Origin of the sequence: Streptomyces sp. NPDC018045 (assembly GCF_044327445.1) — a bacterium.
GTDB lineage: Bacteria > Actinomycetota > Actinomycetes > Streptomycetales > Streptomycetaceae > Streptomyces.
Map to the genome: position 1 here is coordinate 114478 of NZ_JBIRFL010000012.1, position 55636 is coordinate 170113.

At 71.7% G+C, this 55636-nt stretch carries 55 protein-coding genes (2 of these 55 running past the window's edge); 33 read left to right on the plus strand and 22 right to left on the minus strand.

Annotated features, from left to right (window positions below):
- Nucleotides 1-720 carry the 3' portion of a YihY/virulence factor BrkB family protein gene (locus ACH4EB_RS24920; RefSeq protein WP_398349839.1) on the plus strand. 261 nt of this gene lie to the left of the window's left edge, so 720 of the gene's 981 nt are visible here — the last part of the coding sequence; its start codon lies off the left edge, out of view; its stop codon occupies nt 718-720.
- A 130-nt stretch (nt 721-850) separates the two neighbouring features.
- Here the strand turns inward: ACH4EB_RS24920 and ACH4EB_RS24925 are convergent, their stop codons facing one another.
- Complete coding sequence (locus ACH4EB_RS24925) at nt 851-2248, minus strand: D-alanyl-D-alanine carboxypeptidase family protein (protein ID WP_398349841.1); 1398 nt, start codon at nt 2246-2248, stop codon at nt 851-853.
- On the opposite strand from ACH4EB_RS24925, the gene ACH4EB_RS24930 reads away from it, so the two are divergent.
- Nucleotides 2247-2513, plus strand: a complete 267-nt coding sequence (locus tag ACH4EB_RS24930; RefSeq protein ID WP_398349842.1) for an SCO4848 family membrane protein — start codon at nt 2247-2249, stop codon at nt 2511-2513. The genes ACH4EB_RS24925 and ACH4EB_RS24930 overlap by 2 nt on opposite strands.
- 86 nt (nt 2514-2599) lie before the next feature.
- Here the strand turns inward: ACH4EB_RS24930 and ACH4EB_RS24935 are convergent, their stop codons facing one another.
- The 4 genes from ACH4EB_RS24935 to ACH4EB_RS24950 form a co-directional block, all read right to left on the minus strand.
- Entirely contained in the window at nt 2600-3757 is a 1158-nt protein-coding gene (locus tag ACH4EB_RS24935; RefSeq protein ID WP_398349843.1) for a hypothetical protein, read from the minus strand.
- A gap of 5 nt (nt 3758-3762) precedes the next feature.
- Nucleotides 3763-4995 (minus strand): putative T7SS-secreted protein, encoded by a 1233-nt coding sequence (locus tag ACH4EB_RS24940; protein ID WP_398349845.1) that lies wholly within the window; start codon nt 4993-4995, stop codon nt 3763-3765.
- 12 nt (nt 4996-5007) lie between these two features.
- On the minus strand, nt 5008-5301 hold the full coding sequence (locus tag ACH4EB_RS24945) for a WXG100 family type VII secretion target (RefSeq protein WP_398349846.1): 294 nt from the start codon (nt 5299-5301) through the stop codon (nt 5008-5010).
- 173 nt (nt 5302-5474) lie between these two features.
- Nucleotides 5475-6134 carry a hypothetical protein gene (locus tag ACH4EB_RS24950; RefSeq protein WP_398349848.1) on the minus strand — a complete coding sequence of 220 codons (660 nt, stop codon included), beginning with the start codon at nt 6132-6134 and terminating at the stop codon, nt 5475-5477.
- Between the two features lie 422 nt (nt 6135-6556).
- Here ACH4EB_RS24950 and ACH4EB_RS24955 point away from each other — a divergent pair, with 422 nt between their 5' ends.
- The 4 genes from ACH4EB_RS24955 (at nt 6557) to ACH4EB_RS24970 (ending at nt 10325) form a co-directional block, all read left to right on the plus strand.
- Complete coding sequence (locus tag ACH4EB_RS24955) at nt 6557-6868, plus strand: hypothetical protein (protein ID WP_398349850.1); 312 nt, start codon at nt 6557-6559, stop codon at nt 6866-6868.
- A 49-nt stretch (nt 6869-6917) separates the two neighbouring features.
- Nucleotides 6918-8399, plus strand: coding sequence for a WXG100 family type VII secretion target (locus tag ACH4EB_RS24960; protein WP_398349851.1), 1482 nt, complete (start codon nt 6918-6920; stop codon nt 8397-8399).
- A 168-nt stretch (nt 8400-8567) separates the two neighbouring features.
- Complete coding sequence (locus ACH4EB_RS24965) at nt 8568-9755, plus strand: S8 family serine peptidase (protein ID WP_398349853.1); 1188 nt, start codon at nt 8568-8570, stop codon at nt 9753-9755.
- A gap of 66 nt (nt 9756-9821) precedes the next feature.
- Nucleotides 9822-10325, plus strand: coding sequence for an FBP domain-containing protein (locus tag ACH4EB_RS24970; RefSeq protein ID WP_398349854.1), 504 nt, complete (start codon nt 9822-9824; stop codon nt 10323-10325).
- 5 nt (nt 10326-10330) lie between these two features.
- Here ACH4EB_RS24970 and ACH4EB_RS24975 read toward each other — a convergent pair whose 3' ends face one another.
- Nucleotides 10331-11221, minus strand: a complete 891-nt coding sequence (locus ACH4EB_RS24975; RefSeq protein WP_398349856.1) for a TetR family transcriptional regulator — start codon at nt 11219-11221, stop codon at nt 10331-10333.
- A gap of 383 nt (nt 11222-11604) precedes the next feature.
- On the minus strand, nt 11605-12432 hold the full coding sequence (locus ACH4EB_RS24980) for an alpha/beta fold hydrolase (RefSeq protein WP_398349858.1): 828 nt from the start codon (nt 12430-12432) through the stop codon (nt 11605-11607).
- Between the two features lie 78 nt (nt 12433-12510).
- Here ACH4EB_RS24980 and ACH4EB_RS24985 point away from each other — a divergent pair, with 78 nt between their 5' ends.
- Both ACH4EB_RS24985 and ACH4EB_RS24990 read left to right on the plus strand, forming a co-directional pair.
- The gene (locus ACH4EB_RS24985; RefSeq protein ID WP_398349859.1) at nt 12511-12957 is read left to right on the plus strand and encodes a MerR family transcriptional regulator; all 447 of its coding nucleotides are present in this window, start codon (nt 12511-12513) and stop codon (nt 12955-12957) included.
- Nucleotides 12958-13138: 181 nt separating this feature from the next.
- Entirely contained in the window at nt 13139-14023 is an 885-nt protein-coding gene (locus tag ACH4EB_RS24990) for a hypothetical protein (RefSeq protein WP_398349861.1), read from the plus strand.
- A 64-nt stretch (nt 14024-14087) separates the two neighbouring features.
- On the opposite strand, the gene ACH4EB_RS24995 is transcribed toward ACH4EB_RS24990, so the two are convergent.
- The 5 genes from ACH4EB_RS24995 to ACH4EB_RS25015 form a co-directional block, all read right to left on the minus strand.
- Complete coding sequence (locus ACH4EB_RS24995; protein WP_398349862.1) at nt 14088-14861, minus strand: succinate dehydrogenase iron-sulfur subunit; 774 nt, start codon at nt 14859-14861, stop codon at nt 14088-14090.
- Complete coding sequence (sdhA, locus tag ACH4EB_RS25000; RefSeq protein WP_398349863.1) at nt 14861-16615, minus strand: succinate dehydrogenase flavoprotein subunit; 1755 nt, start codon at nt 16613-16615, stop codon at nt 14861-14863. The genes ACH4EB_RS24995 and sdhA overlap by 1 nt, the downstream gene beginning before the upstream one ends.
- A 25-nt stretch (nt 16616-16640) precedes the next feature.
- The gene (locus ACH4EB_RS25005) at nt 16641-17123 is read right to left on the minus strand and encodes a succinate dehydrogenase hydrophobic membrane anchor subunit (RefSeq protein ID WP_398349864.1); all 483 of its coding nucleotides are present in this window, start codon (nt 17121-17123) and stop codon (nt 16641-16643) included.
- Between the two features lie 9 nt (nt 17124-17132).
- On the minus strand, nt 17133-17513 hold the full coding sequence (gene sdhC, locus ACH4EB_RS25010) for a succinate dehydrogenase, cytochrome b556 subunit (protein WP_003985924.1): 381 nt from the start codon (nt 17511-17513) through the stop codon (nt 17133-17135).
- 406 nt (nt 17514-17919) lie between these two features.
- Nucleotides 17920-18519: a 2-oxo-4-hydroxy-4-carboxy-5-ureidoimidazoline decarboxylase gene (locus tag ACH4EB_RS25015; RefSeq protein ID WP_398349865.1), complete on the minus strand. Its 600-nt coding sequence runs from the start codon at nt 18517-18519 to the stop codon at nt 17920-17922.
- Between the two features lie 242 nt (nt 18520-18761).
- On the opposite strand from ACH4EB_RS25015, the gene ACH4EB_RS25020 reads away from it, so the two are divergent.
- The 3 genes from ACH4EB_RS25020 (at nt 18762) to ACH4EB_RS25030 (ending at nt 22628) form a co-directional block, all read left to right on the plus strand.
- Entirely contained in the window at nt 18762-20387 is a 1626-nt protein-coding gene (locus ACH4EB_RS25020) for a glycoside hydrolase family 20 protein (protein ID WP_398349866.1), read from the plus strand.
- Between the two features lie 424 nt (nt 20388-20811).
- Complete coding sequence (locus ACH4EB_RS25025) at nt 20812-21552, plus strand: RNA polymerase sigma factor (RefSeq protein WP_398349867.1); 741 nt, start codon at nt 20812-20814, stop codon at nt 21550-21552.
- On the plus strand, nt 21552-22628 hold the full coding sequence (locus tag ACH4EB_RS25030) for a hypothetical protein (protein WP_398349868.1): 1077 nt from the start codon (nt 21552-21554) through the stop codon (nt 22626-22628). Before ACH4EB_RS25025 ends, ACH4EB_RS25030 begins: the two co-directional genes overlap by 1 nt.
- A gap of 237 nt (nt 22629-22865) precedes the next feature.
- On the opposite strand, the gene ACH4EB_RS25035 is transcribed toward ACH4EB_RS25030, so the two are convergent.
- Nucleotides 22866-23729, minus strand: coding sequence for a L,D-transpeptidase family protein (locus ACH4EB_RS25035; protein WP_398349869.1), 864 nt, complete (start codon nt 23727-23729; stop codon nt 22866-22868).
- Nucleotides 23730-23934: 205 nt separating this feature from the next.
- Here ACH4EB_RS25035 and ACH4EB_RS25040 point away from each other — a divergent pair, with 205 nt between their 5' ends.
- Nucleotides 23935-24144: a hypothetical protein gene (locus ACH4EB_RS25040; protein ID WP_365847392.1), complete on the plus strand. Its 210-nt coding sequence runs from the start codon at nt 23935-23937 to the stop codon at nt 24142-24144.
- A gap of 15 nt (nt 24145-24159) precedes the next feature.
- On the opposite strand, the gene ACH4EB_RS25045 is transcribed toward ACH4EB_RS25040, so the two are convergent.
- Nucleotides 24160-24645, minus strand: coding sequence for a MarR family winged helix-turn-helix transcriptional regulator (locus tag ACH4EB_RS25045; RefSeq protein WP_398349870.1), 486 nt, complete (start codon nt 24643-24645; stop codon nt 24160-24162).
- A gap of 94 nt (nt 24646-24739) precedes the next feature.
- On the opposite strand from ACH4EB_RS25045, the gene ACH4EB_RS25050 reads away from it, so the two are divergent.
- On the plus strand, nt 24740-26461 hold the full coding sequence (locus ACH4EB_RS25050) for an alpha-keto acid decarboxylase family protein (protein ID WP_398349872.1): 1722 nt from the start codon (nt 24740-24742) through the stop codon (nt 26459-26461).
- Between the two features lie 48 nt (nt 26462-26509).
- Here ACH4EB_RS25050 and ACH4EB_RS25055 read toward each other — a convergent pair whose 3' ends face one another.
- Nucleotides 26510-27217, minus strand: a complete 708-nt coding sequence (locus ACH4EB_RS25055; RefSeq protein ID WP_398349873.1) for a FadR/GntR family transcriptional regulator — start codon at nt 27215-27217, stop codon at nt 26510-26512.
- 134 nt (nt 27218-27351) lie between these two features.
- Between ACH4EB_RS25055 and ACH4EB_RS25060 the strand changes: the two genes are divergently transcribed.
- Both ACH4EB_RS25060 and ACH4EB_RS25065 read left to right on the plus strand, forming a co-directional pair.
- Nucleotides 27352-27879: a gluconokinase gene (locus ACH4EB_RS25060; RefSeq protein ID WP_398349874.1), complete on the plus strand. Its 528-nt coding sequence runs from the start codon at nt 27352-27354 to the stop codon at nt 27877-27879.
- Between the two features lie 110 nt (nt 27880-27989).
- Nucleotides 27990-29387 carry a gluconate:H+ symporter gene (locus tag ACH4EB_RS25065; protein WP_398349875.1) on the plus strand — a complete coding sequence of 466 codons (1398 nt, stop codon included), beginning with the start codon at nt 27990-27992 and terminating at the stop codon, nt 29385-29387.
- On the opposite strand, the gene ACH4EB_RS25070 is transcribed toward ACH4EB_RS25065, so the two are convergent.
- The gene (locus ACH4EB_RS25070; RefSeq protein WP_398349876.1) at nt 29323-30150 is read right to left on the minus strand and encodes an AraC family transcriptional regulator; all 828 of its coding nucleotides are present in this window, start codon (nt 30148-30150) and stop codon (nt 29323-29325) included. The genes ACH4EB_RS25065 and ACH4EB_RS25070 overlap by 65 nt on opposite strands.
- Nucleotides 30151-30204: 54 nt before the next feature.
- On the opposite strand from ACH4EB_RS25070, the gene ACH4EB_RS25075 reads away from it, so the two are divergent.
- Nucleotides 30205-31425 carry an MFS transporter gene (locus ACH4EB_RS25075; RefSeq protein ID WP_398349877.1) on the plus strand — a complete coding sequence of 407 codons (1221 nt, stop codon included), beginning with the start codon at nt 30205-30207 and terminating at the stop codon, nt 31423-31425.
- Here ACH4EB_RS25075 and ACH4EB_RS25080 read toward each other — a convergent pair.
- The gene (locus ACH4EB_RS25080; protein ID WP_398349878.1) at nt 31406-32953 is read right to left on the minus strand and encodes an FAD-dependent monooxygenase; all 1548 of its coding nucleotides are present in this window, start codon (nt 32951-32953) and stop codon (nt 31406-31408) included. The genes ACH4EB_RS25075 and ACH4EB_RS25080 overlap by 20 nt on opposite strands.
- Nucleotides 32954-32991: 38 nt before the next feature.
- Between ACH4EB_RS25080 and ACH4EB_RS25085 the strand changes: the two genes are divergently transcribed.
- Nucleotides 32992-33654: a TetR/AcrR family transcriptional regulator C-terminal domain-containing protein gene (locus ACH4EB_RS25085; RefSeq protein ID WP_398349879.1), complete on the plus strand. Its 663-nt coding sequence runs from the start codon at nt 32992-32994 to the stop codon at nt 33652-33654.
- A 44-nt stretch (nt 33655-33698) separates the two neighbouring features.
- On the opposite strand, the gene ACH4EB_RS25090 is transcribed toward ACH4EB_RS25085, so the two are convergent.
- Genes ACH4EB_RS25090 through ACH4EB_RS25100 form a run of 3 tightly spaced genes read right to left on the minus strand, consistent with a single transcriptional unit; the run spans nt 33699 to nt 37287 of the window.
- On the minus strand, nt 33699-34931 hold the full coding sequence (locus ACH4EB_RS25090) for an acyltransferase family protein (protein ID WP_398349880.1): 1233 nt from the start codon (nt 34929-34931) through the stop codon (nt 33699-33701).
- Nucleotides 34928-36310, minus strand: a complete 1383-nt coding sequence (locus ACH4EB_RS25095; protein WP_398349882.1) for a polysialyltransferase family glycosyltransferase — start codon at nt 36308-36310, stop codon at nt 34928-34930. Before ACH4EB_RS25095 ends, ACH4EB_RS25090 begins: the two co-directional genes overlap by 4 nt.
- Nucleotides 36310-37287 (minus strand): glycosyltransferase family 2 protein, encoded by a 978-nt coding sequence (locus ACH4EB_RS25100; RefSeq protein ID WP_398349883.1) that lies wholly within the window; start codon nt 37285-37287, stop codon nt 36310-36312. The genes ACH4EB_RS25095 and ACH4EB_RS25100 overlap by 1 nt, the downstream gene beginning before the upstream one ends.
- 187 nt (nt 37288-37474) lie before the next feature.
- Here ACH4EB_RS25100 and ACH4EB_RS25105 point away from each other — a divergent pair, with 187 nt between their 5' ends.
- The 15 genes from ACH4EB_RS25105 to ACH4EB_RS25175 all read left to right on the plus strand — a co-directional run bounded on the left by ACH4EB_RS25105 (nt 37475) and on the right by ACH4EB_RS25175 (nt 52736).
- On the plus strand, nt 37475-38803 hold the full coding sequence (locus ACH4EB_RS25105) for a DUF6716 putative glycosyltransferase (protein ID WP_398349885.1): 1329 nt from the start codon (nt 37475-37477) through the stop codon (nt 38801-38803).
- 53 nt (nt 38804-38856) lie between these two features.
- Complete coding sequence (locus ACH4EB_RS25110) at nt 38857-40098, plus strand: cytidylyltransferase domain-containing protein (RefSeq protein WP_398349887.1); 1242 nt, start codon at nt 38857-38859, stop codon at nt 40096-40098.
- A gap of 21 nt (nt 40099-40119) precedes the next feature.
- Nucleotides 40120-41052 (plus strand): N-acetylneuraminate synthase family protein, encoded by a 933-nt coding sequence (locus tag ACH4EB_RS25115; RefSeq protein WP_398349889.1) that lies wholly within the window; start codon nt 40120-40122, stop codon nt 41050-41052.
- Nucleotides 41053-41259: 207 nt separating this feature from the next.
- Nucleotides 41260-42366 carry a hypothetical protein gene (locus tag ACH4EB_RS25120; protein WP_398349890.1) on the plus strand — a complete coding sequence of 369 codons (1107 nt, stop codon included), beginning with the start codon at nt 41260-41262 and terminating at the stop codon, nt 42364-42366.
- Between the two features lie 173 nt (nt 42367-42539).
- A complete protein-coding gene (locus tag ACH4EB_RS25125; RefSeq protein WP_398349946.1) occupies nt 42540-43763 on the plus strand; it encodes an amidohydrolase in 1224 nt (407 codons plus the stop codon).
- Nucleotides 43764-44280: 517 nt separating this feature from the next.
- Nucleotides 44281-45312 carry a BMP family protein gene (locus tag ACH4EB_RS25130; RefSeq protein ID WP_398349948.1) on the plus strand — a complete coding sequence of 344 codons (1032 nt, stop codon included), beginning with the start codon at nt 44281-44283 and terminating at the stop codon, nt 45310-45312.
- A 155-nt stretch (nt 45313-45467) separates the two neighbouring features.
- A complete protein-coding gene (locus tag ACH4EB_RS25135) occupies nt 45468-47111 on the plus strand; it encodes an ABC transporter ATP-binding protein (protein WP_398349892.1) in 1644 nt (547 codons plus the stop codon).
- Nucleotides 47108-48238: an ABC transporter permease gene (locus ACH4EB_RS25140; protein WP_398349893.1), complete on the plus strand. Its 1131-nt coding sequence runs from the start codon at nt 47108-47110 to the stop codon at nt 48236-48238. Before ACH4EB_RS25135 ends, ACH4EB_RS25140 begins: the two co-directional genes overlap by 4 nt.
- Nucleotides 48235-49518: an ABC transporter permease gene (locus ACH4EB_RS25145; RefSeq protein ID WP_398349895.1), complete on the plus strand. Its 1284-nt coding sequence runs from the start codon at nt 48235-48237 to the stop codon at nt 49516-49518. The genes ACH4EB_RS25140 and ACH4EB_RS25145 overlap by 4 nt, the downstream gene beginning before the upstream one ends.
- Before the next feature lie 14 nt (nt 49519-49532).
- Complete coding sequence (locus ACH4EB_RS25150) at nt 49533-49940, plus strand: cytidine deaminase (protein ID WP_398349897.1); 408 nt, start codon at nt 49533-49535, stop codon at nt 49938-49940.
- A gap of 147 nt (nt 49941-50087) precedes the next feature.
- The gene (locus ACH4EB_RS25155; RefSeq protein ID WP_398349899.1) at nt 50088-51365 is read left to right on the plus strand and encodes a thymidine phosphorylase; all 1278 of its coding nucleotides are present in this window, start codon (nt 50088-50090) and stop codon (nt 51363-51365) included.
- Nucleotides 51366-51475: 110 nt separating this feature from the next.
- Entirely contained in the window at nt 51476-51700 is a 225-nt protein-coding gene (locus ACH4EB_RS25160) for a DUF2945 domain-containing protein (protein WP_398349901.1), read from the plus strand.
- Between the two features lie 4 nt (nt 51701-51704).
- Nucleotides 51705-52046, plus strand: coding sequence for a DUF3140 domain-containing protein (locus tag ACH4EB_RS25165; RefSeq protein ID WP_398349903.1), 342 nt, complete (start codon nt 51705-51707; stop codon nt 52044-52046).
- A gap of 97 nt (nt 52047-52143) precedes the next feature.
- Nucleotides 52144-52308 (plus strand): hypothetical protein, encoded by a 165-nt coding sequence (locus ACH4EB_RS25170; protein WP_398349904.1) that lies wholly within the window; start codon nt 52144-52146, stop codon nt 52306-52308.
- Nucleotides 52309-52343: 35 nt separating this feature from the next.
- Nucleotides 52344-52736, plus strand: a complete 393-nt coding sequence (locus ACH4EB_RS25175) for a Uma2 family endonuclease (protein WP_398349905.1) — start codon at nt 52344-52346, stop codon at nt 52734-52736.
- Nucleotides 52737-52808: 72 nt separating this feature from the next.
- Here the strand turns inward: ACH4EB_RS25175 and ACH4EB_RS25180 are convergent, their stop codons facing one another.
- Nucleotides 52809-54143, minus strand: coding sequence for an MFS transporter (locus ACH4EB_RS25180; protein ID WP_398349906.1), 1335 nt, complete (start codon nt 54141-54143; stop codon nt 52809-52811).
- A 62-nt stretch (nt 54144-54205) separates the two neighbouring features.
- Between ACH4EB_RS25180 and ACH4EB_RS25185 the strand changes: the two genes are divergently transcribed.
- Nucleotides 54206-55213, plus strand: a complete 1008-nt coding sequence (locus tag ACH4EB_RS25185) for a LysR family transcriptional regulator (protein ID WP_398349907.1) — start codon at nt 54206-54208, stop codon at nt 55211-55213.
- A 6-nt stretch (nt 55214-55219) separates the two neighbouring features.
- On the opposite strand, the gene ACH4EB_RS25190 is transcribed toward ACH4EB_RS25185, so the two are convergent.
- Nucleotides 55220-55636, minus strand: partial view of an alpha/beta hydrolase gene (locus ACH4EB_RS25190; protein ID WP_398349908.1) — the 3' portion only. 351 nt of this gene lie beyond the right edge of the window; only the last 417 of its 768 coding nucleotides appear in the window; the start codon falls outside the window, past its right edge; the stop codon is at nt 55220-55222.

The window sequence follows — 55636 nt, forward strand, 5'->3', positions numbered from 1 at the left end:
GACCTCGGCGCGCTCGTCGACAACGCCGCCACCGTCGGCATCATCGCCGCCGTCGCCCTGCTCTTCACCGGCGTCGGCTGGGTCGAGTCGCTGCGCGACTGCCTGCGCGCCGTCTGGGAGAAGGACGACGAGGACACCAACGTCTTCGTCGCCAAAATCAAGGACGGCGCCCTGCTCCTCGGCCTCGGCGGCACCGCCCTGGCCTCCCTGGTCTGCTCCGGCTTCGCCAGCGCGGCGGTCGGCAAGGCGGCCGAGTCCCTCGGCCTCGCGGAAGGCGGCGTCGGCAGCGTCCTGCTGTCCGCCGCCGGCTTCTGCATCGCCGTACTCGCCGACTTCCTGCTGCTCGCCTACGTCCTGACCAAACTGCCCGGCGTCCACCCGCCCCGCCGCGCCGTCGTCGTCGCCGGCTTCATCGGCGCCGTCGGTTTCGAACTCCTCAAACTCCTCCTCAGCGGCTACCTCCAGGGCGTCGCCGCCAAGAGCATGTACGGCGCCTTCGGCACCCCGATCGCCCTGCTCCTGTGGATCAACTTCACCGCCAAACTGATGGTCTTCTGCGCGGCCTGGACCGCGACCCAGCCCTGCGACCCGGAGTCGGCACGCAAGTCGCTGGACTGCGACGAGGGGGCGGGGGAGAGCGGACAGGAAGGAGAAGAGCGAAGCGGAGCAGGGGCGGCGGGGGAGCCGGAGCCACGGGGGCGGGGAGCTTCGGGGGCGTGAGCTGGGGCGGGGAAGTTGGGGGAGCCAGGGAGCGCGTGAGCTGGGGCGCGGCCGGGCGGCCCCAGCCGTGCTCTGCCCTGCTTTGCCCTGCTCTGCCTCCCCCGGCTTTCCCTCTGCCCCGTCCCGTACCCTACTTCCGGCCGGCGCGCCGCCGCATCAGTTCCGGAAGGGGCCAGCGGCGGTGCACCGCGAGGGCCAGCCCGCCGAGCACCACCAGCGCTCCGCCGGTGATCGCCAGTGCGGTCCAGATGCCGCCGGAGCCGCCGGAGGAGTCCTCCAGCCCGGCCCGCGCCTTGTCGCCGTCCAGCTTGGCGCCGCCCGTCCGCGCGTCGCCCTCCTCGCTCTTGGGACCGACCAGCCGGCCGACCGGCTCGACCTTGTCCGCCGCCGCGAAGCCCCAGTCGAAGAGCTTGGCCGTCTCCTTGTACGCCTCGTTGTGTTCCTTCTTCTCCGGGTTCATGACCGTGACGAGCAGCTTGCGCTCGCCCCGCTGGGCGACCCCGGTGAAGGTCGAGCCGGCGTTGGTGGTGGAGCCGTTCTTCACGCCCGCGATGCCCGGGTACGGCTTGACGTCGTAGTCGCCGCTGAGCAGCCGGTTGGTGTTCTGGATGCCGAACGTCCCGCGCTTGCCGTCCTTGACCTCACCCGGGAACTGCGCGCTCACCGTGGAGCAGTACTCCCGGAAGTCCGCGTTCTGCAGCCCCGCGCGGGCGAACAGGCTCAGGTCGTACGCGCTGGAGACCTGCCCCGGGGCGTCGTAGCCGTCCGGCGTGACGACGTGGGTGTCCGTCGCGTTCAGCTCCTCGGCCTGCTGCTGCATCTCCCGCACGGTCTTGGCCGTTCCGCCGTTCATCGCGGACAGCGTGTGCACCGCGTCGTTGCCGGAGCGCAGGAAGACACCGAGCCACAGGTCGTGGACCGTGTAACTCAGGTTCTCCTTTATCCCCACCAGGCTGCTGCCCGCGCCCATGCCCGCCAGATCGGCCGGCTTGACCGTGTACTTCTGGTCCTTGGGGAACTTCGGCAGCACCGTATCGGCGAACAGCATCTTCAGCGTGCTGGCCGGCGGCAGTTGCCAGTGCGCGTTGTGCGCGGCCAGCACCTGGCCGCTCTCGGCATCCGAGACGATCCAGGACCGCGCCGTGATCTCGTCCGGCAGCTTGGGCGCCCCCGGCTTGAGCTGCACCTGCGTACCGGCCTGGCCCAGCAGCCCGCCCCCGACCTTCGACATCTCGGCGGGCGGCGCCGGTGCCTTCGGCTTCCCGTCGGCGTGCGCGGGCGCGGCGAACAGCAGCGGCGGCAGCAGGACAGCGGTGCCGGCCAGCGCGGCGCCCGTACGGGTGAGCGCGTACCGCGCGGCGGAGACGGCCCCGGACGTGTTCCCGGCCGCCGTGGCGGTCGGATGAACGGCTGAAGTGGTCGGCACGTCGGTGAACGTACCCGTCGGCGCGGACGCCCCGGACACCACCCCACGGAAGAGTGCCCCGGCCGCCCGCCGGATGGAGCCGCTGCCCATACTGGGTTCCATGAAGCTCTCGCGCCCCGTCTCCTGGTTCCTGCTCGCGTTCGGGGTATGGAGCTGGTTCATCTGGATCACTTTCGCCAAAAACCTCTGGAAGGACGGGAGCGGCCTCGCCTTCGACGACGCGGGTGACCCCACCGCCTACTTCTGGGTCCACCTCGCGCTCGCGGTGACGTCCTTTCTCTTGGGGACGGCAATCGGAGTGATCGGGTTCCGAGGCCTCCGCGCCCTCGGCAAGTCGTCCACCGGTTCCACCGACACAGCCCCCTGACCTCGGCCCTCGCACACACCGGCGCCCGCCGACCGTGCGCTATCTCACACATGCTCAGCACGGGCCGCCGGTATGCGCGGCCCGGGTCAGCCGAACGTCGACCCTTCGGGCGCCGGCGCCCTACGCACGCACGACGAGACGAGCCGCACCTCCAGCCGCCGCTGCGCGACGTGCTCCGTCACGGCGACCGAATAGCCCGCGACCTCCGCGGAAGCCGCGGCACCGGCCGTCGCCCGGAGGACCCGGGCCCCCTCTCCACCCAGCGCCTCCACGGCCCAGCCCCCGTCGCCCAGATACGCCCCCAACCGCTGAAGAGCCGCCGGCAGCGCAGCGGGCTCGATGTCCTCGATACGCCAGTCATGCTGCGCCGAACACGCAGAACGCAGCCCCTTCACCGCACAGGTGCCACACGTGACGGCGAACGGCTGGGCATTCTGCGCCATGCGCCCCCGCAAGGCGAGAGCATCGAGAAGCCTGCTGGAGTGCCAGTAGAGCCTTTTCGTGAGTTCGGGAGCGGGCGGCCCAGGGGTGACCTCCTCCCGCGCCACAACAGGCCCTACGGCTACGGCGTCGTCGTGAGCCGGCTGCCCGGGCGTCAGCCCGTGGTGCGGCGCGCCGGTCACTTCGATCGTGTTCACGATATTGAAGAACAACTCGGAATACAGATTCCAGTCGTCCATGCAGGGCGTACTGAGTTCGAACAGGCAAACCTGCCGCTCCCCGGGGACCGGGAAGAAGACCGCGATCTTCCCGATCGTGAGGGTTTCCGGACGCCCGGTGTCCGTGAGGTCCGCAGGCAGATCCACTGCCTCCGGAGTGATACGCACGGCCGCCTCCCCGGCGGCCAGTGAGATCACCTCCACCTCACTCCTCGGCGACTCCTCCGAGAGCTGGGCGGCAAGCTCCTCGCAGTTCACCGCCCGGGCCTGCGGCCCACCGTCGATCAGGGAAGCGGTGACCGTGGCGGTGCTGCGCTGCCCCTCGATGTCCAGGAGACAGAAACCGGCATAGCCCACACCGGCCGCCAGCATGTCCTCGACTGCCTGGAGCTGCATGGCGACATAGGCGAACCACAGGTCGTTGCCGCCGTCCGGGTATATCTCGATCGCGAGGAGGCGCAGCTCTTCCACGAGTACGTCGACATCGTCGGTCAACGGGAGTTCGTGAAAGGCGGGCGGGACACGGAAGGTGACCGGAAACTCCGGTTCCACCGTCTCGGCCACCTCGGCCATATGGGTACTCACCGGTGTCAGGCTCCCGCCGCGCTCAGAAACGCCTTGCCCAGCGGCTTGTCCTCAGGCCAGTTGGACTCGATACGGTGCCCGAGCCCGATGCCCTTGACCCCCATCTGCGTACCGCGAGCGCCCCAGTGAGCCACGTCGAGCGGCGCGGCGTCGTTCCCCCGGAATATCTTTGCGGCCTTCTGGATTCCGGTGTGCATGACGCCGTCGGCCATACCTCGTGCGACGTTCTCCGACCGGGCCAGGTTCTGAGCGTACTTGAAGGTGTTGGCGACCTTCCCGCCTTCGGCCACGATTTTCCCTCCCTTGCTCAGCTTGCCCGCGGCCTTGAGTCCCTTGACAGCACCCAGCCCCGGCAGAACCCCCAGGCCGGCGCCGACCCAGTCCATGACGCCGACCTTGCCTCCTCGGGAGGCCTTGATGCCGTAACCGGCCAGAGCAAGGGCGCTCGTTCCGATGGCCAGACCGCCCAGGATGGCGCCGACCGGCGGGATGGCCATCGTGGCGAGAGAAAGGATCGACAACACGGCACTGATGTTGGACAACAGATCGGCGTGCTCGGCCAGCCAGTCCTTGAATCCGCGCCACGCCTTCTTCATGCCGTCGAGCGCGCGATCCCACCAGTGCAGGTCCGGCGGGTGATTCTCCGACGCCTTGAGGATCGCCCGCTCGGCCTCACCCGCACGGTCGTCCCACTGGGACCGCAGATCCTCCGCCTTCTTCATGATGTCTTCCAACGCGTGCTGGGCTTTCTCATCCGCGGACTTCGCGGTGTCCAGCTCGTTGTTGATGCGGTCGACCTCGGACTGCTCCATCTGCACGCCGGCCAGCCCGTCGTACTTGTCGATGAGGCTGTTGTAGCTGTTCCGCTTCTCCTCGGCGTGCTTGCGCGCCTCAAGCGCGTCGGCCTCAAGGCCCTTGGCGCGCTGCTGCATCAGGCCGAGCTGGGAGTGCCACGTGCGCAGGGACTTCGCGCAGTCGTGCATGGAGTCTCTTCCTTGCTGCAAGTACTTGGGCAGCTCCCCGAGTTTCGTCCGGAACTTCTCGGCGGCCTCGCCCTCCCACACACCGTCGGTCTTGCCGACGCTCTTGAGGAGTTCGTGCAGCTCCTCAAGCTCGTCGCCGACCGTCTTCACGTCCGTGGCGAGGGACTGGATGGTGTGGAGATCTCCCTTGGCCGGATTGAAGGTGAGACCCGGCCAGTCCGAGTCATCGGCGATGAACTTGCTTTTCCACTCCACAGCGTTCCCCCGCTACTTCCGGCTGAAGCCCTTTGCGTTGTCGCCGTCGGCGGCCGTATAGGCCTCAAGCGTCAACGACAGTTGTTCGTGAATCTTCTTCGCGGCGTCGGCGATGCGAGTGATTCCGTCATCCCACTGGGACTGGAACTCATCACAAGCGCCGTCGAGTCCCCCGGTGCCCAGCCCTTTGGGCCCCACCTTCTTGAGTTTCTTGCTCGCGCCACGCATACGGTCGTCGCACTCGTCCAGCTTGCGCAGCATGTCTTTCATCCGGGTCACATCGATCCGGAAGTCCGAGTTCCCCAACTCGCCGCTCCCCGTTCATGGTCGGTGGGACTGCCCTGCTCAACGTGCCGGGCATCGTCAAGGGCAAAGCATGAACCTAACCTTTGGCAGCACTGTCACCGGGCCCGAAAATTCAACATTTATCTCTGATCGTCAGCGGAAGGGCGACAGTGCTTTTGCCGTCTCTTGGGCCGTCAGTTACGTTTCGTCAGCGAGGCAAAGTACAGGACCGCTTGTGCTTGGGTGAGTGGCGCATCCAGCCTCTCCGGGTCCCAGGCGAACGCCGTGTAGCCCGAGGTGTACCCCAAGAGAGCGCCACCCAGCCCTCGCGGCCTTGGCCGCCAAGTGATGCGCTCGGGCTTGCTCCACATCCAGGTTGAGGGGCCTCCGCCGTCGTGAAGCAGGCCCATGACGGCGAACAGGGGCCAGAGAGGCACTGTCAGCCAATACGCGAACCAACCGCGCAGCGTGCCCTTGTAGCCGGCGGCGGCCTGTGTACCCGCTGGTGTGTGCATCCGCCACGCCTGGCGAATCCCGCGCGGCGACCGCCCGTGGACGACACGCCCCACGTATTCACCGACGGGTCCGTGAACGATGTATTCCTTTTCCTTCTTCGATTCCGCGCCCATGGCCGGTGGACTGATCGTGCAGATTGTCCGGCGTGTCCCGGAAGGAGAAGTGAGCAGGAACAGTGGGCCCGTGGAGACTTCCCCGTCAGAGCGGTGAATCTGCGCCAGCACCTCCCCGTTGGCAAATTTCCCGGAGAGCAGTGTGCCCCAGGCTTGGTATCCAGGCGGGGTGGTGAACTGTCGAGATTCCTCTGCCCGCGTGATAGTGAAAATGGTCCTGGGCACGGTGCCACCTCGTGAAGGTTGCGGACGGAATTGTGCCCGCTATTGTGCCTGCTCCGGTTGAGGTCGGCTGCCCGAGGGTGGTGCGCCCTGAACCGCATGAAGAGGGAGGTTTGTCGGGTTTCCGGAGTCTGCGGCGGTTGGCGCGGGCAAGGTGTCGAGAGAGCCCAAGGCGGACACGACACGCAGGTGGGTTGGGGTGTGCCGCGGGAGGGTGGGGGTGTTACGGCGACGCATCCGCAAAGCGCGAGGGATGTTTGGTGCTTAATCTGGCAAATCATGACTTCTGATCTTGCGATCCACCCTCTGGAACCCCTATTTTTTACACTCTTTGCGTCGCGTGTGCGCGCAGGCCGGGGCGGCTCACAGTGCGGGCCGTGATGGGGGCGCGTGGCGGCGTCGGGGAGTAACGGGGAAGGACTTCGATGGGCGAGCAGTACAGGGTCGACCTGCACGAGCTGGACAGCGTCGTACGCAAGCTCAAGGGCCTGCAGGGCGACATGGACGAACCGAGCCAGAAGGTCAAATACAGCACGAACGTTCCGAAGTCCGCCTTCGGCTCCAACTTCAACGAGGCCGAGAAGATTGCTGCGGCGCATGATGACATGCAGCACTACATGGCGCAGGTCGTTGACGCTCTCCAAGACCTCATCAAGGACTTCGGCGAGAAGGCCGAGCGCAGCCGCGGGGCGTACGAGGACCGGGAGCAGGAAGCGCGTACGTCGATGAAGAGCTGAGACCCCGGCAGTACGACTACGAACAGAATGACGACCAAGGGGGAAGGTCATGGCCGGTGGCCCGATGGACACCGAGGGCAACAAGGCGTACGCCAAGTCGATCGACGAAAAGCACCGGAAAGAGAACCTCAAGCAGTTCGAGAACTACAAGCCTGTTCCGGTCTCGGACTCGGACTTCCACCACCACGGGATCGACGCGCTCCGCGCGATGATCGAGAACGCCAAACCGGAAGCACTGGAGACTGCCGGTGACCACTGGCGGGCGTCCGCCGACCGGCTGGCGGGCCAGGACGGCACCGGCGGTATCCGCAAGGCGTTCATGGACGCCGTCGATCACGCCTCGAACCACTGGCAGGGGAAGGCCGCCGACGCGTTCCGGCGGGAGGCGGCAGAGGTGCTGAAGAAGATCGACCGGACGTACGGGCACGCCCGCAACGTCGAGTCGATGCTGATTGGTACGCGTTCCACCGGCCCGGAGTCCGGTATCGCGCACAACCTGCGCCAGGCCAAGAAGACCATGGCCGGGATCGAGGACCCGGGCAAGGTCGAGAGCGCGTTCAACTCGTCGGGCGACGACTCCCAGTTCCACAAGGACATGGCGAACCCTAAGATGGACGCCAAGATGGCGCTGGAGGCCAATCGCGACAAGCTCTCCCTGAGCAAGGAGCGCCAGGTCGAGGCCGTCATCGTCATGGAGGAGCTGGCCAACCACTACCGGTTGCAGGAGGGGAAGGTCGCCGACCCGCCGAAGGGCGATCCGCCGGGCGGCCGGGGCAATTGGCCGTCCGCGCCGGGCACCTACCCGCCGGTGCCGCCCGTCACCATGCCGGTCGTGGGTGGCACCCGCCCCAAGCCCACCTCCGTGACCCCGCACGGGTCGAAGGGCGGCGGTGGCTACAATGGCCTCGGCGGCGGCGTGAACGTCCAGCCGTCGCACGAGCCGGTACGCACAGGCCTGGACGGTCTGCAGGGCGGCACCGTTGCCCCGGTGGGCCCCGGCATCACCGGAGGCGGAGTCAACCCGCCTGCCGGCGGTTCGGGCGGCGGCCCGGGCGGCAGCGGTCCGATGGGTGGCTTCATCGCCCCCCTGCCGTACGGCAAGACGGGTGGCACCGGTGGCGGGGGCGCGCGTTCGGTCCCTGGCGGCCGTGGCGGCGCCCTGGGTGGCAGCCGGGCCGGTGGCGCGGGTTCCGGACGACCTGGCGTGCCCGGCGGCATGGGCGGTGGCGCCGGTGCCGTGGGCAGCGGCGCGGGACGTGGTGGCGCAGCGGGTCGCGGTGGCGCCCAGGCCCGTAAGCCCGGCGGAGTCGTCGGAGCCCCGGGCACCCCGGGGGCCGGAGCCAAGCAGGGCGGTGCCGGACTGCACCGCAGTCGTGGCGGAACACAGGCGATGGGCGCTCCGGGCGGCGCGGCGGCGAACAACCGCGCCAAGGACAAGGAGCGGACCAAGAAGGAGCGCCCCGACTACCTTGTCGAGGACGAGGAGACATGGACGCCGCAGCGCAACGTGTCCCCTCGCGTGATCGAGTAGGGATGTACGTGCCGTCGGCGTCGGCTGTATGAAGTGGTACGAAGAAGTGCCCCGCGCGCGCAGTGCGGGGCACTTCTGCAAACCGGACGCCTCCCCGACCGGGGCGATCCGCCAAGCGGCCACCGCCTGGCCCTGTCCGCCGTGAACGGAAGTAGTGAGGATCAGAGCATGAAGGTCACCCGAACCCTGCGCGCGGCCGCCGGTGCCGCGCTGACCGGAGCGTTGCTCCTCACCGCGACCGGGACGGCTTCGGCGGATCAGCCGCGGAGTGCGCTGTGGCCGTTCCAGGCGTTCGACGTACAAGACATTTGGAAGCAGGCGACCGGTAAGGGTGTCACCGTCGCCGTCATCGACTCCGGCTTTCGCACGACCCACCAGGATCTGACCGGAGCCTTCCTGCCCGGTAAGGACTTTCCCAATCCCTCCGTGGACAAGAAGGAGACCGCGCCACCGGGGATGGACATCCGCGACCATGGCACCGGAATGGCGGGGCTCATCGCGGGGCGCGGCCATGGCCCGGGCGGCAGCCAAGGCGTCAAGGGGCTGGCACCGGACGCGAAGATCCTGCCGCTGACGGCCGACAAGAGCACCCCGGAGGCGACCCGTTACGCGGTGGATCACGGCGCCAAGGTGATCAACATGTCGTTCGTCGCGGACCCCAGCACCCCCGACATGTGTGCGTCTGTCCACTATGCGGTCGAGAAGGGCGTCGTCGTCCTCGCCGGTGTCGGCAACGAAGCCCTGCCGAACGAACGTATCCCGGCCGCCTGCCCCGGTGCCATCGGCGTCGGAGCCGTGGACGAGTTCGGCAAGGCTTGGGAAGGCAACAACTACAACAAGTCGGTGGACATCCTGGCTCCCGGGGTGAAGATCCCGTTCCCCGGCGGCCGGAGCGACACGAGCTACCTCACCACCGACGGCACCTCGATGGCCACCGCCTACGCCTCCGCCACAGCCGCCCTGCTGCTGGAGAAGTACCCCGACCTCACCCCCGGCCAGATCGCCAACCGCATGGTCAAGACGGCGGGTCTGTCCAAGTCGGTGAAGGCGAAGAACCTCAAGCTGCCCGACGCGCACTACGGATACGGCTTCATCCAGCCCTGGGGGGCGCTGACCCGCGACATCCCCGCCGGCCCCGCCGAGGGGCCGCTGCCCATGCCGAAGGGCAAGGCGTCGAAGGACGCCGTGGTCGCGGGCGCCGAGAAGGGACAGGACCCGAATCCGCCGATCGGTGGGAAGAAGATGATGATGTACGGAGGCATGGCGGTGGGTGCGCTCCTGCTGATCGGTCTCATCGTGATGGTCATCGTCCTCGTACGCCGCCGTGGCAACAGGGGCCCGCAGGCCTGGCACTGACACCTGCCGGCGCCCACCGAAAATTCGAGCGACGTCCTCCCGCTCGGGCTGTTAGTTTCACTCACCATGGACCCCTTGAGTGAAAAAGAGATACGCGCCTCCTTCGTCAATTGCTCGAAGGGGGAGGCGAGCCGGATCAATCTGCCGGTGGGGCTTTCCGGGGTGCCGTGGGGGGACCTGGATTTTCTTGGGTGGCGGGATCCCGGGGCGCCGGACCGGAGTTATCTGGTGGCGCCTCGGGGGGACGGCATCGTCGGGGTGACGTTGCGGGTGCCGCAGGGGGTGCGGCGGAGTTTCACCAGGACGACCGTGTGTTCGCTGTGCGTGACCGGGCATCCCGGGTCCGGGGTGAGCTTGCTCGCCGCGCGGAAGGCCGGGGTTCTGGGGCGGCAGGGGAATACCGTCGGGACGTATATCTGCGCGGACCTGGCGTGCTCGCTCTATGTGCGCGGGAAGAAGAAGTCCGAGCTGGCCGGACGGCATGAGGAGACGTTGCCGCTGGAGGACCGGATTGCTCGGACGGTGATGAACCTCGAAGCGTTTCTGGAGAAGGTTTTCGAGGAGCAGTGAGGAAGTCAGTCGCGGGAGGCGGGCCGGGCCGCGGCGGCTGCTGCTGCCGGGAGGGCGAACTCGCTGAGTACGTCGGTGACTTCGCGTACCAGCGGCCGTAGCACCCGGAAGCGGGACGCGGCGACCGCGCGGGCGACCAGGGGGGAGGTCCGCTCGACCAGGCGGCGGCTGCGTTCGCAGTTCTCCGAGCGATCGTGCACCCAGTACAGGACCAGGCCCATCTGCTGGAGCCACAGCAACTGGGGCAACCGCTGCGACAGTTCCGGGTCGGCCTTGGTGTCGGCGCCGGCCAGCACCTGCCGGTGCAGCGCGATGGCGGCCTCACGCGGGCCTTCGGAGGCGTCCGAGAAGGGGCTGAGCGGGCTGTCCGGGTCAGCGGCGTTCTTGAAGAACTGGGCGGCGAACCGGTGGTACGGCGCGGCGACGTCGAGCCAGGTGAGCAGCACGCCGCGCAGCCGTCCCGCCAGGTCCCGTTCGCGGGCCAGCACGTCCGTCACGGCCGTCGCGTGCTCGGCGGCGATGCGGTCGTAGAAGCCCTGGATCAGGTGCTCCTTCGAGGCGAAGTAGTAGTACGCGTTGCCGACCGAGACGCCGGCCTCCTGGGCGATGGCCCGCATGGTGGTCTTGTCGTAACCGCGTTCCTGGAAGAGGCGGAGGGCGGTTTCGAGGATGAGGGTGCGGGTCCGGGTGCCGTGGGAGCTGAGTTCGGGGCCCGGACCCGCCGTACGGCCGTCCGCCGCGCCCCGGCCGTCCGCCGCGCCCCGGCCGGGCTCCGCGGCATCGGTACCGTCACCCGCGCCCGCAGCGCCGACTCGGTCACCCGCGCCCGCCGCACCGGTTCCGCCGCCTGCGCCACCAGGCGTCTCGCCCGTACCCGCCTTCATCGCTTCGTCCACGCCACCGACCTTAGTACCGGCCGTGCCGTGGCCCCGCTCCGCTCCCGTACCGGGCTCTGCCCGCCCGGGCCCTGGCGGGGACGCGCCCCCGGACGCCCGGCCCTGACACGGCCCCACTCCGCCCCGCACCGCCCCCCCCGTACCGGACTCTGCCCGCCCGGGCCCTGGCGGGGACCCGCTCCCGGACGCCCGGCCCTGACACGGCCCCACTCCGCCCCGCACCGCCCCCCGTACCGGGCTCGGCCCGCCGGGGCCCTGGCGTGGCCCCGCTCCCGTACCGGGCTCTGCCCGCCCGGGCCGTGGCGGGGACGCGCCCCCGGACGCCCGGCCCTGTCACAGCCCCACTCCCGCCCCGGCCCCCCACCCGCTCCCCCCCGCACCTTCTAAAGCCCCCGCTCCCCCAAGAACTTCAGGATCAGGCTCTCCCACTCCTCCGGCCGCTCCGCCATCGGTACGTGGCCGGTCGCGATCTCCGCGTATTCGGCGCCGGGTATGTGGTCGGCCAGATGGCGCGAGTGGGAGGGGTGGATGAGCTGGTCCAGGGTGGTCGCGACGACCAGTGTCGGTACGGTGATCCCGGCCAGGTCGCCGGTGGTGTCGACCTCCTTGACCAGCGCGGACTGTTCCGCCGAGCCGGCCGGCGGGCCGTCGGGGCTGTCGTCGAGGACGGCGGCCAGTTCGGCGGGCGGGAGGGTGTTCAGGGCCTCGGGGGAGAGGCCGCTGAGCGCGCGGGCCTGCGCGAAGCCCGCGTAGTCGCCGCGCTCCAGCAGGCGCAGCCACAGGTCGAGCCAGACGTGCGTGCGGCGGTCGGGCTTGGCGAGGCCGGCGGTCAGGACGAGGCCGCGTACGCGCTCCGGGTGGCGGGCGGCGGCCCGTACGGAGACGGCCGTCCCCAGGGAGAAGCCGATCAGGGTGAAGGTCTCGACGCCCGCCGCGACGGCCTCGGCCACGACGGCGTCGGCGAGGGCGTCGAGCTCCAGTGGGCCGTCGGCGCGCGGGGTGCGGCCGGAGCCGGGGTAGTCGGGCGCGACGACGGTGTGGCCGGTGGCGGTGAGTGCGGGGATGAGCGCGCCGTAGTTGTCGGCGATGCTGCCGGTCGCGCCGTGGGCGAGCAGGATGCCGTGGGCGGCGGGGACGGTGCCGGGGTCGGCGGGGGTGACGGAGGTGGACAGGGCGGGAAGGCGCGGTGCGGCCGCGGGAATCTTCGTCATGTGCACCAGGTTGACGCTTGACACCGGTGTGAAGGTCAAGTCGCCGGTTCGAGGGATCGGTCCCAGGGGAGGCAGTTCATGGCACGGTCGGCGGGGGAGTGCGTGGTGCTGGGGGAAGGGGAAGGCGCGCTGCGCATCGGCGAGCTGGCCGAGCGTTCGGGGGTCAGCGCCCGTTCGTTGCGCTATTACGAGCAGCAGGGCCTGCTGCGCGCCGACCGGGACGCCAACGGCTACCGCCGCTACGGCCCGGACGCGCTGGAGACCGTCGGGCGGATCCGTGAGCTGCTCGCCACCGGCATGGGTACGGACGCCATCCGGGAGCTGCTGCCCTGTGCCCAGGGCGGTCCCGGGCTGGTCTTCTGTGACTTCTCCAGTGGCGTGGTGGAGCGGCAGATGGCGCGGCTCGACGCGGAGATCGCCGAACTGGCGCGGAAGCGGGAGGCGTTGGCGACGTACGCGCACGCCATGCGTCAACGCCGGGACGAGGACCGGGCGTTGGCTGCCATGGCGCTCCGCTCGGCCTGACGAGGGGTGGCCGGGCCGCGTCGGTGGCACCGCTGTGACCAGCACAGATGTCTTCTCATTCGTTTTTCATTGAACGAATGTGGGGTTGGTGGCGTGTACGGGTTGCGGAATGCGGCCCGCGGGTCGGATCCTCGGTGGACCGCTGTTCGGGGGAACGGTGGTGCGGTCACAACATCGGGGGATGGTTGTGTTACGTGTGCACTTCACGGCAGAGGATCTGAACCGTACGCGGATCGCCGAAGGGGCCGACCCCTTGTGGGAGACGGTCCTGAGCCTGCACCGCCTGCGCGGGAACCGCGGCGAGCCGGCCCTGGCCGCCTGGCGGCAGCACGCCGCGCGGCACGGTCCCGGGCCGCTGCGGATGCTGCTGCCGCTGGTCCCGCCGCGCGGCTACTTCCCCGACTTCCTCACGCCCGCGGCCGGTTCGGCCGGCGTGGAGCCTGGCCTGGAAGCCGTGATGACGACGCCCCGGCGTCGGCTGCGCGCCGAGATCGGCCTGCTGGCCGGGCAGGCGCAGCGGCCGGGGCACGGGCAGCACGCCGCCCCGCCCTCCTGGATGCGCTCCCTCGCCGACGGCGAACCGGCCGCGCTGCGCGCCCTCGCCCGCGGCCTGCGCACGTATCACCACACCGCCCTCGGCCCCGGCTGGCCGCTGATCGGGCAGCGCGTCGAGGCCGACCGTACGCTGCGGCTGCACGCGCTGCGCCAGGACGGCGCCGAGGCCATGCTGCGCACCTTCGGGCCGGCCATGCGCTGGCGGCGCCCCGTCCTGGAGGTGGTCTACCCGCGCGGCGGGGACCTGCGCCTGGAGGGGCGGGGCCTGCTGCTCGTGCCGTCGTACTTCTGCACCGGCCCGGTCACCTTCGCCGACCCCGGGCTGCCGCCGGTCCTGGTCTATCCCGCGGCGCCACCCGCCGAGGCCGCCCCGGGACGGGCGGCGGGGCCCGGACGGGGCGCCCGTTCCGGGGCCGGACATGCCGAAGGGCTCCGCCTCCGTACGTACGGGAGCGGAGCCCTTCGCGGCTTCCAGACCCGGTTCGGATCGCTGACCGGAACCGGGTCGTGAAAAGGACCGCTGCCTGAGCAGGAGTCCCGGCCGTCGCGTCAGACGGCCGGGACCGGCCCCGGGATCAGAAGCGACGCGTGATCAGCGCGCGCTTGACCTCCTGGATCGCCTTGGTGACCTCGATACCGCGCGGGCAGGCGTCCGTGCAGTTGAAGGTCGTACGGCAGCGCCAGACGCCGTCCTTGTCGTTGAGGATTTCGAGCCGCTGCTCGCCGCCCTCGTCCCGGCTGTCGAAGATGAAGCGGTGCGCGTTGACGATCGCCGCCGGGCCGAAGTACTGGCCGTCGTTCCAGAACACCGGGCACGAGGACGTGCACGCGGCGCACAGGATGCACTTGGTGGTGTCGTCGAAGCGCTCGCGGTCCTCGGCGGTCTGCAGGCGCTCGCGCGTCGGCTCGTTGCCGGTGGTGATCAGGAACGGCATCACGTCCCGGTAGGCCTGGAAGAACGGCTCCATGTCCACCACGAGGTCCTTGAGGACCGTGAGGCCCTTGATGGCCTCGACCGTGATGGGCTTCTCCGGGTTGATGTCCTTCAGCAGCGTCTTGCACGCCAGACGGTTCTTGCCGTTGATCCGCATGGCGTCGGAGCCGCAGATGCCGTGCGCGCAGGAACGGCGGAAGGTCAGCGTGCCGTCCTGCTCCCACTTGACCTTGTGGAGGGCGTCCAGGACGCGCTCCTTCGGGTCCATCTCCAGCGTGAAGTCCTGCCAGGCGGCGTCCTCGGAGACCTCCGGGTTGAACCGGCGGATCCGCAGCGTGATGGTGATCGTGTGCGAGGCGCCGTCCTCGGCCGCGTCCAGGGCCTTGGAGTGCTTTTCGAGGGTGGAGGTGCTCATCAGTACTTACGCTCCATCGGCTGGTAGCGGGTCTGGACGACCGGCTTGTAGTCGAGGCGGATCGACTCGGAGCCGTCTGCCGCCACCTCGCGGTACGCCATGGTGTGCCGCATGAAGTTGACGTCGTCGCGGTTGGGGTAGTCCTCGCGGTAGTGACCGCCGCGGGACTCCTTGCGGGCCAGCGCGGACACGGCCATCACCTCGGCCAGGTCGAGCAGGTTGCCCAGCTCGACGGCCTCCAGCAGGTCGGTGTTGAACCGCTTGCCCTTGTCCTGGATGGACACGTTCAGATAGCGCTCGCGCAGCTCGCCGATCTTCTCGACCGCGGTCTTGATCGTCTGCTCGGTGCGGAACACCATCACGTTGGCGTCCATGGTCTCCTGGAGCTCCTTGCGGATCTCGGTGACCCGCTCGTTGCCCGAGGCGGAGCGCAGCCGCTCGACCTGGTCCTGGACCATCTTCGCCGGGTCCTCCGGCAGCTCGACGAAGTCCGCGCCGGCCGCGTACTCCGCCGCCGCGATGCCGGCCCGCCGGCCGAAGACGTTGATGTCCAGCAGCGAGTTGGTGCCCAGCCGGTTGGCGCCGTGCACGGACACGCAGGCGACCTCGCCGGCGGCGTACAGGCCCGGTACGACGGTGGTGTTGTCGGCCAGCACCTCGCCCTCGACGTTGGTCGGGATGCCGCCCATCGCGTAGTGCGCGGTCGGCTGGATCGGGATCGGGTCCGTGTAGGGCTCGATGCCGAGGTAGGTGCGCGCGAACTCGGTGATGTCCGGCAGCTTGGCGTCGAGCTGCTCCGGCGGCAGGTGGGTCAGGTCCAGGTAGACGTGGTCGCCCTCGGGACCGCAGCCGCGGCCCTCGCGGATCTCCGTGTAGATGGAGCGCGAGACGACGTCACGCGAGGCGAGGTCCTTCATGACGGGCGCGTACTTCTCCATGAAGCGCTCGCCGTCCTTGTTGCGGAGGATGCCGCCCTCACCGCGGGCGCCCTCCGTCAGCAGGATGCCCATCCGCCAGATGCCGGTCGGGTGGAACTGGAAGAACTCCATGTCCTCCAGCGGCAGCCCGCGCCGGTACGCGGCGGCCTGGCCGTCGCCGGTCAGGGTGTGCGCGTTGGAGGTGACCTTGAAGAACTTGCCGGTGCCGCCGGACGCGAAGATCACGGCCTTCGCCTGGAAGACGTGGATCTCGCCGGTCGCCAGCTCGTACGCGACGACGCCGGCCGACTTCTTCACGCCGTCGACGTCCTGGAGCAGCAGGTCCAGGACGTAGAACTCGTTGAAGAACTCGACGCCCTCCTTGACGCAGTTCTGGTACAGCGTCTGGAGGATCATGTGGCCGGTGCGGTCCGAGGCGTAGCAGGACCGGCGGACCGGGGCCTCACCGTGGTTACGGGAGTGGCCGCCGAAGCGGCGCTGGTCGATGGTGCCGTCCGGGGTGCGGTTGAACGGCAGGCCCATCCGCTCCAGGTCCAGGACCGAGTCGATGGCCTCCTTCGCCAGGATCTCGGCGGCGTCCTGGTCGACCAGGTAGTCGCCGCCCTTGATCGTGTCGAAGGTGTGCCACTCCCAGTTGTCCTCCTCGACATTGGCGAGGGCGGCGGCCATGCCGCCCTGGGCCGCGCCGGTGTGGGAGCGGGTGGGGTACAGCTTCGTCAGGACCGCGGTGCGGCTGCGCTTGGTCGACTCGATGGCCGCGCGCATCCCCGCGCCACCGGCGCCGACGATGACCGTGTCGTACTTGTGGATCTTCATGAGTCGGTTACCTCAGCCCCGGGGCCTAGCGGATGTTCGGGTCGAAGGTGAAGATCACCAGCGTGCCCAGAAGGACGGTGAACACCGTGGCGGTGTACAGGAGCATCTTCAGCCAGAAGCGGGTGTTGTCCCGCTGCGCGTAGTCGTTGATGACCGTGCGCAGGCCGTTGGCGCCGTGCAGCATCGCCAGCCACAGCATCACCAGGTCCCAGACCTGCCAGAACGGCGAGGCCCAGCGGCCCGCCACGAAGGCGAAGCCGATCTTGGAGACGCCACCGTCCAGCACGAGCTGGAGCAGCAGGTGGCCGAGGACCAGGACGACCAGCACGATGCCGGACAGCCGCATGAACAGCCAGCCGTACATCTCGAAGTTCGTACGGGTCGTCTTGGGCGTCTTCTTCGTACGCTTGCGGGGCGGCTCGATCACGGGAGCCGGGTTGTCCACGTCGTACAGGGACACGGAGTCGTTCACAGCGGAACCTGCGGGGGATTGAGTTTCAGCGGACATCGCGCGTCATCAGCTCCCGAACAGGGTGCGCAGCGTGTGCTGCAACACCGGGTAGAAGGCGCCGGCCATCAGGACGGCCCATACGCCGACAACGGTCCACAGGAGCTGCTTCTGGTACTTCGGTCCCTTGGACCAGAAGTCGACGGCGATCACGCGAAGGCCGTTGAGCGCGTGGAAGAGGATGGCGGCGACGAGGCCGTACTCCATCACGTTGACGAGGGGCGTCTTGTACGTGGCAACGACGTCGTCATAGGCCTCGGGGGAGACGCGGACGAGTGCGGTGTCGAGGACGTGCACGAACAGGAAGAAGAAAATGAGGACGCCGGTGACTCGATGAGCCACCCAGGACCACATGCCTTCCCGGCCGCGGTACAGCGTTCCAGCCGGCACGGAAAAACCCTCCGGGAGCGGGGATTGGGGCCTGCCGGCTTCTCTGTCGGTCTGGCCCGGCCGGGTACGGTCCACCGGCCCCGGCCATCGTAGCGACGGACTGTCGGTTCCTCCCGCCGGGGTCCTCAGGTGTGATCAAACAGGCACGTACGGGCTACCCCTCCAGGGCGGGCCGGCCCTGTACGTACGGGGGCGGATGCGGTAGGCGGACGGGCGTCCGGGACGGGTGGCCGGGGCGGACGGGGCTGGGCCGGGGCTGGGCCGGGGCCGGGCGGTGGGCCGGGCCGGGCCGGTCGGGGCCCGGACGCGGGACGGGAGGGGCCGCCGTCGGGAGTCCGGCCGTGGTGGCCCTGAGCCACGGCTCCCGGCCGTGGCCCTCAGTCGCCGTGGCCCTCGGCCGTGGCCCTCAGTCGCGGGACACCGCGAGCTGGGCGAGCCGCCCGCCGGCGATCCGGCGCAGCTCCTCCGCGGCGATGGTCCGCTCCTCCTCGGGCTCGTTGCCGAGCCGGTCGTGGATCGCGGTGAGCACCACGTTCAGCAGCTCGGAATCGCGGAAGCCGTCCAGGCAGATGACGAAAACATGCCGGAACTGGCGCTCGTACTCGGCGTGCGCGGCGCGCAGCGCGGTGTGCGCCGCGAGCGTGCCCGGGCCGCGCGCGCCGACGAGCGGCTGCGGCGAGACGGTCTCCCCGGCCAGCGCCTCGTCCAGGTCGTCCGCCGTCAGGTCGTAGCTCGCCTCGTCGGCGGCGGCCAGCAGGGCCTCCGGGTCCGGGTACGGTCGGTGCGCGGCCAGCCGGCGGGCCCAGCGGCGGCTGCCGCAGCACAGCAACAGGGCCGCTTCGGCGGCGTCCGGCGGGGCGGCGTTCAGGCGGTCCAGGCCGGTCGTACGGGCCGGGGCGCCACCGGGAGGCGGTGGCGGCAGCGGGGGGAGCTTCTGGAAGGGTGAGGCGGGCCGGGGAGTGCGCAGCGGTGTCGGCGGGGCGGCCGGGATGTCGCTGGGCTGCATGGGCTCCTCGGGGCGGAGAACGCTGGATCAAGGCGGCCGGAGCGGGGGCCGCGGCGGATGCGCGGGGGCCGTGGGCTCCGGGAGGGGTGAACGGGTTGGGACGCCACCGTAACGACGTCCCTCGATCACTGTCCGACGGATGCACGAATTTCACCCGTACGAAAGAGCTTTTGCGCGCGTAGTAGACGCAAACGTCTGTCACCTGGCAATACCTTCGCCCCGGAAAGGGAGGTTTTGCGTATATGAGGACCGGAAGACTGGCCGCGAGCATCACCGCAGGAGTGACGGCCGCCCTCACGGCGCTGGCCGTCACGGGGTGCTCGGACAGCGGCGCCCCGCCCAAGGGCGACGGCGGCAGCGCCTCCGCCGCGCCCACCCCCACCTGGGCCCCCGTGCAGGGCCCACCGCGCACCGTCCCCGCCGTACAGAAGTTCAGCGCCGCCGACGGGCGCGGCTGGCGGCCCGCCAGGGAGGCCCGCGTCGTGGTCCCGGCGGGCGAGAAGAGCCCGGTCGCGGACGAGGCCCGGCGGTTCGCCGAGGAGCTGGGCGGCCTGCGCACGGTCTGGGGCGAGCAGGCCGTACGGCCCGGTGACGTCGAGCTGCGGCTGTCCGGCGGCCGGGACGCCGCCCGGCGCGCCGACAACGCCCCCGTGTACGACACCGCCGAGGAGGCCTACACCCTCACCGCCCGCGGCACCCGCCTCACCCTGACCGCCCCCACCGATGCCGGGATCTTCAACGGCACCCGCACCGTCCTGCAGTCCGTACGAGCCTCCGGCGGCGTCCCCGAAGGCACCGTCGAGGACCGCCCCGACCGGGCGCAGCGCGGCTTCATGCTGGACATCGCGCGCAAGCACTTCGACGCCGGGTGGATCGAGGACCGCGTCCGCGAGCTGGCCGGCCTCAAGCTCAACCAGCTCCAGCTCCACTTCTCCGACGACCAGGCCTTCCGCATCGAGAGCGAGCGGCACCCCGAGATCGTCTCCCCGGACCACCTCACCAAGGACCAGGTCCGCCACCTCGTCGACCTCGCCCGCGGCCTGCACATCACCGTCATTCCGGAGATCGACTCGCCCGGCCACCTCGGCGCCGTGCTGCGTGCCCACCCGGACCTCCAGCTACGCTCCGCCGACGGCCGGTCCCAGCGTGGCGCGATGGACATCTCGCAGCCCGGCGCCGCCGAGATCGTGGACGACCTGCTGCGCGAGTACGCCCCGCTCTTCCCCGGCGGGCACTGGCACCTGGGCGGCGACGAGTACCGCGCGCTGGCCGACCGCGCCCCGGCCGAGAACTACCCGCAGCTCGCCCGCGCCGCCCGGGACAAGTACGGCGACGACGCCACCATCGAGGACCTGGCCACCGGCTGGCTCAACGACCGGGACAAGACCGTGCGCGCCGCCGGCGCCCGGCGGGTCGAGGCGTGGAACGACGGCTACTTCCGCGACACGCAGGTCGCCCCGGACGCGAACCGCACCGTCGCCTACTGGACGGGCAAGGAGATCGGCGCCCGCGAACCGGACGAGTACCTGCGCGAGAACCGCAAGGTCGTCAACCTCAACGACGAGTACCTCTACTACGTGCTCGGCGAGCCCAACAACATGCCGTACCCGACCGGCGAACGCATCTACACCCAGTGGAACCCCGGGGTGCTGCGCGGCACCAAGGCCGTACCGCAGTCGCTGTCCGGCCCGGACCGGGTGCTCGGGGCGCGCCTGGCGGTGTGGTGCGACCTGGCCGACGAGCAGACGCAGCAGCAGGTGGCGGACGGCATCCGGATGCCGCTCCGCGCGCTGGCGCAGAAGGTCTGGGACCGCCGCGATCCGGCCCTGTCCTGGGAGGACTTCAAGAAACTGGCCAACCAGGTCTGAGCGGCCAGGGCCGGACGCGGCGAGAGGGGACGACCGGGGCCGCCACCCCCCACAGGAGAGGCCCCGGCCGTCGTTCCAGGGGAGCCCGGTGACGGGCCCCTGTTCCTTACAGCGCCACCTGCCGCGAAAGCGTCACACGGGGTGCGGGCTGTGGGTGGGCCCGGTGCGTGGGGCGGTCTGGACGCGGGGTGTGCCCGGGCCGTAGCGTGCGGGTCCGCGCCGGGGCGGGGTGGCCGTGCGCGCCTTCCGCCGGTGTGGAGGGGCGGGGCGGCAGGCAGCCCGGATGCCCGGTGTGCGGGCGGCCGGGTTACCGTCAGCGGGGACACACGGGTTTTCAGGGTTACCAGGGGTACCCGCGGTGCCCGAGAACAGTGAATCAGCGAGGACCGGGCGGCGGACTTTCCGCGTGCGACAGGATGGACCCGTGCGAGGGGACGACATTCAGCCGGACGACGGCCGGCTGACGGTCGCCGTACAGGCGGCGCAGGGCGGTGACGAGGCGGCGTTCCGCACCGTCTACCGCGCCGTGCACCCCCGGCTGATCGGATATGTACGGACCTTGGTGGGCGAAGCGGACGCCGAGGACGTGGCCTCCGAGGCGTGGTTGCAGATCGCCCGTGATCTGTCCCGCTTCAGCGGCGACGCCGACCGGTTCCGCGGCTGGGCCGCGCGGATAGCCCGTAACCGGGCCCTGGACCACATACGGATGCGCGGCCGCCGTCCCGCGGTCGGCGGCGACGAGACCGAACTGGCCGACAAGCCGGGCGTATCGGACACCGCCGGCGAGGCCATGGAAGCCCTCGGCACCCACCGCACCTTCCGCCTCATCTCACGGCTCCCGCAGGACCAGGCCGAAGCCGTCGTGCTGCGCGTGGTGGTGGGCCTGGACGCCAAGAGCGCGGCAGGCGTACTGGGCAAACGGCCCGGCGCCGTACGGACCGCCGCGCACCGCGGCCTGCGACGCCTGGCCGACCTGCTCGGAGCCGGGAACGAGGAGGGTGGCGGCACCGGGCCCGGCCAGGAGGGTGAAGGGCGCCCGGGGGGACCCATGGGAGGAGCCGTGGGAGGAGTGCCCGCACAGGGCGGCGGACGGGGCGAGAGCGCGGCGGAATCGTACGTACCGGGTGTGACGGAAACGGCCGCACGAACGCAGAAGGACATGTGATGGCCGACGACCGGTACGACTGGCTCGACGAGGAGGCCGCGGAGCGACTGCTGCGCGGCGAACCGGCCGGTTCCCCGGACGGCGCCGCCGCCGCGGAACTCACCGCCCTGCTGAACGCCGCCGCCGAGGCGGGCCGGGACACCGCCGGGGACGCACCGCTCCCCGGCGAGGAATCCGCCGTCGCCGCCTTCAGGCAGGCGTACGGCCACGCCCCGGCCGGCAGCACGGCCGCGCCCGCCACGGAGGCCGTCCGCGCGCCCCGCGGCGCGGGAGCGGCCACCCGCCGCCGCTTCGGTCGCCCCCTGCGCCGCGGCTTCATGGTGGCCCTGGCGGGCTGCGCGCTCGGCGGCGTCGCCGTGGCCGCCGGCGCGGGCGTCCTGCCCACCCCCTTCCGCAGTACCACCGGCCCGGCCCCGGCCACCAGCGTCTCCGCCGCCGAGTCCCCCGGACAGCCCGCCACCGACGACACCGGCACGGCCACCGACGGCGCCACCCCGATGCCGGACCCCACCCCCGGCACGGACCGGCCCGACCCCCTGGTCACCGACACCGGAGACGACGGCGGCACCGACGGCACCCGGACCCCGGACCCCGGCCGGAGCGCCCCCGGCCAGGACGCGACCGGCGACGACGACAGCCGGCCCGGCACCCCCAAGGACAAACCCGACGCCAAGGAGAAACACCGCCTCGGCGTCACGTTCTGCCACACCTACGAATCCGGCCGGCGCTCCGTCCTGGGTCAGGACACCCTGCGCCGCCTGGAGCGCGCCGCGGGCGGTCCCGACAAGGTGCACGCCTTCTGTCGCCAGTACCTCGCCCACACCCAGGACGGCACCCGCGACGACAGCCGCTACGACGGCGACGGCCGCGGCAACCACGGCCAGGGAGACCACGGCCACGGGGGCAAGGGCGGCCACGGGAACAAGGGCGGCGACGAGGACGGCGGCCACCGGTACGCCCCCTCCGCCGGTTCCGCCGCCCACACCGCGCCCGACCCCGCCGGCATCGTCACCACCACCCCCGCCGCACCGGACGCCCTGCGCATCCCCGGAGCACCCCCCGTCGCGCGGGTGTGACACTTTCCGGCCCCCCGGCGCAGTACGTGGTGAAGCCGACTGGTCATCGGCTTGCGCGCGAGCCGGGGTTCCCCCCGTACCAACGGCTCGCCGCATCCGGCGCGGGCGGGGCACGTTCCCCCGGCCCTGCCCGCGCCCCCTTTGCGCCTGAGCCGGCGCCGCTTTCGCGTAGGTGGTTGTGGGGGTGGGGGGTGCTCAATAGGGGGTGACGGGTCACTACCGGGGGCCCGGTGGGGGCTACTTGTAGATGACGACTTTGTCTCCCGGTTTCACCTCTTGGAACAGGGCGGCGATCTTGTTTCGGTTGCGGACGTTGACGCAGCCGTGGGAGGCGCCTTGGTAGCCGTGGGCCGCGAAGTCGGCGGAGTAGTGGATGGCCTGGCCGCCGCTGAAGAACATCGCGTACGGCATGGGGGTGTGGTAGATCGACGAGACGTGGCGCCGGCTCTTGAACGTGACGCGGAAGGTGCCCTCCCGGGTGGGCGTGTACTGGGCGCCGAAGCGGACGTCCATCGCCGAGCGGACCTTGCCGTTCACCATCCACGCGAGTGAATTGCTCCGCTTGCTGACGCACAGCACACGGCCCGTCATGCAGCGCCGGTCACGACGGGTGACCGGTTTCTTAGGGGTCTTCTTGGCGGTCTTCTTGACGCGCGGGTACATCTCGGAGCGGGTCGGCGGGTGGGTGCGCGAGTACAGGGCGCGCCAGGTCGCGTGGTCCAGCGTGCCCGTGCGCCGCAGGCCACGCTGCCGCTGGAACGCCGAGACGGAGGCGGCGGTCTGCTTGCCGTAGAAGCCGGTGGGCTTACGTCGGAAGAGTGACAACTGGGCCAGCCGGGCCTGTAGTTCGCGGACCCGTTGACCTCGGGAACCCGCGGCGAGCACCGGCTTCGCGGCCCGGCGCGGGGCCTTGCTCGCCCGGGTGCGTCCGGGGGCCGCCTTGTCCGCCGTCTGCCCGGGGAACGCCTCCGCGCGCCCCGGCGCGGAGGCCGAGGGGGCCGTCGGCGGGGGTCCGCCGTTCGGGGTGATCGTGATGGTCTTGCAGCCGGTCGTCACGGCCAGCACCAGCAGACTCGCGGCCACCACACGTCCCTTGCGCACGCCGTGTTCCCTTCCGCGTCCGTGTCATGGCGTCACCCCCGCGGCGACACCGGCCCCTTCCTGAATTCCCAGCCCCACGGCGAACCGAACCTGCGCCCACGTAGGGGTGAAGGGGTACGGGGGTGACGGGGTACCGGGGCTGCCGGGGCGCGCTCCCACCGCGCCCCGTGGGCCGCCGTCCGTCACCGCAAGGGACAATGAGGAAATGTCACCGCGTCGCCCGTGCCCCGTATGCAACCGAGAGATCGCCGTCGTCGGCGGCCGCTTCGCCCGGCACGACCCGCCGGGCCGCCGCACCGTGCTGGAGCTGGTGTCGTGCCCCGGCTCCCGCCGTATCGCGCCGATGATGGCTCCGGCGGAGCGCCTGTTCGACCCGGAGGAGCCGCCGTTCCCGGGGCAGCAGCCGTTGTTCTGAGGAGTACGCGCGGCCCTACGGCTCTTGTGACGCGCGGCGCGCGGCCACGGACGCCGTGAACGCCTCCCAGTCGCGTCCGGCCAGCGGTGCCAGCATCCGGCGCCAGCCCTCGGCCGCCTCCGGGCCGGCTTCCTCCAGTGCGGCGGCGAAGAGCGCGCGTTGCCGTTCGTGGAGCTTGCGTTCCAGGCCGGCGCCGCGTTCGGTGAGGTGGAGCTCCTTGCGGCGGCGGTCCTGCTCGCCCGGCGTCACCCGCACCAACCGCTCGTCGCCGAGCTTGCGCAGTGGCCCGTTGATGGCCTGCTTGGTGAGCTGGAGCGCCTGGCACAGCTCACCGACGCTCATGCCGGGGGAGTACGCGAGGAACGTCAGGATGCGGTGGTGGGCGCGGCCCATGCCCTGTTCGGTCAGGGCTTCGTCGGCCGCTCCGGTGAAGGCGCGGTAGGCGAAGTAGAAGAGCGTGAAATCGCGGTCGAAGGCGTCCGGGCGACAAGGGTCAAGCATGTTGACATTTTATCCCGGGGTTCCGTAGGCTCGCGACATGGGTCAACCACCTTGACCTAAAACGTTCACACGTGAAGAAAGGCCGGTAACCGCGATGTCGGACACCCCCTCGGACATCGGCCCGCAGGCCACCACCCCCCTGGCCGCGTCCCCCCGTATCACCGTCGCCGACTACCTGCTCCGCCGTCTGCGCGAGCTGGACATCGAGCACCTCTTCGGCGTGCCCGGCGACTACAACCTCGGCTTCCTCGACCAGGTGACCGACTTCCCCGGCCTCTCCTGGGTCGGCACCTGCAACGAGCTGGACGCCGCCTACGCCGCCGACGGCTACGCCCGGCTGCGCGGCGCCGCCGCCCTCGTCACCACCTTCGGCGTCGGCGAGCTGTCGGCCGTCAATGGCGTCGCCGGCGCATACGCCGAACGTGTACCGGTCGTCGCCGTCACCGGTATGCCCGCCACCGAGGTCGCCGCGGCCGGCCGCCCCGTGCACCACACCCTGATGGACGGCGACTACGGGCACTTCGGCCGGATGTTCGCCGAGGTGACGGTGGCCCGCGCCGACCTGACCGCGGAGAACGCCCCGGCGGAGATCGACCGGGTACTGCGGGCCATGCGCCGGCACCGCGGTCCGGTCCACCTCAACCTGCCCACCGATGTCGTACTGGCCCGGGTTCCGGCGCCCGACGGGCCGCTGGCCGTGCCGGACGGGCCGGGTGACCCCGGGCTGCTGCGGGACTTCCTCGCGAGCTGCGCGCGGATGCTGGACGGGGCGCGCGATGTCACCGTGCTGGCCGGGCACGAGGCCGAGCGGTTCGGGCTGCGCGGCCCGCTGCGCGACCTGCTGGCCGCCGCGCCGGTCCGGGCCGCCGTGTTCTCCAGCGGCAAGGGTGTCCTGGACGAGACCGCTCCCGGGTTCGTCGGTGCCTACACCGGGGAGATCAGCGACAAGCGGGCCCGGGCGGCCGTCGAGGACGCGGACTGCCTGATCCTGGCCGGCGCCCCGGTCTCGGACAGCGTGACCGGCGGCTTCAGCCACCACTTCACCCCGGAGCGGACCATCGAGCTGCGTCCGGGGCGCGCCGCGGTGGGCCGCGCGGTGTACGAGGGCATCGCCATGGCGGACGCCGTCGGCGGGCTGGCCGGGCTGCTGCGGGACACGGAGCTGCCGGAGCCCGACGGGTACGGCGAGCCCTTCGCGTACCCGGACGCGGCGCCGGACGCCCGGCTGACGCAGCGTCACCTGTGGTCCGCGGTCGGCGCGTTCCTGCCCGAGGGCAGTGTGCTCGTCGCCGAACAGGGCACCGCGTTCTACGGCGCCCAGGAGGTGCCGCTGCCCGCGGACGGGCGCTTCGTCGGCCAGCCGCTGTGGGGGTCGATCGGATACACCCTGCCGGCCACCCTCGGTACCGCGCTGGCCGCGCCGGACCGGCGTTCGGTGCTGGTGATCGGGGACGGCTCCCTCCAGCTCACCGCGCAGGAGCTGGGCACCATGACCCGGTACGGCGTGGCCCCGGTGGTCGTCGTCGTCAACAACGACGGCTACACCGTCGAGCGGGCCATCCACGGCGCCACCGCCGCGTACAACGACATCGCCGCATGGGACTACACCGCCCTGCCCGCCGCCTTCGGCGCGGGCCCCGGCGCGGTCGCGGTGCGGGCCGAGACCCCCGCCGAGCTGGCGGACGCGCTGGCGCTGGCCGCCCGTACGCCGGACGAACTGGTGCTGATCGAGGCGGTACTGCCGCGCGACGACGCGCCGGAACTCCTCACGGCGCTGGCGCAGCGGTTCGCGGCGCAGAACGCCTACGGGGCCTGACGGGGCCTGACGGGGCGCGGCGGTGACGCCGGCCGGCGGCGGCCGCTCCTACGGGGCGAGCACGTCGAGTTCGGCCATCGCGCCCACGGTGATCTCGCGGGTCAGCGCCTCGGCGCGGTCCGCGTCGCCGACCCGTACCGCTTCGGCGACCTGGACGTGCAGCGTCACCGCGGCCGGGTCGGGGTCGGTGAACATGACGTGGTGGTGGGTGCGGCCGGTGAGGACGGCGGCCACCACGTCGCCGAGCCGGGCGAACATCTCGTTGCCGGAGGCGGTGAGCACGATGCGGTGGAACGCCACGTCGTGCACCAGGTACGCGTCGAGCTGCTGGCCGCGCGAGGTGGCGACCATGCCCATGGCGTGCTCGGTCAGCTCGGCGCACTGTTCCGGCGTGGCGTGCCGGGCGGCCAGGCCGGCGGCAGCCGGTTCGACGGCGGAGCGCAGCACGGTCAGGGAGCGCAGTTGCCGGGGCCGGTCGGGGCCGTCCAGCCGCCAGCCGATGACGCGCGGGTCGTAGACGTTCCACTCGTCGGCGGGGCGTACGGTCACGCCGACGCGGCGCCGCGAGGTCACCAGGTGCATGGACTCCAGGACGCGTATCGCCTCGCGGATGACCGTACGGGAGACCTCGAAACGCTCTTCCAGCTCGTCGGTGCGCAAGATCGTGCCGGGCGGGTACTCACCCGCGGTGATGGCGGGGCCCAGGGACTCCAGTACCCGCGCGTGCAGCCCCTGTCCCGCCCCCTGGTTCTCCATGGGTTCAGCCTACGTTCCCGGAGTGGCCCGCCTTTAAGTATGACTTTTACGTCACAGAGGCTTGAATACGTCGTATCCCATGGGTTTCAGTGGGACGACAGACCGAGGTCAAAGAGGACAGCGAGGTACACGGGATGAGCATCCCCCACGTCATCGTCGTGATGGGCGTGGCCGGCACCGGCAAGACGACGATCGGGCCGCTGGTGGCCGCCGACCTTGAGGTCCCCTACGCCGAGGGCGACGACTTCCACCCCCCGGCCAACATCGCCAAGATGTCGGCCGGCACCCCCCTCCAGGACGCCGACCGGTGGCCGTGGCTCGACGCCATCGGCGCCTGGGCCCACGACCGCGCGGGGCGGGGCGGTGTCGTCAGCAGCTCGGCGCTCAAGCGCGCCTACCGCGACCGCCTGCGGGCCGCCGCGCCCGGCATCGTCTTCCTGCACCTGACCGGCGACCGCTCGCTGATCGAGACCCGGATGGCGGAGCGCAAGGGCCACTTCATGCCCACCGCGCTGCTGGACTCCCAGTTCGCCACCCTGGAGCCGCTCGGCGCGGACGAGGCGGGCGTCGCCGTCGACGTGTCCGGCACCCCGCAGGAGATCGCCGGGCGGGCCGTGGCGGCACTGCGCCACTACGACACCGGCCGGATCGCTCCCGCCTGACCACGGACCCGCGTCCCCGCCGCCGCGCGGGGACACCGCCCGGTCCGCCCCCGCGTCACCACTCCGGGGCCACCACCACAACCAGCAACAGCACCCCTTAGGGAACAGCCGTGACACATCTCAGCGTCGAGATGCTGGCAGCGGATGCGACCGAGCCGATCACCTCGGCCGGTCACGCGCAGCTCGGCATCGCCGTCCTCGCGGGCATCGCCGTCATCGTCCTGCTCATCACCAAGTTCAAGCTGCACGCCTTCCTGTCCCTGATCATCGGTTCGCTGGTGCTGGGCGCGGTGGCGGGCGCGCCGCTGGACAAGGCCATCGCCAGCTTCTCGTCCGGCCTGGGCAGTACGGTCGCGGGCACCGGCATCCTGATCGCGCTCGGCGCGATCCTGGGCAAACTGCTCGCCGACTCCGGGGGCGCCGACCAGATCGTCGACACGATCCTGGCGAAGGCGAGCGGGCGCGTCATGCCCTGGGCGATGGTGCTGATCGCCGGCATCGTCGGCCTGCCGATCTTCTTCGAGGTCGGCATCGTGCTGCTGATCCCCGTGGTCCTGCTGGTCGCCAAGCGCGGCAACTTCTCCCTGATGCGCATCGGCGTCCCGGCGCTGGCCGGTCTGTCCGTCATGCACGGCCTGATCCCGCCGCACCCCGGCCCGCTGGCCGCCATCGACGCGCTGCACGCCAACCTGGGCGTCACCCTGGCGCTCGGTGTGGTCGTCGCCATCCCCACCGCGATCGTCGCCGGTCCGCTCTTCTCCCGTTACGCCGCGCGCTGGGTGGACATCCACCCGCCGGAGAAGATGGTTCCCGAGCGGGCCTCCGGTGAGCTGGACAAGCGCCCCGGCTTCGGGATCACTGTGGCCACGGTGCTGCTGCCCGTCGTGATGATGCTGGCCAAGGCCCTGGTGGACGTCGTCGTGGACGACAAGGAGGCCACCGTCCAGCGCGTCTTCGACGTGGTGGGCTCCCCGCTGATCGCGCTGCTCACCGCCGTGGTCGTCGGCATGTTCACGCTGGGCGGGTCGGCCGGTTTCACCAAGGGCCGGATCGCCTCCACCGTCGACACGTCCCTCGCCCCCATCGCCGGGGTGCTGCTGATCGTGGGCGCGGGCGGCGGCTTCAAGCAGACCCTGGTGGACGCGGGCGTCGGGCAGATGATCCTGGAGCTGTCCCGGGACTGGAACATCTCCACGCTGCTGCTGGCCTGGCTGATCGCGGTCGCGATCCGGCTCGCGACCGGCTCGGCGACGGTGGCCACCATCTCCGCCGCCGGTCTGGTGGCGCCGCTCGCCGCCGACATGTCCACCACCCACACCGCCCTGCTGGTCCTCGCCGTCGGCGCCGGCTCGCTGTTCTTCAGCCACGTCAACGACGCGGGCTTTTGGATGGTGAAGGAGTACTTCGGCATGAACGTCGGCCAGACGCTCAAGACCTGGTCGCTCATGGAGACGCTGATCTCCGTCGTCGGGATCGTGTGCGTCCTGCTGCTGTCCCTGGTGGTGTAGCCGGGTTCGCGAGGGCCCGGTGGGCGCCCGGCGGGTGTCCGAACGACCGTCGGAAGGCGTCGATGAAGGCGCTCGCCGAGGCCCAGCCACAGCGGTGCGCGATCGCCGTCACGGACAGTGCCGGGCCGTCCCGCGTCAGCAGCACCAGCGCGTGATGCAGGCGCAACTGCGTACGCCACTGGGGGAACGTCATGCCCAGTTCCGCGCGGAAGAGGCGGGCCAGGGTCCGTTCGCTCGCCCCGGCCGGTGCGCCCAGGGCGGCGAGCGGGCGCGGGTCGGCCGGGTCCGCGCGGAGCGCCGCGCAGACCGCCGCCAGCCGCGGGTCGCGGGCCCGGGGCAGGTGCAGGGCCTGGAGCGGGGTGTGGCGGAGCTGGTCGAGGAGTACGGCCATCAGGCGCCGCGCCTCCGCGGTACGGCGGTCGCCCGTACCGCTGTAGGCGATGATCAGCTCGCGCAGCAGCGGCCCGACGGCCAGTACGGCGGGCCGGTCCAGCCCCAGCGGGTCGGCGTCCAGCGGCACGCCGACGGTGTGCAGGTCGGTGTCCCCGTGCGCCCGGTGCTCGTGCACCGTCCCGGCCGGGATCCAGATCGCGCGGGTGGCCGGGGTGACCCAGCTCCCGGCGTCGGTGGTCACGGTGAGCACGCCGCGCCCCGCGTAGACGATCTGGTGGACGTCGTGCTGGTGGGCCGTCACCTCCGTACCCTGCGGCAGGAAGCGGGTGATGGTCGTGATGTGCGGCGGGTGATGGCGGAAATCCGGCATGACGTGGCAGCTTATGGGAAGCCTGCCACCGGGCGCGCTCGCCAGGATCGGGGCATGACAACGAAGCAAGTGGCCGCTCCCCGGCGGCCGGTCGCGATGATGTCCGTCGGACACGCGGCGGTGGACTTCTACCAGGGCGCGGTCCCGGCCCTGGTGCCCTTCCTGGTGGCCGAACGCCACTACGGTTACGCCGCCGCCTCCGGCATCGTGCTGGCCGCCACCCTTCTCTCCTCCATCGTGCAGCCCCTGTTCGGCTCGCTCACCGACCGCTGGACGATGCCCTGGCTCATCCCGGTGAGCACCCTCTGCGCCGGCCTGGGCATCGCCCTGTCCGGGCTCGGCGACTCGTACGGCCTGACCTGCGCCGCGGTCGCCCTCTCGGGCATCGGCGTGGCCGCCTATCACCCGGAGTCCGCGCGGCTGGCCCGCGTCGCGAGCGGCGGCAGCCACGTCGCCATGGGCTGGTACTCCCTCGGCGGCAACATCGGCTTCGCCCTCGCCCCGGCCGCCGTCGGCCCGCTGCTGACCACGGGCTCGCTGCGCGCCTCGCCGTGGCTGGCGGTGCCCGCGGTGGCCGGTGTCCTGCTCACCGCCGCGGTGATCCGCGCCCTGGCGCCGCGGGCGGCCGTCGCCAAGGCCGCGGCGCGGAAGTCGGGCCGTGACAACTGGCCGGCGTTCCTGCGGCTGACGGCCGTCATCGTCTGCCGGTCCATCGTCTTCGTCGGCCTGAGCGCCTTCATCGCGGTCTACGCCGGACAGCGGGTGGGCGGCGGCGCCACCGCCGGTTCGGTGGCGCTGTTCGTGCTGTTCGCGGGCGGTGCGGTGGGCACCGTGCTCGGCGGCCGGCTGGCGTCCCGGTGGGGCCGGGTGCGTACCGTACGGATCGCCTACGCGGCCACCGTCCCGGCCGTCGCCGGGCTGGTGCTCGTCCCCGGCCCCGCGCTGTACGTCTTCGCCGCCCTGACGGCCACGGCCCTGTACGTACCGTTCTCCCTGCACATCACGCTCGGCCAGGACCTGCTGCCGAACCGCATGGGCACCGCGAGCGGCGTCACCCTGGGCCTCGCCGTCAGCGTCGGTGGCGTCGCCACCCCGGCCATCGGCGCCCTCGCCGACACCACGAGCCTGCGGATCGCGCTGCTGCCGCTGATCGCGTTGAGCGCCGTGGCCTGGCTCGTCGCGCGGACCCTGACCGAACCGGGGGACGCCGGCCACGGTCCGGCGCCCTCGGTGCAGGACGCCGGACAGGCGGCCGTCAGCGTGCCGCGGCCGTGAGGACGCCGTACCGGGCCAGCTCGTCCGGCAGGCCGGAGGCGTCGTCGGCGGCGTACGCCAGGTAGCCGTCCGGCCGGACGAGGAACAGGCCCGGGCCGTACGCGCGGCGGGCATGGCCCTCGGGGTCCAGCAGGTCGGGGGCCGGTCCGCCGACCCGGCAGGTGCGGATCAGCTCGCCGTCCAGCGCCGGGAGTTCGACGTCCCCGACGGCCAGCAGGGTGAAGTGCGGGCCCCGGAAGACCTCGAAGAGGCGGCGCGGGGTGCCGTCCGGGGTGGTGCAGGGAGCGTCGGGGGCCCGGTCGCCGGCGCGCACGGCGCCGTCGGCGAGGCCGGTGCGCCGCTCGGTGGAGAGCGGGCCGCCCGGGTACCCGAAGTCGATCTGGTGCAGGTCCTTGCCGCGCTTCATGTCGCCCGAGCGGTGCAGCCGGGTGCTGGTGTCCAGGATGCGGTCGGCGATCGGCTGCCGCTCGGCCTCGTAGGTGTCGAGCAGGGAATCGGGCGCGCCGTGCCGGATGACCTGGCCCAGCTTCCAGCCGAGGTTGTAGGCGTCCTGGACGCTGGTGTTCAGGCCCTGGCCGCCCGCGGGGGAGTGGACGTGCGCCGCGTCGCCGGCGAGGAAGACCCGGCCCACCCGGAACCGGTCGGCCCGGGCGGCGTTCGGGCGGAAGGTGGAGGACCACAGGACCTCGCTCACCTGGTCCACGGTGAGGTGGGTGCGCTCCGCGACGAGCTTGCGCACGGCGTCGGGCGAGGTGTCCGGCTCCGCCTCGGGGTCCGCGAAGCCCGCCATGAGCTGGAAGTAGTCGTTCAGCGGCGCCGGGAGCAGGGCGACGAAGTCGGTGGCGGTGAAGGCCCCCCACATGTGCCAGTGCCGCTGGTCCAGCCCGTCCAGCCGGAGGTCGGCGAGGAGCATCGGGTACGGGGCGACGCTCTGCCCGGTCATGGTGACGCCGAGCGCCTTGCGCACCGTGCTGCGCCCGCCGTCCGCCGCGACCAGATAGGCGGCGCGCACCGTACGGGCGGTGCCGTCGGCGCGGGCCACCCGGGCCTCGACGCCGTCCGCGTCCTGCGTGAACGACTCCAGCCCGGCCCCGAACGCCACCACGCCGCCCAGCTCGGTCAGCCGCGCGTACTGGATCTCCAGGTTCCGCCACTGCGGGACCATCATCATGGTGCCGTACGGGGCGGACGGTGTCGGTTCGACGGCTTCCACGAACACGTACTCGTTGACCAGGCGGCCGTCTTTCCAGGCCCCGATCTTCGGGTACCGGGTGCTGCTCGCCCGGATCGCGTCGAGCACGCCGAGGTCCTCGTAGACCTCCTGCGTGCGGGGCTGGATGCCGCTGCCGCGGGTGCCGGGCGACAGCCGGTCCTGCTGTTCCAGGACCAGGGCGCGCACGCCGCGCCGGGTGAGGTCGAGGGCGAGCGCCAGGCCGGTCGGGCCGGCGCCGGCGATCAGTACGTCCACGTGCTCGGGCAGGGCGTCGGCGGTGGCAGCGGAAGCGTCCTTAACGTTGTTAAGTTCCATGCTTCCGAGGATGCGCTTAACGGTGTTAAATTGTCAACGTGGCTACGAGACTCGACCGAAAACTGGTGGCGGAGACCGCCCTGCGGCTGCTGAACGACGTCGGCCTCGACGGGCTCACGCTGCGCCGGATCGCCAAGGAGCTGGACGTCCAGGCGCCCGCCCTCTACTGGCACTTCAAGAACAAACAGGAACTGCTCGACGAGATGGCCACCGAGCTGTACGAGCGGATGACCGCGCCCCTGACCGCGGCGGGCGCGGACGCCGTGGACGGCGACTGGAAGGCGCTGCTCACCGAGACGTGCACGGGCATGCGCCGCACACTGCTCGGCTACCGCGACGGCGGCAAGGTCTTCGGCGGCACCCGGCTGCGCAACTCCGCGCCGATGCGGCCGATGGAGACGTACATGACCGTGCTGACGGGCGCCGGCTTCCGGCCGCACCGGGCCGCGCGCGCCTGGTTCACCGTCTACACGTACACGATCGGCTACGTGATCGAGGAGCAGTCCATCTTCCCGGTGCCCGGGGAGCCGTGGCGCGATCCCACCTACGACCTGGAGGACCGGGAGCGGCGCCTCGGTGCCGACTTCCCGCTCACGGTGGTGGCGGGTGAGGAGTTCTTCGGTGACACGGCCCGCGGATTCGAGGACGGCCTGCGGGCCGTCATCGCGGGCATCGAGGCCACGCTGCTGCACGGCCGGTAGACCGGGTCGCCCGGGGAGCGCCGTCCCCGGGCGGCGGCCCGGCGTCAGCGTCGCGGCCGCGGGTCGATCGCCCGCTTCAGTACGGGCGTGAGCGGGCGCTCCACCCAGCGGTGCAGCACCCACGCCAGCGCCAGCATCAGCGCGATGGTCAGCGCGAACGCGGCGTACGACGGCAGCCGCAGACCACCGTGCAGCCCCCGCACGACCACCCACCCCAGGTGCTCGTGGACGAGGTAGAACGGGTACGTCAGCGCTCCGGCGACCGTCAGCCAACGCCAGTTCGCCCACCGCATCCGGCCCAGCGCGATCGCCACCACGAGGGCGAAGCCCACCGTGACGATCGCGATGATCACCAGCGCCGAGCGGTACGAGAAGGCCTGGGCGGACGGCGGGTGCCACAGCCCGGCCACCGCGTGGTGCTGGCCGGTCAGCCAGCTCACGCCGACCACCGCCCACGCCACCGGGTCGCGCCCGCCGTAGCGGTGCAGCAGATAGCAGCCGATGCCGCCGACGAAGAACGGCGCGTACCGCGGCATCAGGACGACGTCCAGCGCCGTGACGTGCGCGGCCTGCGCCAGCGCCGCCGCCAGCGTCCAGCCCGCGCAGAACAGCACCACCCGGCGGCGGGTGGCGCCCGGCAGCACGACGCACAGCGCGAACAGCGCGTAGAACCGCATCTCGGCCCAGAGCGTCCAGCACACGCCCAGCACCCGCTTCGCGCCCAGCGGCTGCTGGAGCATCGTCAGGTTGGTCAGCACATCGCTCGGCCCCAGCGCCTCGAACGCCACCCACGGCAGCGCGAAGACGGCCGTGACCAGCACAATCGCCACCCAGTACGCCGGATACAGACGCGAGACACGGGAGGCGATGAAGGCCCGCAGAGACCGCCCCCAGCCACTCATGCAGATGACGAACCCGCTGATGACGAAGAAGATCTGGACGCCCAGACAGCCGTACGCGAACACGCCGTGCAGGGCCGGGAACTGGCGCGCCGGCGAACTGCCCCACGCCTGGGCTGTCTCGCCGCCCCGGCCGCCGAGGTGGTACGCGGCGACCATGAGCGCGGCGAACAGCCGCAGCCCGTCGAGGGCGCGCAGGCGGGGCACGCCACGGGATCTCCTGCCGGGCGCGGCCGCTTCCGTGGCGGGAACCGTTTCCTCGGCCGCGATTCCCGCCGGCGCGGGCACGGGCCGGGTGACCAGCGCGGACACGGACGGCGCCGACGGGCCGGGCGCCGCCGCGGGCGGCGGCGCCTCCGCCGGGAGCTGCGCGGTCATCCGAACGCGGCCCGTTTCTTCAGGCGCCGCTGCATCGCCCGCGCGCGCCGCGCGACCCTGCGCACGGCCGCGTTCCGCGGAATGAAGGACAACTGGGACGGCAGCGCGCCGGGCAGCGCGAGCGCGGTCAGACGGCGGCGCTTGAAGTAGCGCCGGGTGCGCTCGTCCAGGTGGGCGGCGAGATAGCGCTCGGCGACCGGGCGCAGGTCCGGGTAGATCTGGTGCTGCATCGCGTAACCGACCGCGCTCACCAGCCCGTTGATGTGCGTCGGCACCGGCTTCGCGCCCGGCTCGTCCGCCAGGTCCGGCACCAGCGCGTCGACGAGGGTGACCGGCACCCGGTTGCTGTTCTGGTACGGGGTCAGGCGCTCCAGCAGCAGGGCCGTGCCGACGCGGGCGGTCGGCAGGCCGTAGAACGCGGACGCCGTCAGCAGCGCGGTGGAGAAGCAGCCGACGACGAGCGCGGGCCGTTTGCGCCGGTAGAGCACCTCGGCCAGGACCGGTGTGGCCAGCACGGTCAGCTCGGCGCCGAGCTGCTCCGCCTCCCGCTCCAGCGCCCGGGACCAACGGGCGGGCGCCGACGGGTGCGGCTTGAACACCACGCGGCGGTGCCCGCGCCGGACCGCGCCCCGCAGCATCCGTACGTGCAGCTCCTCCTCTTCCTCGGGCGTGAGGATGCCGAGCGCCGACAGGTACTGCCCGAGGAGCAGCGCCGCGCCCTCCGGTACGGCGTGCAGCTCCGGGCCGTCGAAGTCCGCGGCCAGACCGGCGAGCACCTCCAGGAAGGCGTCGGTCGGCACGGTCTCGGCGCCCACCCCGAACTCGGTGAGCAGCAGCGGCTTCAGGCCGGGCACGAGGTCCAGGTGCAACAGGCGGCGCACCCGCGTGCCGACCAGCGGGTCCAGCTTGTTGCGGGTCGGGCCGTAGCTCATCAGCCCGTCCGCGTACACGTCGACCGGCGCGTCCGGGAAGAGCTGGGCCAGCGCGAGCGCCGGGTGGACCTGGAGGGACTCCAGGACCAGCTCGACCTCGTCCTCGCCCAGGCCCCACAGCAGCCGCAGGTGCCGCTCCCACAGCGGGACGTCGTCCGGCCGCGGGGACCAGCCGCCGGGGTGGAACGGGCTGATCGTCTCGTTCCACGACAGGACCCGGTCGAAGCGGCCGCGCAGTTGGCCGAAGCCGGGCATCCGGTCCACGGGCGTGGCGGTCTCCGGGGTCGCCGCGTTGTTGCTGACCAGCAGCAGCCGGCGGCCGGCCGGTGCGAAGCGGTCCGTGTCCAGCGCGGCGGCGAGCGTCGCGGCACCGTACAGGGTGGACGCCAGGAAGATCTGCGTACGCGGCCGGTCCGGCCGAAGCACGGCGTCGGAACGGGTGGCCATCAGGCGGCCACCTCCGCCGGCACCGGGCGCCGGCGCAGCCGTCGCAGACGGGAGGCGCGCTGCGTGTCCATCGAATCCAGGGCTTCCTTCAGTACGTCCTGCGGCATTCTTTTCATCGCCGCCGCGCTCATCGCGCGCAATTGTCGGGCGACCTGCGGTTCGAATCGTTCGATCGAGCCGAGGTGGTGGGCAATGATGGCGCAATAGGTGCGTACGGCTTTCGGCAGCAGCCGGTCCGCGTCCCGGCCCTGCGCTGTTTCTTCGACGACCTGATCGAAAGCGCGGATGAAATCCAGTTGCCGCACATCACCGATCTGGGTGAGCGAGGACGCCACCCCGCGCCGGTAGAAGACGCCGAGCAGCCCGGACACCGCCATCGACCGCGCCGCGCGGTGCAGCCGCCAGATCCACGGCCGGTCCTCCGCGGTGCGCAGGCCGTGCCGGAAGTGCAGCAGCCCGTCGTCCAGCAGCCGGCGGTGGTAGACGCCGGCCCAGGCGAAGGCGTAGTCCACGGAGGTGGAGCGGTCGGCGGGCAGTATCAGCGCGCGCGGGTCCAGCACGGTGTTCCGGCGGCCGTGCGGCACCCGGTGTACGGAACGGGCGCGTCCGGTGCACTGCACATGATCCGTACGTACGAAGTCGCACCCCAACCCCTCGATGACGGCGAGGAGTTGCTCGTAGTACCCGGGGGCCAGCCAGTCGTCACCGTCCAGGAAGGTCACGTACTCGCCGTTGGCCGCCTCCAGGCCGGTGTTGCGGGCGGTGGCCAGGCCGCCGTTCCGCTCGTGCCGCAGCACCCGGGCGCCGGGCAGCTCGCCCTCGGCGCGCGCGAGGATCTGCGGCGTCTCGTCCCGCGAGCAGTCGTCCACGAGCAGGAATTCGAAGTCCTCGCGGGCGTTGGCCGCCAGGCTTCGCAGGGTGTCGGGCGCATATGTCTGCACGTTGTAGAACGGCACGACGACGGAGAGCTTAACCACCCGGGTGACGTTAGGCGCGGTCCCGGCATTCGTCTTGACGGGACGCGGACCCCAGGGTGAACGAAGCGCGGCGGGATGGTTAACCCGGCAATTCGGCGCGCTGGTTCGCTGTTCCGCGATGCGCTGTTAACCCGTTGTTGCGGCACAGTTGGCCCGCCGAACGGAACGCCTTCCTAGCGTTTTCGTCGTGCCCACTCGTACCACTTCCCAGCCGCGTGTCGCGGTGCTCGCGGATTCGGACACCCGATGGAAATGGGGCGCTTCGACAGCGCACCGCATTCAATCGGACATCCATCTGGACGGATATCTGCTCCGCGGCCGCGCCACCCCCACGGTCCGCCAGCTCGACGAGGTCGGCGCCCGTGCGGACGCGCTGCGCGAGATCCGCGGCGCGGACTTCCTGGCGCTGATGAAGGACCCCACGCGGTACGACGTGGTCGTCCTCGCCTGCGTCGGCGGCGCCGTGCAGGCGATGCTGCACGGCCTCGCCCGCGTCTGGCAAGGCGCCGGCCGGCGGCCCGTCGTCGTCACCGGCTACGTCGGCGTCGTCTACGAGAAGCTGGCCGACGGCCTGCTGCTGCGGCACGGCGCGGACGTCGTCCTCGCCAACTCCCGGCACGACGCGGACCGCTTCCGCGCGGTGTACGAGGGCGTCGGCGCCGACGGCGGCAGTGTCGTCGAGTGCGCCCTGCCCTTCCTGGGCGGCGCCCCGTACGAGCCCGCCGGCGACCGCCGCCCCCACACGGTCGTCTTCGCCGCCCAGCCGTCCGTACCGGACCGCCGCGACGACCGTACGTACCTGCTGCGCCGCGCCGCCGGACACGCCCGGCGCAACCCCGGCCGCGAAGTCCTGGTCAAGCTGCGCAGCAGACCCGGCGAACACACCACACACATCGAGGAACTTCCGTACCAGAAGCTGGCGGCCCGCCTCCCCGGCGGCCTGCCGCCCAACTGCCGCCTGGCGTACGGCAACATGGGCGAGATCCTGGACCGCACCGACCTCCTGGTGACCGTCAGCTCGACCGCCGCACTGGAATCCCTGCACCGCGGCATCCCCACCGCCGTCCTCACCGACCTCGGCATCCGCGAAGTCCTCGGCAACCACCACTTCCTCGGCTCCGGCTGCCTCGCCTCCTGGGACGAACTGGACGCCGGCCACCGCCCCGACCCCGACCCGCACTGGCTGGACCGCCAAGGCGTGGCCCCCGGCTCCCGCTACGCCACCGCCTTCGACGCCGCCCGCGCCCGCGTCACCGCCCTGCGCGCCGCCGACCGCCTGCCGCCCCTCACCCCGTACTACACACCCCGCACCGCCCCCGGCTACCTCCCCGGCATCCTCGCCCGCCACGGCCTCGGCCCCCAGGGCGAACCGTTGCCCGGACGGACCGCCGAGCCCGCCGAGGCCGGCGGACTGCGCCGGCTGGCCCGCGACACCGTGCGCGACGCCGCCCGCGGCGCGTACCGGCACGGCGTCCAGCGCGTCGCCCCCGCCATCCGCCGCTGGGGCCAACTGTGAGCGCCTCACCCGACCGCCCCCGGAGCCCGCGCGGCCCCCGGAAGGAGCCCGCCATGCCGACCCCACCGAGCAGCCGCCCGGCCGCGCCGACCGTCGTCGCCGTCATCCCCGCCCGCGGCGGCTCCAAGGGCGTCCCCGCCAAGAACCTCGCCGCGGTCGGCGGCGTCCCGCTGATCGCCCGCGCCGTCCGCGAATGCCGCGCGGCCCGGCTGGTCACCGATGTCGTGGTCTCCACGGACGACGCGGCGATCGCCGGCGCGGCACGCGGCGCGGGCGCCGTCGTCATACGCCGCCCCGGCGCCCTCGCCGGTGACACGGCCACCAGCGAGGCCGCGGTCCTGCACGCCATGGACGCCTACGAGGCCGAGCACGGCAGGCCCGTCGACGCGGTCCTGCTCGTCCAGTGCACCAGCCCCTTCCTGATCCGTGAGGACATCGACGCGGTCGCCGCCGCGGTCGTCGAGGCCGGCGCGGACAGCGCGCTGACCGTGGCGCCGTTCCACGGCTTCGTGTGGCGCGAGGGCGCGGACGCGGCGGTCGAGGCCGGCCCGGCCGGCGGCCCCGGCCCCGGCGGCACCGGCGTCAACCACGACACGTCCTTCCGCCCCCGCCGCCAGGACCGCCCCCAGGACTTCCTGGAGACCGGCGCCGCCTACGCCATGGACGCCGCCGGCTTCCGCGCCGCCGGCCACCGCTTCTTCGGCCGTACGGAACTGGTGCGCACCGATCCCGCCCGCGTGCTGGAGGTCGACGACCCGCACGACCTGGCCCGCGCCCGCGCCCTCGCACCCCTGCTGGACAGCGCGCGCCCCGGCGCGCTGCCGACCCGCGACGACATCGACGCGGTCGTACTCGACTTCGACGGCACCCAGACCGACGACCGGGTGCTCGTCGACTCCGACGGACGGGAGATGGTCGCCGTGCACCGCGGCGACGGCCTCGGCATCGCCGCCCTGCGCAAGGCGGAGCTGAAGCTGCTGATCCTGTCCACGGAAGTGAACCCGGTCGTCGCCGCGCGGGCGGACAAGCTGCGCCTGCCCGTGCTCCACGGCATCGACCGCAAGGACCTCGCCCTCAAGCAGTGGTGCGAGGAACAGGGCATCGCGCCCGAGCGCGTGCTCTACGTCGGCAACGACGTCAACGACCTCCCGTGCTTCGGCCTCGTCGGCTGGCCCGTGGCGGTCGCGGGCGCCCACGACGTCGTACGCGGCGCCGCCCGCGCCGTCACCTCCACCCCCGGAGGCAGCGGCGCGATCCGCGAGATCGCCACGTGGATCCTCGGCCCGACCCTCTGACCAAGTAAGGAACTCACCCAGATGACCAGCAACTCCCGCCTCCGCACCCTCGGCGACCGGCCCGTCGGGCCCGGCCGCCCCGTCTACGTCACCGGTGAGATCGGCATCAACCACAACGGCGACCTGGAGAAGGCCTTCGCGCTGATCGACGCCGCCGCGGACGCCGGCTGCGACGCCGTGAAGTTCCAGAAGCGCACCCCCGAGGTCTGCACCCCGCGCGACCAGTGGGACATCGAGCGCGACACCCCCTGGGGCCGGATGACCTACATCGACTACCGCCACCGCGTGGAGTTCGACGAGGACGGCTACCGCGCCATCGACGAGTACGCCAGGAAGCGCTCCATCGCCTGGTTCGCCTCCCCCTGGGACGTGGAGTCCGTCGCCTTCCTGGAGAAGTTCGACGTGCCCTGCTACAAGGTCGCCTCCGCCTCCCTCACCGACGACGAACTGCTGCGCGCCATGCGGGCCACCGGCCGTACGGTCATCCTCTCCACCGGCATGTCCACCCCCAAGCAGATCCGGCACGCCGTAGAGGTCCTCGGCAGCGACAACATCGTTCTGTGCCACGCCACTTCGACCTACCCCGCCAAGGCCGAAGAGCTGAACCTGCGCATGATCCACACCCTCCAGGCCGAGTACCCCAACGTCCCCATCGGCTACAGCGGCCACGAGACCGGCCTGCAGACCACCCTCGCCGCCGTCGCCCTCGGCGCCGCCTTCGTCGAGCGCCACATCACCCTCGACCGCGCCATGTGGGGCTCCGACCAGGCCGCCTCCGTCGAACCGCAGGGCCTGACCCGCCTGGTCCGCGACATCCGCACCATCGAGGACTCCCTCGGCGACGGCATCAAGAAGGTCTACGAGAGCGAACTGGGCCCGATGAAGAAGCTGCGCCGGGTCGCCGGTGCCGTCGCCGAGGCGGAGGCCGCCGACCGCGAGCCGGTCTCGGCCTGACCCCGCACCCGTACGGCCGCGCCTGCCCGCGCACGACCGCTCCAGCCGCCCGACGGACGGGACGTACACACCGTGAGTTCACCAGACGGGGCCTGTGGCCCGCCCCAGGAGGCGGGGGCTCCCGTCCGCCGCCTCCTGGGGGTACCCCGGCAGCGCCCCAGGTCCGCCGCGAAGCGGGCCGGGGGAGCTGAGCGGGACGCCCGCGCCGTGGGGCGGGCGGCCGGACGAGACGCCCGGCGCGCGGCCGCGGGCACCCTCGCCTTCGTCGAGAGCCCGGTACAACTGCTGAACGTCCTGGAATGGGCGCACCACGAACAGGCCGCGGACCTCACCGTCGCCGTCCTCGCCCCGCACGACCCGATGACCCGCGGCCAGCTCCGCCGGATGGCCGAACTCGCCCGCGACGAAGGCTTCTCCGTACGGTGGGAAGAGGCGCGCGGCGGCGCGGGCGCCCCGCTGCGGACCGTCGGCGGCCTCACCCCCCGGCTGCGGCGCGCCGGCCGCGTCGTCATCGGCGACCCCTTCTCCCGCTACGTCCAGCTCCTGCTGGCCCTCACCCGCGCCCGCGACCTGGTCGTGGTCGACGACGGCACGGCCACGATGGAGTTCATCACCCAACTGGCCAACGGCGAACGCCTCGTACGGTGGCACCGGCACGGCGGCGGACGCGGACCCCGCGACGTCCTCTTCGCGCCGTTCTCGGCCGCCGCCCGCCGCCGGCTCACCCCCGCCCCCGAAGGCGGCCACCGCACCGTCGGCCTCTTCACCGCCATGCCCGTCGAACCGCCCCCGGGCATCCGCGTCCTCTCGAACGAATTCGCCTGGACCCGACGGCGGTTCGGGCCGCCCCGGCTGACCCGTGGCGCGGACATCGTCGGCACCTGCCTCGTCGAGACCGGCGTCGTCGACCCCGACCGCTATCTGGAAGCCGTCACCTCGCTCGCCCGGGCCCACGGCGCCACCCGCTACTTCGCCCACCGGCGCGAAGCCACCGCCAAGCTCCGCCGGGTCGCCGCCGAGACCGGCCTGGAGGTGGTACGCCCCGACCTGCCGCTGGAACTCATCGCCCGGCGCGGCCCCGTCGGCCGCCTCGTCCTCAGCTTCCCGTCCACCGTGGTGCACACGCTGCCGCTCGCCCTCGCCGGCACCGGGGTCGGCGTCGCCGTCTGCGACATCGACCCGTCCTGGCTGACCAGCAAGGCGTCACCACGCGCCGAAGGGTTCCTGTCCGGCGTGACGGGTACGGCACGGGGCGTACGGCGGCTGCCGGCGACGCCACCGGGCGAGGGTGACACCGTGGCGCGCAACCCCTGAGGCATCCGGCGCCCGTGATTCCGGAAACAAACGGAACCGGTAGTGATACCCCCGTGATGACTGCTCCATGCGCCGGGCGGCCTAGATTTCCTTCCCCTAACGGGCTGAACTTTTGTTGATCGAGGGACAGTTGCCCCAACTGCCCCCGTACCCTTCAACAGGTGAACCACTTGATGTCCCGCGAGGCCGAAACCGAAGACGCTCCTGCCGGGGAACCGCTGCCCGGCGCGCTGCCGGAAGAGCTGCGCGCCGAACTGGTCGCCTTCCGCCGCGACTTGCACATGCACCCGGAGCTGGGCAACCAGGAGTTCCGCACCACCGCCGCGCTCAAGGCGCGCCTGGAGCGGGCCGGCCTCTCACCACGCGTCCTGTCCATCGGCACCGGCCTGATCTGTGACATCACGCCCGGCCTCGGGCCCTGGGACGGCGGGCAGCCACTGCTCGCCCTGCGCGCCGACATCGACGCGCTGCCGATCCCCGACGTGAAGACGGTGCCCTACCGCTCGACGGTCCCCAACCGCGCGCACGCCTGCGGCCACGACGTACACACCACCGTCGTCCTCGGCGCCGGCCTGATCCTCGCCGATCTGGCACGCGAAGGGCGGCTGCCGCGGCCCGTACGGCTGCTCTTCCAGCCCGCCGAGGAAGTCCTGCCCGGCGGCGCCACCGACGCGATCGGCTCCGGGGCGCTGGACGGGGTGGGCCGCATCCTCGCCGTGCACTGCGACCCCCGCGTGGACGCCGGTCGCATCGGCCTGCGCACCGGGGCGATCACCTCGGCCTGCGACCGGCTGGAGGTCTCCCTCGACGGGCCCGGCGGCCACACCGCCCGGCCCCACCTGACGACCGACCTCGTCACGGCCGCCGCCCGGGTCGCCGTCGACGCGCCCGCGCTGCTCTCCCGCCGGGTCGACACCCGGGCCGGGCTCGCCGTGACCTGGGGCCGGCTGGACGTGGGCCACGCCTGCAACGTCATCCCCCAGCACGCGGAGCTGGCCGGCACGGTGCGCTGCCTGGACCTGGACGCGTGGCGCGACGCGCCGGACCTGGTGCACGCGGCGATCGACGAGGTCGCGGCGCTGCACGGGGCGAAGTGCCAGATCAACTACGTCCGGGGCGTGCCACCGGTGGTCAACGAACCGGTCTCCACCCAGCTCCTCCACGACGCGATGGCCGCCCGCCGCGGGCCGCACACCGTCGAGGGCACCGAGCAGTCCCTCGGCGGCGAGGACTTCTCCTGGTACCTGGAGCGCGTGCCGGGGGCCATGGCGCGCCTGGGCGTCCGGTCACCGGGCAGCACCGTCCGTTACGACCTGCACCGCGGCGACTTCGACGTGGACGAGGGCGCGATTCGGGCCGGGGTGGAGCTGTTCACGGCGGCGGCGATGCTGGCGTAGTCACGTGCCGTGATGGGGGTGCTCGTTTTGTGCCTTTGGCCTGGTGGGGGGCGTGCGCTTTGGGTCCGTGGGTGGGGGCTCGGGGCCCTTCCGGGGCCACTCCCTCCAGCCTCCGGCCGGGGTGCCCCCACAGCACCCTTGAGGCAACGTGAGGGTCGTCGTGAACCTTGGCGCCGGGCTGCCTGCGGGGAGACCCCGGAATGTCCCCGAGCCCGCGCCGTACGCGGCCATCCCGCCATCGGGGTCACTCACTGCTACCAGCCCCCTCTCGCGCGCAGCGCGAGGGGGCGCTTCCTTTTATCGCGCCCCCGACCCGCGACGAACCCATGCGATCAAGCGCACCCGCGCACACCACAGCGCAAGGCCCACCCCCACCCCGCCACGCCAGCGGCCCGCCCGACGGGAGGAACAATCAGATAACGGCCACGCAGCGAAGGGTTTTGCGCCAGGTCTACGCGCGTTAATCTCCCGTCAAGCCAGCGCCACCGTGGGCGCTGTGAGCGAAGGGAAAGGCCCCTTGCGTCGGGTCACCAGGTTTGCCGCCGCGGCCAGCGCCTCCGCGCTTCTCGCGGTCACTGCCACCGCTTGCGGTCAGAGCTTCGCCGAGGCGAACCGGGCCAGCCACGCCGGTGTCGGGCTCGCGTTCGACATCGGCGGGCGGGACGACCACTCCTTCAACGAGGCGGCCGCCCGCGGCACCGAGAACGCCAGGAAGAAGCTGGGCGTCAACGTCAAGATGCTCACCGCGAAGAACGGCGAGACGGAGGCGGACCGCGAGCAGCGGCTCGCGTCGTTCGCCGAGGCCGGGTACAACCCGGTCATAGGTGTCGGATTCGCTTACAGCCGGTCGATCGAGAACGTCGCCAAGGACTTCCCGGAGACGTCCTTCGGCGTCGTGGACGCGGTGCCGCAGGGCAAGAACGTGGACGCGATGGTCTTCGCGGAGCACGAGGGCTCGTACCTGGCGGGTGTCGCCGCCGCCCTGAAGAGCAAGAACCACAAGGTCGGCTTCATCGGCGGTGTGAACAACGCGCTGATCCAGAAGTTCCAGGCCGGTTTCGAGCAGGGGGTACGGGACACCGATCCGCACACCAAGGTCACGTCGCAGTACCTGTACCCCAACAACGACAAGGGGTTCAACGACCCGGCCGCGGCGCGGGCCAAGGCGGGCGGCATGCTGGACAGCGGCATCGATGTGATCTACTCCGCGGCCGGCCAGTCGGGCGCGGGCGCCATCGAGGCGATCAGCAAGCGCAAGGGCGCCTGGGCGATCGGTGTGGACTCCGACCAGTATCTGCAGCCGGGCCTGGCGAAGTACAAGGACTGCATCCTGACGTCGGTCGTCAAGAACGTGGACGTGGCGGTCTATGACCTGATCAAGAGTGTCGAGGACGGCAAGCCGTTGACGGGCGTGCACGCGTACGACATGAAGAAGAAGGGCGTCACGCTCGCCACGTCGGGCGGGTTCATCAAGGACATCCAGCCGCAGATCGACGCCGCCCGCCAGAAGATCGTCGAGGGCAAGGTGAAGGTCAAGGAGACGCCGTAGCAGGGCGCTGACGGAGGCGGACCGCACCGCGGCCCGCCACCGCTCAGCCCCACCGCGGCCGCGGCTCGCACCACGGCCGAATCACCCGCGGCCGGGCCGTACCCGCACCCGTGCCCGCGACGGCCGGTACCTGCTGCCCGCCGTCCGCCAAGGACATGCCGTCCGCCCAGGACAACCATCCCCGAGGGGAGTGCGCCATCAACGCAGCACCCACGATCAGCCGCCCGGCCGAGCCGGGCCCCGCAGCCGTCGAACTCCGCGGTATCACCAAGCGTTTCCCCGGTGTCGTGGCCAACCACGACATCGACCTGACCGTACGCCGCGGCACCGTGCACGCCCTGTGCGGTGAGAACGGCGCGGGCAAGTCGACGCTGATGAAGATCCTTTACGGCATGCAGAAGCCGGACGAGGGCACCATCACGCTCGACGGCGAGCAGGCCGCGCTGGGCACCCCCGCGGACGCCATCGCCCGCGGCATCGGCATGGTGCATCAGCACTTCATGCTGGCCGACAATCTCACCGTCCTGGAGAACGTCGTCCTCGGCGCGGAGAAGCTGCACGGCATCGCCGGCCGCGCCCGCGCGCGGATCACGGAGATCTCGGACGCGTACGGGCTGGGCGCACGGCCCGACGTCCTCGTGGAGGACCTCGGTGTCGCGGACCGCCAGCGGGTGGAGATCCTCAAGGTGCTCTACCGGGGTGCCCGCACGCTGATCCTCGACGAGCCGACCGCGGTCCTGGTCCCGCAGGAGGTCGACGCGCTCTTCGACAACCTGCGGGAGCTGAAGTCGGAGGGCCTGACCGTCATCTTCATCTCGCACAAGCTGGGCGAGGTCCTGTCGGTCGCGGACGACATCACGGTCATCCGGCGGGGCACGACGGTCGCGTCGGTGGAGCCCGCGAAGACGACGCCCAAGCAGCTCGCCGAGCTGATGGTGGGCAGTGAGCTGCCGTCCCCGGAGACGCGGGAGTCGACGGTGACGGACACGCCGATGCTGGGCGTGGCGGATCTCCGGCTGTCGGCGACCGACTCCGACGGAGTCGTACGGACCGTGCTGGACGGCATCACCTTCACCATCCACAAGGGCGAGGTGCTCGGCGTCGCGGGTGTCGAGGGCAACGGGCAGGCCGAACTGGTCGAGGCGATCATGGGCACCCGGGCCCTGGACGGCGGCACCGTGACGCTGGACGGGCAGGACGTGTCCGGCGTCAGTACCCGCAGGCGCCGCGAGGGCGGCATCGGGTACGTCCCCGAGGACCGTCACCGGCACGGCCTGTTGCTGGAGGCGCCGCTGTGGGAGAACCGCATCCTGGGGCACGTCACCGAGCGCCCGAACAGCAAGGGCCGCCTGCTGGACCTGACCGCGGCCCGCAAGGACACCGAGCGGATCGTCGCCGCGTACGACGTGCGGACGCCCGGTATCGAGGTGACGGCGGCCTCGCTGTCCGGCGGCAACCAGCAGAAGCTGATCGTCGGCCGGGAGATGAGCCATCACCCCAAGCTGCTGATCGCCGCCCACCCCACGCGGGGCGTGGACGTCGGCGCGCAGGCGCAGATCTGGGAGCAGATCCGCGCGGCGCGCCGGGAAGGCCTGGCGGTCCTGTTGATCTCTGCCGACCTGGACGAGCTGATCGGGCTCTCCGACACCCTGCGGGTGATGTACCGGGGCCGGCTGGTCGCGGACGCCGACCCCGCGACCATCACCCCGGAGGAGTTGGGTTCGGCCATGACCGGTGCCGCCAGCGGCCATCTGACCGCTGAAGACGCTGACCAGCGCGCGGGAGGTGACCGGGAGTGAAGACGCTGACCAGGTCGTTCACCAAGGACAAGGTGCTGCTGGCGCTGGCCGCGCCGCTGCTGGCCATCGCCGCCGCGTTCGTCATCAGCTCGCTGGTCTTCCTGGCCTCGGGCGAGAACCCGCTGCGGGCCTACTGGATCATGGTCGACTACGGCCATTACAGCGACAGCCAGGTCTGGATCATCAACAAGGCGGTGCCGTACTACCTGTCGGCACTGGCGGTCGCCATCGGCTTCCGGATGAACCTCTTCAACATCGGTGTGGACGGGCAGTACCGGCTGGCGGCCTTCGCGGCCGCGGCGGTCGGCGGCGCCATCGCGCTGCCCGGAGCCCTCCAGATCATCCTGCTCATCGTGATCGCCATGCTGGTGGGCGCGTTGTGGGCGGGCATCGCGGGTGTCCTGAAGACCTCGCGCGGCGTCAGCGAGGTGATCACCACGATCATGCTGAACGCCATCGCCGCCTCCGTGATCGGCTACTTCCTCCAGGACGGCCGCCTCGCGATCAAGGACGGCAACCTGCTGCACACCAGGTTCCTGCCGGAGTCCAGCCACTTCTTCAGCTTCCCGACCGACCCCAAGCCGGTGTACGGCTTCGTGGTGATCGCGGCGCTGGCCGGCTTCGTCTACTGGTTCGTGCTCAACCGCACCCGCTTCGGCTTCGACCTGCGCGCGGTGGGCACCTCCGAGCCTGCCGCCGAGGCCAGCGGCGTCAGCGTCAAGCGGATGGTCGTCATCTCGATGCTGCTCTCGGGCGCCGCGGCGGGCCTGGTGGGCATGCCGACATTGCTCGGCGAGTCCTTCAACTACGGCACCGACTTCCCGGCCGGCATCGGCTTCACCGGCATCGCCATCGCGCTGCTCGGCCGCAACCACCCGGTGGGCATGGCGTTCGGCGCGTTGCTGTGGGCGTTCCTCGACCGCACCGGCTCCCGCCTGGAGTTCGAGGGGTACGCCCAGGAGATCGTCGGCGTGATTCAGGGCGTGATCGTGCTGTGCGTGGTCATCGCGTACGAGATCGTGCGCCGGTACGGGCTGCGCGCCCAGCAGCGCAAGGTCGGCGAGGAACTGGCCGCCCTGGCCCGTACGAACCCAGGCGAGAACGACAAGGCGGAGGCGACCGCGTGAGTACCGAACTCAAGCCCGCGGCCGGGCCCGGCGCCAGCGCGCGGGGCGGCGGTCGCCGCAAGCCGACCTACCCGGTCATCCTGCTGATCATCGCCGGGGCGATCGTCGCGGTGTCCCTGCTGCGCGCGGTCACCGGCACGAACGACCTGACCTCCGCCGGCCAGTTCAGCGCGGCGCTCGCCGCCGCCACCTCGATCGGCCTGGCCGGTCTCGGCGGCCTGTGGGCCGAGCGGGCCGGCGTGGTCAACATCGGCCTCGAAGGCATGATGATGCTCGGCTCGTTCGCGGCCGGCTGGATCGGCTGGCAGCACGGCCCGTGGGCCGCCGCGGCCATCGGCATCCTCGGCGGCGCGCTCGGCGGGCTGGTGCACGCGATCGCCACCGTCAGCTTCGGCGTCGACCACATCGTCTCCGGTGTCGCCATCAACATCCTGGCGCTGGGCGCGACGCAGTACCTGGCCACGCTGTGGTTCGGCGCGGAGGGCAGCGCGGCGATGCGGGCGGGCGGCAACGACAAGCAGTCGCCGCCGATGGCCGACATGCCGACGTTCACCGTGCCGGGGCTCGCGGACGCGTTGCGGTCCGTCGAGAACCACCACTGGTTCCTCGTCTCCGACCTGGCCGGCGTCCTCGGCGGCCTGGTCACCAACGTCTCCTGGCTCACCGTGCTGGCCGTGCTGCTCTTCGCCGGCACCTTCTACCTGCTGTGGCGCTCGTCCTTCGGCCTGCGGCTGCGTTCCTGCGGCGAGGCCCCGGTCTCGGCCGAGTCGCTGGGCGTCAACGTCTACACGTACAAGTACGCGGCGGTGCTGGTCTCCGGCGCGCTGGCCGGACTCGGCGGCGCGTTCCTCTCCATCAGCACGCACTTCTACCAGGACGGGCAGACCGGCGGCCGCGGCTACATCGGCCTGGCCACGATGATCTTCGGCAACTGGCGGCCCGGCGGCGTCGCGATGGGCGCCGGCCTGTTCGGCTTCATGGACGCCATGCAACTGCGCAGCGGCGGCCCGACCGTGCATGCGCTGCTGCTCGGCCTGGCGGCGCTGCTCGCCGTCCTCGCGCTGTTGCGCCTGCGCGCCGCCAAGCGCGCCCAGGCGTCGGTCGCGGGTGTCGCGGCGGTCCTCCTCGTCCTCTGGTACTTCCTCACCGACGTGGTGCCGCTGGAGCTGGTCGAGGCCAGCCCGTACATCGCCACGCTGCTGGTGCTGGCGCTGTTCGCGCAGCGGCTGCGCCCGCCGAAGGCCAACGGCAAGCCGTACCGGCGGGGGCAGGGCGCATGACGCACGATGGCCGGATGAACGGTGATCAGGTGCCGGTCGACTGGGAGCAGCTCCGCGCGGCGGCCCAGGACGCGATGTCCCGGGCGTACGCCCCGTACTCGGAGTACCCGGTCGGCGCCGCGGCCCTGGTGGACGACGGCCGTACGGTCGTCGGCTGCAACGTCGAGAATGCCTCGTACGGGCTCGGCCTGTGCGCCGAATGCGGCCTGGTCTCCGCGCTCGTCGCCACCGGCGGCGGCCGGCTGACCGCGTTCACCTGCGTGGACGGCCGGGGCGAGCTGCTCGTGCCGTGCGGCCGCTGCCGTCAGTTGCTGTACGAGCACGGCGGCCCCGAGCTGCTGATCGACGCCGGCGCGGCGGGCGTCCGGCGCCTGGACGACCTCCTTCCGGACGCGTTCGGCCCCCAGCACCTGGCCCGCTGACGCCGCCCCCGGCCCGCACCGTCACCCGGCGGTGCGGGCCTCTCGATCTCCGCGCTCTATGCGTGTAGAACTGGACGGACCCGCTCGCCGCGTCGTTCCCGGGTACAGGGACGGGCTGAGCCGGCCGTTCCACGAAAGGAAGCCCAGATGGACGTCATCTCGGTCATCCGCGCGAAGCGCGACAAGCAGGAGCTGACCCCCGAGCAGATCGACTGGGTCATCGACGCCTACACGCGCGGCGAGGTCGCCCACGAGCAGATGTCGGCCCTGGCGATGGCCGTCTTCCTCAACGGCATGAACCGTACGGAGATCGCCCGCTGGACCGCCGCCATGATCGCCTCCGGCGAGCGGATGAACTTCTCCGCCCTGGCCCGCCCGACCGCCGACAAGCACTCCACCGGCGGCGTCGGCGACAAGATCACCCTGCCGCTCGCCCCCCTCGTCGCCGCCTGCGGCGCGGCCGTACCGCAGCTCTCCGGCCGCGGCCTCGGCCACACCGGCGGCACCCTCGACAAGCTGGAGGCCATCCCCGGCTGGCGGGCCCTGCTCTCCACCACCGAGATGATGGACGTCCTGCGCGACGTCGGCTCCGTCATCTGCGCGGCGGGCGACGGACTGGCCCCCGCCGACAAGAAGCTGTACGCGCTGCGCGACGTCACCGGCACCGTCGAGGCCATCCCGCTGATCGCCTCCTCGATCATGTCCAAGAAGATCGCCGAGGGCACCGGCTCACTCGTCCTGGACGTCAAGGCCGGCTCCGGCGCCTTCATGAAGAACATCGAGGACGCCCGCGAACTCGCCACCACCATGGTCGAACTCGGCACCGACCACGGCGTCCGCACCTCCGCGCTGCTCACCGACATGTCCACCCCGCTCGGCCTGACCGCCGGCAACGCCCTCGAAGTCCGCGAGTCCGTCGAGGTGCTGGCCGGCGGCGGCCCGGCCGATGTCGTCGAACTCACCCTCGCCCTGGCCCGCGAGATGCTCGACGCGGCCGGCCTGAAGGACGCCGACCCCGCCAAGGCCCTCGCCGACGGCTCCGCCATGGACCACTGGCGCCGCATGATCCAGGCCCAGGGCGGCGACCCCGACGCCCCGCTCCCGGTCGCCCGCGAACAGCACACCGTCAACGCCTCCGCCACCGGCGTCCTCACCACCCTCGACGCGTACGCGGTGGGCGTCTCCGCCTGGCGCCTGGGCGCCGGCCGCGCCCGCAAGGAGGACCCGGTCCAGGCGGGCGCGGGCATCGAACTCCACGCCAAGCCCGGCGACGAGGTCAAGGAGGGCCAGCCCCTCCTCACCCTCCACACCGACACCCCCGAAAAGTTCCCCTACGCCCTCGAAGCCCTCGACGGCGGCGTCCTCATCGCCCCGCCCGGCACGGACTTCACCCCGAACCCGGTGGTGCTGGACCGCATCGGCTGATCCGGCCCCGCACCGCCACCGTCGGGCGCGCTCCTTCCGGGGCGCGCCCGACGCGCGCCGCGCCCCGACCGGTGCTGTCCTGGGAGGACCAGACCGCGAGGAGAACGGCGATGCCGAAGAAGAAGGACGACTTCAGCAGGGGCGACAAGGTCACCTGGAAGAGCCATGGCAGTGAGGCCGTCGGCAAGGTGGAGAAGAAGATCACGGGGCGTACGGAGGAGGCCGGGCGGACGGTGGACGCCTCGCCGGACGACCCGCAGTACAAGGTCCGCAGCGAGAAGTCCGGCGGGTCGGCCGTGCACAGGCCCGGCGCCCTGAAGAAGAAGCGGTCCTGAGGCCGTGGCGAAGACGGAGGACGACCAGGACACCGTCTGGCAGGACTTCAAGGACGCGGTGAACATGTCCCCGTCCGAGCTGGAGTCGTGGCTGAAGGAGGACGAGTCCAAGGAGTCGGGGCAGCGCAAGGGGGGTGGGGAGTCGGTGGGGCACGAGTCGGGGCGCCGGATCGTTTCGCTGCTCCGCACCAAGCGCGCGGATCTCTCGGACGATGACTATGCGCACATGCGCAAGGTGACGGGGTATGTGCACCGCCATCTCGCGCAGCGGCCGGCAGGGGATGTGACGGAGACGACGTGGCGGTATTCGCTGATGAACTGGGGGCATGATCCGTTGAAGGGGTGAGGGGCGGACGCATCGTTCGGGTGAACGGGATCGGTGGACCGGTGCCCGGCCCGTTCGTCATGCTGGGGTCGGTGCCACAACACGTCAGGAGACCGCCGTGAGTGCACTCCCCGCCGGCCCCACTCCGGGGCAGTACTGGGATGAGCTGCTCCGCTTCGGGCAGGAAGCGGACTGGCCCGAGGGCAGCAAGGTGGAGATCATCGATGGAGTCGTCGTTGTGTCACCTCCACCGGCCGTACCGCACCATCGCATCGCCGAATAGGTGCACCGCAGGCTGTACACGGTGCTGCCCGAGGAATGGGGGGTGTACCAAACTCTCGGGTCACCCACCCCCTGCGTGGACGGCTCTTCATTGCGGACCTCGTCGTGGTCCCGGACGACATCCCTGACCGCGTCGAAGGAGGCGAGGATGTCCCGCTCACGGCCGCAGAGCCGGTCGTAGAGATCACCTCGCCGGACAATGCGAGCTGCGACCGGCTCAACAAGGCGGCCGCCTACGCGGAGGCGGGTGTTCCGCTCTACCTCCTCATCGACCGCTTCGCTCCTCCCGGACCCACGGTCACGCTGTTCGGGGAGCCGGAAGACGCCGTCTACCAGGAACTCCAGGCGGTGAAGTTCGGGGAGGACATTCACCTACCGGAGCCCTTCGACCTCACCATCGACACCAGCGTCTTCCCCTTCGGCCCCTGACACGTACGAAAGGCCCACCCCACCAGGACAGGTGGCAGGGCGGGCCTTCCGGGTTCCGGGCGGCGGAGCCGCCTACGCGGTCTGCCGTACGTGCAGGACGCGCCGTTCCGCCATCGCCTTCCGCGTGGCGTACAGCGTGATCGACGCCGCGCCGGCCATCGCGGCCAGCCCCAGCACGACGGTGGCCTCCCAGCCGCCCGCGTGGAACGCCGCCGCGCCGAGCGCGCCGCCGATGCTGCTGCCGATGTAGTACGCGCACTGGTACAGCGCGGACGCCTGCGCGCGGGCGGTCTTGGCGGCGCGGCTGACGGAGGACGACGCCACCGCGTGGCCCGCGAAGAAGCCCGCGGTGATCAGGACCAGGCCCAGCAGGACCGCGGCGAGCGACGCGGTGAGGGTGAGCAGCAGGCCCGCCGCCGTGGTGCCGACCGCGAGATACAGCGCTCCGCGCCGGCCGACGCGGCCGACCAGGCGGCCCGCCGCGGCGGAGGAGACCGTACCGACGAGGTAGACCAGGAAGATCGAGCCGACGATGCCCTGGGGGAGGCTGAAGGGCTCGTCGACGAGGCGGTAGCCGATGACCGTGTAGACCGCGCCGAAGACCATCATGAAGAGCGCGCCGATGCCGTACAGGCGGCGCAGCAGCGGGTCGGACAGGTGGCCGCCGAGGGTGCGGGCCAGCGCGCGCGGCCCGACCGCGCGGGGCGAGAAGTGCCGGGCCGCGGGGACCAGCAGCCGGAAGACCACCGCGCACACCACGGCCATCAGTCCGACCGCGCCGAGTGCGGCGCGCCAGCCCCACGCCTGGGCCACCCACCCGGTGACGATCCGGCCCGACATGCCGCCGATGCTGTTGCCCGCCACGAACAGGCCGATCGCGGCGACCAGCGCCTTGGTCCGTACCTCCTCGGCGAGGAACGCCATCGCGGAGGCCGGCAGCCCGGCCAGCGCCACGCCCTGCACGGCGCGCAGCGCGATCAGCCAGCCCAGGCCGGGGGCGAACGGCACCAGCAACGCGATCAGCGCGGCCACCGACAGGGAGGCGGTCATCATCGTGCGGCGGCCGAAGCGTTCGGACAGCGCGCTCAGCGGGACGACGGCCAGGGCCAGGCCGAAGGTCGCGGCCGACACGGTCCAACTGGCCTGGTCGGGCGAGACGGCGAGGTCGGCGGAGATCGCGGGGAGCAGCGCCTGTGTGGAGTACAGGAGCGCGAAGGTGGCGACGCCCGCGGCGAAGAGGGCGAAGCTCATCCGGCGGTAGCCGGGGCCGCCCGGGTGCAGCTTGGCGGCCTCGGGGGCGGGCGCCGGGTACGCGTCGGCGGCGGGCGTGGCGGAGGCGACGGGGGACGACTGCGCGGAGGCGCCGGCGCGCGCGGCGACCGACGCCCCGGTATCAGCGGGAGGCATGATCCGAACGTATGCCCGCCGGTTTCATGCGTCCAATGCATAGAAACGCCATAATCCATGCTGTGGCACATAACAGCAGCTCACAGCGGCCTCTGTCGCACACCGGAAACAGAAAAGACATCCGGACGCGGTCGGGTGAACCGGCGGAGACCGCGGACCTCGGGGCGGACTCGTGGGCGCTGGCCCTGACGCCCCGGCTCGCGCAGTTCGCCGCGGTCGCCCGCCACGAGCACGTCACGCGCGCCGCGCAGGAGCTGGGCATGCCGCAGTCCACCCTCAGCCGCGCCATCGTCCGCCTGGAGGACGACCTCGGCGTGGCGCTCTTCGCCCGGCACGGCCGGACGCTCTCCCTCACCCCGGCGGGCCGCGCCTTCCTCGCCTCCACCGAGCGCGCGCTGCTGGACGTCGAGCGCGCCACCGAATCCGTACGGGCCGACACCGACCCCACCGCGGGCAAGGTCGCCTTCGGCTTCCTGCACACCATGGGCTCGGAGACCGTACCGGGCCTGATCCGCACCTTCCGCGCCGACCACCCGCGGGTGCGCTTCCAGCTCGTCCAGAACTACGGCGAGGCGATGATCGAGCGGCTGCGCGCCGGCGACCTGGACCTCTGCCTGACCTCGCCCGTCCCGGACTACCCGGACCTGGTCGCGCGCCGCCTGGACGAGCAGAAGCTGCGGCTGGTGGTGCCGGACGACCACCCGCTGGCGGCCCGCAGGCGGATCCGGCTGGCCGAGGCCGCGGGGGAGCTGTTCGTCACCCTGGAGCCGGGGTACGGGCTGCGCCGCATCACCGACGCGCTGTGTGCCGAGGCCGGGTTCACGCCGAAGGTCGCGTTCGAGGGGGAGGAGGCCGAGACGCTGCGCGGCCTGGTCGCCGCCGGTCTCGGGGTGGCGCTGCTGCCGCCGCCGGCCGTGCCGCGTCCGGGCGTCGCCGAGCTGACGGTCACGGCCCCGCGCGCGGTCCGCGAGATCGGTCTGGCCTGGATGGACGGCCACCCCGACACGCCTCCGGTGGCGGCGTTCAAGAAGTTCCTGCTGGGGCGGAGGGGGAAGCTGATTCCCCGGTGACAGGGCCTAGTGCCTCAGCGACTCCCCGAAGCCCGATGCCAGCGGCATCCGCAGGCCCAGCGGTGGCGGTGCCGCCAGCGCGTCCGCCACCGGCCGGGCGTAGCCGTGGGCGAAGAGTGAGCCCAGCATGAAGTCGGCGGCCAGCGCCAGGACTTCGGAGCGGTGCTGGTGCAGGGAGTGGCCGTCCGAGTGGACCTCGAAGCGGCAGACATCACGGTTGATCTTCTTGGCGCGCTCGGCGTAGCGGTAGGAGAGATCCGGGTCGGTCCGCTCGTCGTTCGTGCCGTGTACGAGCAGCACCTGCCGGCCGGCGAGCTGTTTCACCGGAACGCGGTCGGTGCCCTCCGGGACCGGGCCGGGTATCCACGGGGCCAGCGCCAGCACGGAGTTGACCGCCGGGTGGCCCGCGGCGTGCAGTGCGGC

Excerpts from the sequence above, each read along its gene's own strand:
- ACH4EB_RS24930 (WP_398349842.1), top strand. The coding sequence starts at position 2,247 with ATGAAGCTCTCGCGCCCCGTCTCCTGGTTCCTGCTCGCGTTCGGGGTA.
- ACH4EB_RS24925 (WP_398349841.1), bottom strand. The coding sequence starts at position 2,248 with ATGGAACCCAGTATGGGCAGCGGCTCCATCCGGCGGGCGGCCGGGGCA.
- ACH4EB_RS24955 (WP_398349850.1), top strand. The coding sequence starts at position 6,557 with ATGGGCGAGCAGTACAGGGTCGACCTGCACGAGCTGGACAGCGTCGTA.
- ACH4EB_RS24960 (WP_398349851.1), top strand. The coding sequence starts at position 6,918 with ATGGCCGGTGGCCCGATGGACACCGAGGGCAACAAGGCGTACGCCAAG.
- ACH4EB_RS24965 (WP_398349853.1), top strand. The coding sequence starts at position 8,568 with ATGAAGGTCACCCGAACCCTGCGCGCGGCCGCCGGTGCCGCGCTGACC.
- ACH4EB_RS24970 (WP_398349854.1), top strand. The coding sequence starts at position 9,822 with ATGGACCCCTTGAGTGAAAAAGAGATACGCGCCTCCTTCGTCAATTGC.
- ACH4EB_RS24980 (WP_398349858.1), bottom strand. The coding sequence starts at position 12,432 with ATGACGAAGATTCCCGCGGCCGCACCGCGCCTTCCCGCCCTGTCCACC.
- ACH4EB_RS24985 (WP_398349859.1), top strand. The coding sequence starts at position 12,511 with ATGGCACGGTCGGCGGGGGAGTGCGTGGTGCTGGGGGAAGGGGAAGGC.
- ACH4EB_RS24990 (WP_398349861.1), top strand. The coding sequence starts at position 13,139 with ATGGTTGTGTTACGTGTGCACTTCACGGCAGAGGATCTGAACCGTACG.
- ACH4EB_RS24995 (WP_398349862.1), bottom strand. The coding sequence starts at position 14,861 with ATGAGCACCTCCACCCTCGAAAAGCACTCCAAGGCCCTGGACGCGGCC.
- sdhA (WP_398349863.1), bottom strand. The coding sequence starts at position 16,615 with ATGAAGATCCACAAGTACGACACGGTCATCGTCGGCGCCGGTGGCGCG.
- ACH4EB_RS25005 (WP_398349864.1), bottom strand. The coding sequence starts at position 17,123 with ATGTCCGCTGAAACTCAATCCCCCGCAGGTTCCGCTGTGAACGACTCC.
- ACH4EB_RS25015 (WP_398349865.1), bottom strand. The coding sequence starts at position 18,519 with ATGCAGCCCAGCGACATCCCGGCCGCCCCGCCGACACCGCTGCGCACT.
- ACH4EB_RS25020 (WP_398349866.1), top strand. The coding sequence starts at position 18,762 with ATGAGGACCGGAAGACTGGCCGCGAGCATCACCGCAGGAGTGACGGCC.
- ACH4EB_RS25030 (WP_398349868.1), top strand. The coding sequence starts at position 21,552 with ATGGCCGACGACCGGTACGACTGGCTCGACGAGGAGGCCGCGGAGCGA.
- ACH4EB_RS25040 (WP_365847392.1), top strand. The coding sequence starts at position 23,935 with ATGTCACCGCGTCGCCCGTGCCCCGTATGCAACCGAGAGATCGCCGTC.
- ACH4EB_RS25045 (WP_398349870.1), bottom strand. The coding sequence starts at position 24,645 with ATGCTTGACCCTTGTCGCCCGGACGCCTTCGACCGCGATTTCACGCTC.
- ACH4EB_RS25050 (WP_398349872.1), top strand. The coding sequence starts at position 24,740 with ATGTCGGACACCCCCTCGGACATCGGCCCGCAGGCCACCACCCCCCTG.
- ACH4EB_RS25055 (WP_398349873.1), bottom strand. The coding sequence starts at position 27,217 with ATGGAGAACCAGGGGGCGGGACAGGGGCTGCACGCGCGGGTACTGGAG.
- ACH4EB_RS25060 (WP_398349874.1), top strand. The coding sequence starts at position 27,352 with ATGAGCATCCCCCACGTCATCGTCGTGATGGGCGTGGCCGGCACCGGC.
- ACH4EB_RS25070 (WP_398349876.1), bottom strand. The coding sequence starts at position 30,150 with ATGCCGGATTTCCGCCATCACCCGCCGCACATCACGACCATCACCCGC.
- ACH4EB_RS25075 (WP_398349877.1), top strand. The coding sequence starts at position 30,205 with ATGACAACGAAGCAAGTGGCCGCTCCCCGGCGGCCGGTCGCGATGATG.
- ACH4EB_RS25080 (WP_398349878.1), bottom strand. The coding sequence starts at position 32,953 with ATGGAACTTAACAACGTTAAGGACGCTTCCGCTGCCACCGCCGACGCC.
- ACH4EB_RS25090 (WP_398349880.1), bottom strand. The coding sequence starts at position 34,931 with ATGACCGCGCAGCTCCCGGCGGAGGCGCCGCCGCCCGCGGCGGCGCCC.
- ACH4EB_RS25095 (WP_398349882.1), bottom strand. The coding sequence starts at position 36,310 with ATGGCCACCCGTTCCGACGCCGTGCTTCGGCCGGACCGGCCGCGTACG.
- ACH4EB_RS25110 (WP_398349887.1), top strand. The coding sequence starts at position 38,857 with ATGCCGACCCCACCGAGCAGCCGCCCGGCCGCGCCGACCGTCGTCGCC.
- ACH4EB_RS25115 (WP_398349889.1), top strand. The coding sequence starts at position 40,120 with ATGACCAGCAACTCCCGCCTCCGCACCCTCGGCGACCGGCCCGTCGGG.
- ACH4EB_RS25125 (WP_398349946.1), top strand. The coding sequence starts at position 42,540 with ATGTCCCGCGAGGCCGAAACCGAAGACGCTCCTGCCGGGGAACCGCTG.
- ACH4EB_RS25135 (WP_398349892.1), top strand. The coding sequence starts at position 45,468 with ATGCCGTCCGCCCAGGACAACCATCCCCGAGGGGAGTGCGCCATCAAC.
- ACH4EB_RS25150 (WP_398349897.1), top strand. The coding sequence starts at position 49,533 with ATGAACGGTGATCAGGTGCCGGTCGACTGGGAGCAGCTCCGCGCGGCG.
- ACH4EB_RS25155 (WP_398349899.1), top strand. The coding sequence starts at position 50,088 with ATGGACGTCATCTCGGTCATCCGCGCGAAGCGCGACAAGCAGGAGCTG.
- ACH4EB_RS25160 (WP_398349901.1), top strand. The coding sequence starts at position 51,476 with ATGCCGAAGAAGAAGGACGACTTCAGCAGGGGCGACAAGGTCACCTGG.
- ACH4EB_RS25175 (WP_398349905.1), top strand. The coding sequence starts at position 52,344 with ATGGGGGGTGTACCAAACTCTCGGGTCACCCACCCCCTGCGTGGACGG.
- ACH4EB_RS25180 (WP_398349906.1), bottom strand. The coding sequence starts at position 54,143 with ATGCCTCCCGCTGATACCGGGGCGTCGGTCGCCGCGCGCGCCGGCGCC.